The sequence below is a fragment of the Clostridium beijerinckii genome, assembly GCF_008705175.1.
Classification (GTDB): Bacteria; Bacillota; Clostridia; order Clostridiales; family Clostridiaceae; genus Clostridium; species Clostridium beijerinckii.
This window is the reverse complement of record NZ_CP043998.1, coordinates 5,630,929-5,688,599: the sequence shown is the minus strand read 5'-3', so window position 1 is coordinate 5,688,599 and position 57,671 is coordinate 5,630,929. Positions and strand designations below refer to the sequence as shown.

Annotated in this window: 55 protein-coding genes (1 of these 55 running past the window's edge); 50 read left to right on the top strand and 5 right to left on the bottom strand. The window is 30.8% G+C overall.

What is annotated here, in order from left to right; translation table 11 throughout:
• From F3K33_RS25050 to rlmD, 34 genes are all read left to right on the top strand, one after another.
• Positions 1-262: the end of an ATP-dependent DNA helicase gene (locus tag F3K33_RS25050; protein WP_039773085.1), read on the top strand. Its footprint begins 2,024 nt before the window's first position; 262 of the gene's 2,286 nt are visible here — the last part of the coding sequence; the start codon falls outside the window, past its left edge; it ends in the stop codon at positions 260-262.
• A gap of 237 nt (positions 263-499) precedes the next feature.
• Positions 500-1,681, top strand: a complete 1,182-nt coding sequence (locus tag F3K33_RS25045) for a DegT/DnrJ/EryC1/StrS family aminotransferase (protein ID WP_039773083.1) — start codon at positions 500-502, stop codon at positions 1,679-1,681.
• Between the two features lie 85 nt (positions 1,682-1,766).
• A complete protein-coding gene (locus tag F3K33_RS25040; RefSeq protein ID WP_012061031.1) occupies positions 1,767-2,342 on the top strand; it encodes an acyltransferase in 576 nt (191 codons plus the stop codon).
• A gap of 112 nt (positions 2,343-2,454) precedes the next feature.
• The gene (locus tag F3K33_RS25035; protein ID WP_039773081.1) at positions 2,455-3,771 is read left to right on the top strand and encodes a nucleotide sugar dehydrogenase; all 1,317 of its coding nucleotides are present in this window, start codon (positions 2,455-2,457) and stop codon (positions 3,769-3,771) included.
• A 231-nt stretch (positions 3,772-4,002) separates the two neighbouring features.
• Positions 4,003-4,857, top strand: coding sequence for a YihY/virulence factor BrkB family protein (locus F3K33_RS25030; protein ID WP_023975324.1), 855 nt, complete (start codon positions 4,003-4,005; stop codon positions 4,855-4,857).
• A 99-nt stretch (positions 4,858-4,956) separates the two neighbouring features.
• Positions 4,957-5,298, top strand: coding sequence for a single-stranded DNA-binding protein (locus tag F3K33_RS25025; protein ID WP_012061028.1), 342 nt, complete (start codon positions 4,957-4,959; stop codon positions 5,296-5,298).
• Positions 5,299-6,062: 764 nt separating this feature from the next.
• Positions 6,063-6,392 carry a DUF6514 family protein gene (locus F3K33_RS25020; RefSeq protein ID WP_017212238.1) on the top strand — a complete coding sequence of 110 codons (330 nt, stop codon included), beginning with the start codon at positions 6,063-6,065 and terminating at the stop codon, positions 6,390-6,392.
• A gap of 72 nt (positions 6,393-6,464) precedes the next feature.
• A complete protein-coding gene (acpS, locus tag F3K33_RS25015) occupies positions 6,465-6,836 on the top strand; it encodes a holo-ACP synthase (protein ID WP_012061026.1) in 372 nt (123 codons plus the stop codon).
• Positions 6,836-8,344, top strand: a complete 1,509-nt coding sequence (locus F3K33_RS25010; RefSeq protein ID WP_039773078.1) for a bifunctional ADP-dependent NAD(P)H-hydrate dehydratase/NAD(P)H-hydrate epimerase — start codon at positions 6,836-6,838, stop codon at positions 8,342-8,344. The genes acpS and F3K33_RS25010 overlap by 1 nt, the downstream gene beginning before the upstream one ends.
• A 65-nt stretch (positions 8,345-8,409) precedes the next feature.
• Positions 8,410-9,042 (top strand): germination lipoprotein GerS-related protein, encoded by a 633-nt coding sequence (locus F3K33_RS25005; RefSeq protein ID WP_023975322.1) that lies wholly within the window; start codon positions 8,410-8,412, stop codon positions 9,040-9,042.
• 226 nt (positions 9,043-9,268) lie between these two features.
• Entirely contained in the window at positions 9,269-9,526 is a 258-nt protein-coding gene (locus tag F3K33_RS25000; RefSeq protein WP_012061023.1) for a hypothetical protein, read from the top strand.
• 9 nt (positions 9,527-9,535) lie between these two features.
• On the top strand, positions 9,536-9,889 hold the full coding sequence (locus F3K33_RS24995; protein ID WP_009172938.1) for a type II toxin-antitoxin system PemK/MazF family toxin: 354 nt from the start codon (positions 9,536-9,538) through the stop codon (positions 9,887-9,889).
• Between the two features lie 227 nt (positions 9,890-10,116).
• Positions 10,117-10,938, top strand: coding sequence for a transketolase (locus F3K33_RS24990; RefSeq protein WP_012061022.1), 822 nt, complete (start codon positions 10,117-10,119; stop codon positions 10,936-10,938).
• A complete protein-coding gene (locus F3K33_RS24985; protein ID WP_012061021.1) occupies positions 10,938-11,882 on the top strand; it encodes a transketolase family protein in 945 nt (314 codons plus the stop codon). The genes F3K33_RS24990 and F3K33_RS24985 overlap by 1 nt, the downstream gene beginning before the upstream one ends.
• Before the next feature lie 162 nt (positions 11,883-12,044).
• Positions 12,045-12,899, top strand: a complete 855-nt coding sequence (locus F3K33_RS24980; protein ID WP_012061020.1) for a YitT family protein — start codon at positions 12,045-12,047, stop codon at positions 12,897-12,899.
• A 126-nt stretch (positions 12,900-13,025) separates the two neighbouring features.
• Complete coding sequence (ftsE, locus tag F3K33_RS24975; protein WP_012061019.1) at positions 13,026-13,712, top strand: cell division ATP-binding protein FtsE; 687 nt, start codon at positions 13,026-13,028, stop codon at positions 13,710-13,712.
• Positions 13,702-14,592 carry a permease-like cell division protein FtsX gene (gene ftsX / locus F3K33_RS24970; protein WP_012061018.1) on the top strand — a complete coding sequence of 297 codons (891 nt, stop codon included), beginning with the start codon at positions 13,702-13,704 and terminating at the stop codon, positions 14,590-14,592. The genes ftsE and ftsX overlap by 11 nt, the downstream gene beginning before the upstream one ends.
• 161 nt (positions 14,593-14,753) lie before the next feature.
• Positions 14,754-16,016 (top strand): S41 family peptidase, encoded by a 1,263-nt coding sequence (locus F3K33_RS24965; RefSeq protein WP_012061017.1) that lies wholly within the window; start codon positions 14,754-14,756, stop codon positions 16,014-16,016.
• Between the two features lie 11 nt (positions 16,017-16,027).
• On the top strand, positions 16,028-17,386 hold the full coding sequence (locus tag F3K33_RS24960; RefSeq protein ID WP_039773072.1) for a hypothetical protein: 1,359 nt from the start codon (positions 16,028-16,030) through the stop codon (positions 17,384-17,386).
• Between the two features lie 276 nt (positions 17,387-17,662).
• A complete protein-coding gene (gene uvrB / locus F3K33_RS24955; RefSeq protein ID WP_017212231.1) occupies positions 17,663-19,636 on the top strand; it encodes an excinuclease ABC subunit UvrB in 1,974 nt (657 codons plus the stop codon).
• A 76-nt stretch (positions 19,637-19,712) separates the two neighbouring features.
• Positions 19,713-22,538, top strand: a complete 2,826-nt coding sequence (gene uvrA / locus F3K33_RS24950; protein WP_039773070.1) for an excinuclease ABC subunit UvrA — start codon at positions 19,713-19,715, stop codon at positions 22,536-22,538.
• Positions 22,539-22,928: 390 nt separating this feature from the next.
• Complete coding sequence (locus F3K33_RS24945; protein WP_012061013.1) at positions 22,929-23,372, top strand: FHA domain-containing protein; 444 nt, start codon at positions 22,929-22,931, stop codon at positions 23,370-23,372.
• A 152-nt stretch (positions 23,373-23,524) separates the two neighbouring features.
• The gene (locus F3K33_RS24940; RefSeq protein ID WP_012061012.1) at positions 23,525-24,745 is read left to right on the top strand and encodes an FtsW/RodA/SpoVE family cell cycle protein; all 1,221 of its coding nucleotides are present in this window, start codon (positions 23,525-23,527) and stop codon (positions 24,743-24,745) included.
• 3 nt (positions 24,746-24,748) lie between these two features.
• Positions 24,749-26,218, top strand: a complete 1,470-nt coding sequence (locus F3K33_RS24935) for a peptidoglycan D,D-transpeptidase FtsI family protein (RefSeq protein ID WP_012061011.1) — start codon at positions 24,749-24,751, stop codon at positions 26,216-26,218.
• 143 nt (positions 26,219-26,361) lie between these two features.
• Positions 26,362-28,227, top strand: a complete 1,866-nt coding sequence (uvrC, locus tag F3K33_RS24930) for an excinuclease ABC subunit UvrC (protein ID WP_017212229.1) — start codon at positions 26,362-26,364, stop codon at positions 28,225-28,227.
• Positions 28,228-28,464: 237 nt separating this feature from the next.
• A complete protein-coding gene (murB, locus tag F3K33_RS24925) occupies positions 28,465-29,379 on the top strand; it encodes a UDP-N-acetylmuramate dehydrogenase (RefSeq protein ID WP_012061009.1) in 915 nt (304 codons plus the stop codon).
• A gap of 225 nt (positions 29,380-29,604) precedes the next feature.
• Positions 29,605-30,489 carry an RNase adapter RapZ gene (gene rapZ / locus F3K33_RS24920; RefSeq protein WP_017212228.1) on the top strand — a complete coding sequence of 295 codons (885 nt, stop codon included), beginning with the start codon at positions 29,605-29,607 and terminating at the stop codon, positions 30,487-30,489.
• Positions 30,486-31,838 (top strand): gluconeogenesis morphogenetic factor MgfK, encoded by a 1,353-nt coding sequence (locus F3K33_RS24915; protein WP_012061007.1) that lies wholly within the window; start codon positions 30,486-30,488, stop codon positions 31,836-31,838. The genes rapZ and F3K33_RS24915 overlap by 4 nt, the downstream gene beginning before the upstream one ends.
• Positions 31,839-31,880: 42 nt before the next feature.
• Positions 31,881-32,828, top strand: coding sequence for a DNA-binding protein WhiA (whiA, locus tag F3K33_RS24910; RefSeq protein WP_017212227.1), 948 nt, complete (start codon positions 31,881-31,883; stop codon positions 32,826-32,828).
• A gap of 23 nt (positions 32,829-32,851) precedes the next feature.
• Entirely contained in the window at positions 32,852-33,136 is a 285-nt protein-coding gene (locus tag F3K33_RS24905; protein ID WP_012061005.1) for a Dabb family protein, read from the top strand.
• A 103-nt stretch (positions 33,137-33,239) separates the two neighbouring features.
• Complete coding sequence (locus tag F3K33_RS24900) at positions 33,240-36,815, top strand: DNA polymerase III subunit alpha (protein WP_039773067.1); 3,576 nt, start codon at positions 33,240-33,242, stop codon at positions 36,813-36,815.
• 456 nt (positions 36,816-37,271) lie between these two features.
• Positions 37,272-38,228, top strand: coding sequence for a 6-phosphofructokinase (pfkA, locus tag F3K33_RS24895; RefSeq protein ID WP_012061003.1), 957 nt, complete (start codon positions 37,272-37,274; stop codon positions 38,226-38,228).
• Positions 38,229-38,372: 144 nt separating this feature from the next.
• Entirely contained in the window at positions 38,373-39,794 is a 1,422-nt protein-coding gene (gene pyk / locus F3K33_RS24890; RefSeq protein WP_017212224.1) for a pyruvate kinase, read from the top strand.
• Positions 39,795-40,693: 899 nt separating this feature from the next.
• Positions 40,694-42,058, top strand: coding sequence for a 23S rRNA (uracil(1939)-C(5))-methyltransferase RlmD (gene rlmD, locus F3K33_RS24885; RefSeq protein ID WP_039773066.1), 1,365 nt, complete (start codon positions 40,694-40,696; stop codon positions 42,056-42,058).
• A 65-nt stretch (positions 42,059-42,123) separates the two neighbouring features.
• Here the strand turns inward: rlmD and F3K33_RS24880 are convergent, their stop codons facing one another.
• From F3K33_RS24880 to F3K33_RS24875, 3 genes are all read right to left on the bottom strand, one after another.
• A complete protein-coding gene (locus F3K33_RS24880) occupies positions 42,124-43,281 on the bottom strand; it encodes a tyrosine-type recombinase/integrase (protein ID WP_039773065.1) in 1,158 nt (385 codons plus the stop codon).
• Complete coding sequence (locus tag F3K33_RS26575; RefSeq protein WP_023975313.1) at positions 43,265-43,441, bottom strand: hypothetical protein; 177 nt, start codon at positions 43,439-43,441, stop codon at positions 43,265-43,267. The genes F3K33_RS24880 and F3K33_RS26575 overlap by 17 nt, the downstream gene beginning before the upstream one ends.
• Before the next feature lie 195 nt (positions 43,442-43,636).
• A complete protein-coding gene (locus F3K33_RS24875) occupies positions 43,637-44,011 on the bottom strand; it encodes a helix-turn-helix domain-containing protein (RefSeq protein ID WP_039773064.1) in 375 nt (124 codons plus the stop codon).
• 252 nt (positions 44,012-44,263) lie between these two features.
• Between F3K33_RS24875 and F3K33_RS24870 the strand changes: the two genes are divergently transcribed.
• The 8 genes from F3K33_RS24870 to F3K33_RS24835 all read left to right on the top strand — a co-directional run bounded on the left by F3K33_RS24870 (position 44,264) and on the right by F3K33_RS24835 (position 48,761).
• A complete protein-coding gene (locus tag F3K33_RS24870) occupies positions 44,264-44,488 on the top strand; it encodes a helix-turn-helix transcriptional regulator (protein WP_039773062.1) in 225 nt (74 codons plus the stop codon).
• 116 nt (positions 44,489-44,604) lie between these two features.
• Positions 44,605-44,826: a helix-turn-helix domain-containing protein gene (locus F3K33_RS24865; RefSeq protein ID WP_008423918.1), complete on the top strand. Its 222-nt coding sequence runs from the start codon at positions 44,605-44,607 to the stop codon at positions 44,824-44,826.
• A 57-nt stretch (positions 44,827-44,883) separates the two neighbouring features.
• Positions 44,884-45,075 (top strand): hypothetical protein, encoded by a 192-nt coding sequence (locus F3K33_RS24860; RefSeq protein ID WP_039773059.1) that lies wholly within the window; start codon positions 44,884-44,886, stop codon positions 45,073-45,075.
• Between the two features lie 141 nt (positions 45,076-45,216).
• Entirely contained in the window at positions 45,217-46,506 is a 1,290-nt protein-coding gene (locus tag F3K33_RS24855) for a putative phage replisome organizer (protein ID WP_039773057.1), read from the top strand.
• 49 nt (positions 46,507-46,555) lie between these two features.
• Complete coding sequence (locus tag F3K33_RS24850) at positions 46,556-47,182, top strand: ATP-binding protein (protein ID WP_039773055.1); 627 nt, start codon at positions 46,556-46,558, stop codon at positions 47,180-47,182.
• 112 nt (positions 47,183-47,294) lie between these two features.
• Positions 47,295-47,537, top strand: a complete 243-nt coding sequence (locus F3K33_RS24845) for an AbrB/MazE/SpoVT family DNA-binding domain-containing protein (RefSeq protein WP_039773053.1) — start codon at positions 47,295-47,297, stop codon at positions 47,535-47,537.
• A gap of 1 nt (position 47,538) precedes the next feature.
• Positions 47,539-47,931: a hypothetical protein gene (locus F3K33_RS24840; protein WP_039773051.1), complete on the top strand. Its 393-nt coding sequence runs from the start codon at positions 47,539-47,541 to the stop codon at positions 47,929-47,931.
• A 74-nt stretch (positions 47,932-48,005) separates the two neighbouring features.
• Complete coding sequence (locus F3K33_RS24835) at positions 48,006-48,761, top strand: phage antirepressor KilAC domain-containing protein (RefSeq protein WP_039773049.1); 756 nt, start codon at positions 48,006-48,008, stop codon at positions 48,759-48,761.
• 79 nt (positions 48,762-48,840) lie between these two features.
• Here the strand turns inward: F3K33_RS24835 and F3K33_RS24830 are convergent, their stop codons facing one another.
• Together F3K33_RS24830 and F3K33_RS24825 are read right to left on the bottom strand one after the other, a co-directional pair.
• On the bottom strand, positions 48,841-49,059 hold the full coding sequence (locus F3K33_RS24830; protein WP_009168791.1) for a DUF2922 domain-containing protein: 219 nt from the start codon (positions 49,057-49,059) through the stop codon (positions 48,841-48,843).
• 43 nt (positions 49,060-49,102) lie between these two features.
• Positions 49,103-49,327, bottom strand: coding sequence for a DUF1659 domain-containing protein (locus F3K33_RS24825; protein ID WP_009168792.1), 225 nt, complete (start codon positions 49,325-49,327; stop codon positions 49,103-49,105).
• Positions 49,328-49,461: 134 nt separating this feature from the next.
• Here F3K33_RS24825 and F3K33_RS24820 point away from each other — a divergent pair, with 134 nt between their 5' ends.
• The 8 genes from F3K33_RS24820 to F3K33_RS27020 all read left to right on the top strand — a co-directional run bounded on the left by F3K33_RS24820 (position 49,462) and on the right by F3K33_RS27020 (position 57,656).
• Positions 49,462-50,178 carry a hypothetical protein gene (locus tag F3K33_RS24820; RefSeq protein ID WP_084670569.1) on the top strand — a complete coding sequence of 239 codons (717 nt, stop codon included), beginning with the start codon at positions 49,462-49,464 and terminating at the stop codon, positions 50,176-50,178.
• Positions 50,179-50,248: 70 nt separating this feature from the next.
• Positions 50,249-50,434, top strand: coding sequence for a hypothetical protein (locus F3K33_RS24815; protein WP_039773045.1), 186 nt, complete (start codon positions 50,249-50,251; stop codon positions 50,432-50,434).
• A gap of 359 nt (positions 50,435-50,793) precedes the next feature.
• Complete coding sequence (locus tag F3K33_RS24810; protein WP_051144882.1) at positions 50,794-51,126, top strand: WYL domain-containing protein; 333 nt, start codon at positions 50,794-50,796, stop codon at positions 51,124-51,126.
• A gap of 142 nt (positions 51,127-51,268) precedes the next feature.
• The gene (locus tag F3K33_RS24805) at positions 51,269-52,969 is read left to right on the top strand and encodes an AI-2E family transporter (RefSeq protein ID WP_039773043.1); all 1,701 of its coding nucleotides are present in this window, start codon (positions 51,269-51,271) and stop codon (positions 52,967-52,969) included.
• A gap of 2 nt (positions 52,970-52,971) precedes the next feature.
• Complete coding sequence (locus F3K33_RS24800; protein ID WP_039773041.1) at positions 52,972-53,337, top strand: hypothetical protein; 366 nt, start codon at positions 52,972-52,974, stop codon at positions 53,335-53,337.
• Positions 53,338-53,339: 2 nt separating this feature from the next.
• Positions 53,340-54,473, top strand: coding sequence for a hypothetical protein (locus F3K33_RS24795; RefSeq protein WP_051144880.1), 1,134 nt, complete (start codon positions 53,340-53,342; stop codon positions 54,471-54,473).
• On the top strand, positions 54,473-55,573 hold the full coding sequence (locus F3K33_RS24790; RefSeq protein WP_039773039.1) for an AAA family ATPase: 1,101 nt from the start codon (positions 54,473-54,475) through the stop codon (positions 55,571-55,573). Before F3K33_RS24795 ends, F3K33_RS24790 begins: the two co-directional genes overlap by 1 nt.
• A 1,948-nt stretch (positions 55,574-57,521) precedes the next feature.
• A complete protein-coding gene (locus F3K33_RS27020; RefSeq protein WP_009168799.1) occupies positions 57,522-57,656 on the top strand; it encodes a hypothetical protein in 135 nt (44 codons plus the stop codon).
• Positions 57,657-57,671 lie beyond the last annotated feature (15 nt).

Here is a 57,671-nt window from a genome sequence, read left to right as displayed (position 1 = left end):
TCAGTTAATTGGAAGCATAATAATTGGAGTAGGATATCCTATGGTAGATATGACAAATGAAGTTATAAAGGATTTTTATAAAGAAGATGGTTATGACTATGCGTATGTATTTCCAGGAATAAATAAAATTCAGCAGGCTGTAGGAAGAGTTATAAGAACTGAGACGGACAAAGGAAGAGTTCTGCTTATTGATGATAGATATATAAATAATAAATATAGTGTTCTTTTACCAAATGAGTGGTATCCTATAAATAAATATTAAATTACCTATAGTTTTATGAAATAAGCTACTAGATTGTATTGTGCATTGTGAATTAAAAATAAGTATGTTAAAATATTCATGGTAGTTTTATGAAATAGTATATCTACATATAATTTTAGTATTTACACTACAATTTAAAAAATATTTAGTTATTGATATCGTCAGTCAGAAGTTTGAATCGGAGATATATTGGTGATGATTAATAACATATTAAAGTAGAATTAAGGAGCGAGGATAATGAATATTCCATTAATTGATTTAAAAGCTCAATATAAGTCTATTGCTGAAGATTTAGATAGAGTAACTAAAGAAGTGCTTTCTTCTGCGAATTATATTATGGGCAAGAATGTAATTGAATTTGAGAGAGAATTTGCAGAATATATAGGAGTTAAACATGCGATATCAGTGGCGAATGGAACTGATGCATTGGTTATTGCATTAAAATCTTTAGGAATAGGGAATGGAGATGAAGTAATAACTTCGACATTTACTTATTTTGCTTCAGCTGAAGCTATTTCAGCAGTAGGTGCAACGCCTGTTTTTGTTGATGTTGAAAAAGAAACATTTAATATAGATCCAACTAAAATAGAAGAAAAAATTACAAATAAAACAAAGGCTATTATACCAGTTCATATATTTGGACAATGTGCTAAGATGGATGAAATAAATGAAATAGCTAAGAAGCACAATTTAAAGATCGTAGAGGATGCTGCTCAAGCATCAGGTTCTAAATATAAAGGAAAGATGGCGGGAACTTTAGGTGATGCAGCATGTTTCTCATTCTTCCCAACTAAGAATCTTTCGTGTGCTGGCGATGGCGGCATGATAGTGACAAATGATGATAATATAGCAACAATAGCAAAAGCTTTAAGAACACATGGAAGTGGAGAAACTGGACAAAAAGCTTATAATTTGCTAAATAATATAAATGATGAGATAGAGACGTCTAAAGATGGTGACGATACTGTATATAATGCTTTAAAATACTATAATTATTTAATCGGGTTCAACTCTAGGTTAGATGCTATTCAAGCAGCAATTCTAAGAGTAAAATTACCACATTTAGATGATTGGAATAGTAGAAGAAGAGAAGTAGCAAAAATATATAATGAAAAATTAAAAGATTCTAATGTAGTTGTACCTACTGTTGATGAAGAAAATGAAACTATATATCATCAATATGTGTTACAATGCGAAAATAGAGAAGATATGATAAATAAACTTAAAGAAAATGGCATAGCAACTGGAGTTTATTATCCAGTCCCACTACATTTACAAAAAGTATATAAAGATCTAGGATATAAAGAAGGGGATATGCCGGTTGCAGAATATTTATCACATAGAACATTTGCAATACCAGTTTATCCAGAATTAACAGAAAACGAAATAAATTATATAGTTGAAAATATAAAGGCATAATATTAATATTGTAATATGCAAATTCCTATATATTTTGAACTTGAAGTTTACTTAAGGAAAATATTGATAAGTGCGAGGATTAATTATGGATAAGAATTATTTTGTACATGAATCAAGTTACATTGATAACGACGTAGTGATAGGTGACGGAACGAAGATTTGGCACTTCTCTCATATAATGAGTAATTCTGTAATTGGAGAAAAGTGTAATATAGGTCAAAACGTTGTAATATCGCCTGGTGTAAAAATTGGAGATGGGGTAAAGATACAAAATAATGTGTCTGTATATACAGGAGTTATTTGCGAAGATTATGTATTCTTAGGACCGTCTTGTGTGTTTACTAATGTAGTAAATCCAAGAAGCTTTATTGAAAGAAAAAGCGAGTATAAAGAAACTATAATTGGAAAAGGGGCTTCTATAGGTGCTAATGTAACAATTGTATGCGGTCATAATATAGGGAAATATGCATTAGTAGGTGCTGGAGCAGTAGTTACTAAACACATACCTGATTATGCCTTAGTAGTGGGCAATCCGGCAAGTATAATAGGATATGTATGTGAATGTGGAGAAAAATTAAACTTTAAAGATGAGCATGCAACTTGTAAAGCTTGTGGGAAAAAGTATAGCAAAGATAAAGAAAAAGTAGAATGTATAGATTAGAAAAACAGATTTTTATTTATTAACATTTCATTGTATAATTTGTTAATAAAACTTTTTAGTAAATTATGTTCTGTGGATAAAATTTTAGGCCGTAAATTACAGGAGGTATAAGATGTCATTATTAAAACAACAATTATTAGATAAAATAAATAATAAAACTGCAAAAGTTGGTGTGGTTGGTCTTGGATATGTTGGATTACCATTAGCTGTGGAAAAGGCTAATGCTGGTTATCAAACTATTGGATTTGATGTTCAAGATCAAAAGGTAAATATGGTTAATGAAGGAAAGAACTATATTGGGGATGTAGTGGATGAAAATTTAAAGAAGATAGTAGAAGAAAATACTTTAAGAGCTACTACTGACTTTAGTTTTGTTAAAGATGTAGACACTATTTGTATTTGCGTGCCTACTCCATTAGATTTATATAAGCAACCAGATTTATCATATGTTGTAGAGTCAACAAAAAGTGTTGCACAATATCTACATAAAGGTATGCTTGTTATTCTTGAAAGTACTACATATCCAGGAACAACAGAAGAAGTTCTTAAGCCAATACTAGAAGAAAGTGGACTTAAATGTGGAGAAGACTTTTTCTTAGCCTTTTCACCAGAAAGAGTTGATCCAGGTAATAAGGACTTTAATACTAAAAATACTCCTAAAGTTGTTGGCGGTTGTACACCTGATTGCACAGAAGTTGCAGCAGCATTATATAGAAACATATTAGAGGGAGATATCCATACTGTATCATCTCCAGCCGTAGCTGAAATGGAAAAAATATTGGAAAATACATTTAGAAATATAAATATTGGATTAGCTAATGAAATGGCTATTTTATGTAATAGAATGGGAATAGATGTATGGGAAGTTATAGATGCAGCTAAGACCAAGCCATATGGATTTATGCCATTTTATCCAGGTCCAGGCTTAGGTGGACATTGTATTCCTCTTGATCCATTTTACTTAGAGTGGAAAGCAAAAGAATATGATTATCATACAAGATTAATAGAAACTTCAGGAGAAATAAATGATTCTATGCCTGAATTTGTATTAGATAATGTAATGAAGATTTTGAACAAGAATAAAAAGGCATTAAATGGTGCGAAAGTTCTTTTATTAGGAGTTGCATATAAGAATGATATCGATGATTATAGAGAATCTCCAGCATTCAAGGTAATAGAACTATTAGAAAAGAATGGTGCTGACTTAATGGTAAATGATCCGTATTGTCCAATTTCTAAATATAAGGGTAAGGTTTATAATTCTGTTGATTGGAAAGAGGTTATAAACGAGTCTGATATAGTAATTATAACTACAAATCATAGTTGTTACGATTACGAATCAATTGTGTCTAGAGCTAAAGTTGTTTATGATACTAGAAATGCAACCAAAAATGTTGTTAATAATAGAGAGAAGATTTATAAATTATAAGTTTTTCACGGTGTATATAAGCTGATTCTATGTAAGAATGGTATATTGATTCTAATGAGTTACTATTAGTTAGAATATACTGTTTATAAAAAGAGCGCCTCCATAATTTTATGGAGGTGCTCTTTTATTTACATTTATTAATGGTACATATAATTTGTGAAAAGCGAATAAAATAAGTACTGCATAAAATAAATAGATTTTTAATTAATATAAATAGAAATTGGTGATTAAATGAAATATATAAAATTAAGTAGCAAAGTTAATTTAATTATACATCTTATAGTAAAAATTAAGAGGGACGATGTGTTTGCACTAGCATCTCAGTTAGCATATTATTTAATATTATCATTTTTCCCATTTATGTTATTTTTGATGACTTTGGCTGGATTTAGCAGCATAAGCTCTAAACAAATACTGGGACAATTAAATGTTATGCTTCCTAGGAGTGTATTGGAATTAACTCAGTCAACTGTTATAGAGATATTTGACAATCAATATACTGGATTGTTAGGAATATCTATATTGTTAACGCTATGGACAGCGTCATCTGCATTTAAGGCCATAATAAAAAGCATAAATAAGGCGTACAACTTTAAAGAAGAAAGGTCATTTATTAAACTTTCAATTATTTCTATGTTAGGAATATTAGCATTAGCTGTAACTATAATTCTAGCTTTAACAGCGTTAGTATTTGGAAATGTAATAGGCGATTATATTAAAAGTATCAATCCATTTTATGAAATAATATTGATTATTTGGAATATATTCAGATATACTTTTATATTAGCGATAATGATATCTATATTTATTTGCGTTTATAAATTTGCTCCTGCTAAAAAGTTGGTATGGAAAGAGGTAATCGCAGGGTCTATATTTAGCACAGTGGGCTGGGTGTTAGTGTCCTTTGTTTTTTCATTTTATATCGATAATTTTAATAATTATTCTAGGTTTTATGGAAGTCTTGGTGCAGTATTTATACTTATGACATGGTTATTTTTAATATCAATAATATTCATCTTAGGAGTAGAGATAAATTTTGTTACATCTGAGTTAAGAGGTAGAAATCGAATGATTAGAAACAGGTAGACAATGATATTAAATTTTATTATAAAGTTTAATTTTTTATTGAATAGAAATTACCGAAGTGGGTATAACTTTAGAAGAAAAATATTCAGGAGGTAAAAGATGAATAAGATAATATTATTAGGAAGATTAGTTAAAGACCCTGAACTTAGGCACACTGAAAATGGAGAAAAAATTTATACCAAGTTTACAATTGCTGTGCAACGAAATTTTAGATTACCTGATGGAATTAGAGAAGCAGATTTTATACCTATAAAAGTTTGGGGAAAAAAAGCTGAAGTTATAGTAAAATATATGAAAAAGGGAAGCCTTATTACTTTAAGCGGTAGATTAAGAACTGGTAGTTATGAGGATAAGGAGGGAAATAGAAAGTATATAGCAGAGGTTATAGCAGAAGATTTTAAATTTCTTGAGAATAAGAAAAGTCAAACTGAGGCGTTGTAAAAATATTAGCCTAGTTGATTTTAATAATATAAGCTATATGGATAGATAAGTATATAACTATAAATATACTTATTTATAGAAGAGGTTATCTAATTGTTAGATATTATCAATGCGTTTAGATAACCTTTGTGATAACATAAAAAGTATATTTTTACTTACAAATAAAAGTATACTTAAAATAAATATTCTTTTAATAAAATGCTTGATTATAAAAAACGCTGATGATATTAGTTTAATTTAATAGAACTAAAAATGAATACTAAAGTCATTAAAGTAAGATAAGTAGTATTTATATAGAAATGAAAAAAATGTTTTTTATATTGTAACAATAAATGAAAAATATTTGTAGAAAAAGTGTTGTATTTATGTGAATATGTGTTATAATAATATTGTAAACGATATCTATTATATATTTTTCAATTATGGTGAAACAAAAAAAGAGATTATGAGGTAAAAAAAGAGCTATTGGCTCTTTTTTTATTTCTTTATGATAATTAATAAGATTTTAATTGTAAATAAAAACCATATTGAGTTTTTAAAAAATATATACAGTGCATTATTCGTCTGATTTCGACAAAAGACTTTTTTTATATGAAAATTTAAAGAATGTATATGTTGTAAAAAATAAAGGAAGAAGTTTTATTGTCAATAAAAAAAATATAAATCTTGAAAAAGAGGACATGCTTTGACAATTTATTGATACATTATGTGATACTATAGGTTTGTAAACAAGGAATTACTATCTTGAGGGAGTTGAAAGGGTTATGAATTTGGTTGAGGAATATACATCAATTAATAGTGATGCTGATGTAGAGTATAGATATGCATATAGGCTTATAAAAAAGGATTATAAGGGGATAACTGCATATGGAATTGAAGTTGAAAGAAAAGATTATATTGGTTTAAAAAATGTAAATTTAGAGAGAGAAAAGATAGATATAATATCAATTCATAGATACAAAGTAAAACAATTACTTATGAAATTGTTTAATAATCAGGTATCACCACTTCACTTAATTGATATTATAGGGACGTATGTGGATGAGCATGCTTATGAGTTTGATATTGGTATGGGAGAGAAAGTTATAAATTAATATTAAGGTATAGAAATAATTAAATATTTACGCTAGTATATGGTAAGAGATTACTAAGAAAGGCGATAAATCATGATTATTGGAATTGGAACAGATATAATAGAGATAAGTAGAATAGAGCGTGCGATACAAAGAACAAATACTTTTATTGAAAGATCATTTACTTGTAATGAGATTGCATATTTCAAATTAAAAGGATTTAAGGGGAATGTAGTAGCAGGAAATTTTGCTGCTAAGGAAGCGATTAGTAAAGCAATAGGAACTGGATTTAGAGGATTTGGATTAAAAGATATTGAAATATTGAGAAATGAGTTGGGAAAGCCAATAGTGAATTTAAGTGATAAAATATATAACCTATTGGAGATAAAAGAATTTAATATGCATGTTAGTATTTCACATAGTAATGAAAATGCTATAGCTTATGCAGTTATGGAGGCAATATAATGTTAGAAATTTTTTCGGCTAAACAATGTAGAGAAATTGATAGAGAATGCATTGATTATATTGGAATTCCTAGTATCGTATTGATGGAAAATGCTGCGATAAGTTTATTTGGGGAGATTTCAGATAAAAGTGAATCGTTTTTAATATTATGTGGAAAAGGTAATAATGGGGGGGACGCCCTTGCATTAGCTAGACATTTGATATTAGAGGGGAAAAAGGTAAGGGTTTATATTCTAAGTAAAGACGAAAATTACAGTCAAGATTTTAAAATTAACTTTGGGATATTAGAAAAAATAATTGAAAAGAGTGACATATTATTTATAAAGTCAGAGAACGATATAGATGAAAACGTAATACGTGATATTAAAGACTATGACCTATTAATAGATGGGATTTTTGGTGTCGGCCTTAACAAAGATTTAGTGGGAATGTTTAAAAGTATTATAGAATGTATAAATTTATATGCAAAATTTGTGGTGGCGATTGATACGCCATCGGGTTTAGACTGTGACTTAGGTATTGAGAGAGGAATCGCGGTTCATGCTAATATAACTTATACATTTGAGTTCATCAAACAGGGCTTTTTAGATTATAAAGCTATTGATTGTGTCGGAAAAATTAAAATATTAAAAATAGGTATTCCAGAGTATATAAAAAAGAAAAACTCTAATAATTTTTATATGCTAGAAAAAAAGGAATATAATAAGATGCTTTTAAAAAGGCAGGTTTATGGTCATAAGGGAGATTACGGTAGAGCAGTAGTTGTAGCTGGAAGAATCGGATTTACTGGAGCCGCCTTTATAACTACGGAATGTACGGTTAGAGCGGGTGCGGGATTGACTACACTAGCATGCAGCAGTGAGGTGCAAAAGATACTATCAAGCAGATTAACAGAAGCTATGACATTAGACTATGAAGATAATGATAACTTTATAGAACTTATAAAAAGAGCAAGTTCTATTGCCTTTGGTCCTGGAATTGGGGTTGGAGAAAGAGAAAAAAGCTTGTTGGAAAAGATAATAAGTAACAGTAAATGTCCTATTGTGATTGATGCGGACGGGATATCTATTATAGGGGAAAATAAGTACTTGCTAAATAATTTAAAGGGTAGGGCAATTATTACTCCACATCCAGGTGAAATGGCACGGTTTCTAGGAATGAGTATTGAAGATGTGGAGGCTAATAGAGTCAGCATAGCAAAATCAGTTGCTATGCAGTATGGAATAATTGTTTTATTAAAAGGGTATAATACCGTGATTTCGAACGGAAAAGAAGTTTATATAAATCCTACTGGCAACAGTAAGATGGCATCAGGAGGCATGGGAGATGCATTGACCGGAATAGTAAATGCATTTCTGTCACAAGGAGCTAGCATAAATCAGGCTGCTCTTTTAAGTGCATATATTCATGGGAATATAGCTGATAAATTAAGCAAACAAGTTTACATAGTAAATGCAAGAGATATTATAACCGAATTACCTAAAGAAATTAACAGTATTATTGATTAATTAAGAATAAAGTCACTAAGATTTTCATAAATAGTAATATGTAGTAATAAATCTTAGGAGGCCTTATGGATTTTAGAAAAGTATTGTTCAATAAAAAAATAATTATAGGTATTTTGGTGCTTATTCCAATACTTATGATTTTGTTAGTTATTTTATGTAGAGACGTAATTACCCCTTCAAATGAAGATATAATTAGTGAACTGAAAGACACAAAGTATTATAGTAGTAAAGTTGATTATCTGTTTAAGAATTCTAAGTCTGAATTCGAGGAAAATACAATGCAATACTATAGTTTTGATAAGGGGTCAAGAATAGAATTCGGAAATGACTATAACAGAGTTAAGGTTTATAACGGTTCAGAGATAAAAGTTGAGGGTGACGAAGATAAAGCGGGATATACACTTGATAAGGATATAGACGTAATTTATCCTTTGGCATTCATAGAAAATATACTATCTAATAAGCAAGCTGATGAAATAAAAGAGGTTAAAGCAGATTGGGGACCAGGAGTATATTTACAAATAGATATAGAATTTAACAGCAAGAATAAGCATTTAAATAAAGCTGAATTCTATGTAGATAAGGATAAGAAGGTTCCAGTATTATTAAAGATTTTAGATGATGATAATAAAGAGAGAGTAATAGTAAAGTATAGTGATTTTAAAAAAGAAAAAACATTAAGTGATGATTTATTTTGATTTGAATAAATTTATTAATTAGAAATCAAGCCAACATTAATATTAAAAAACGATATACTAAATCTAAATATAAATTAAAGTACATATTAGAAATTTTGTAGAGAAAACATTTAATAAGAATTATCTAGAGAATGGTAAAGAAGTAATACAAATCCTTTGACAAATTGACATAATTTGCAATATAATCATAGTTATAAGAACTTTTTACTGCTATGGAGGCGAAAAGATGTCAATAATTAATCTAAATAACATGAAAAATAAAAAAATAGTTAACTCAGGGAATAATAAAATTAAAAAAAATAGTGGAATTATGGAGAAATCGTTAATACAATATATTAACGAGGGATTTTCAGCTGATTTTGAAAAACTAATGAAAAATGGTTATCAAGAAATGGCTGAAATAAACTTGGAATATTCTAAATTAGGTTTTGAATATATGTTAGATGATGTTAATGAGTATGAGGCATGGATTTGCGGAGTGTGATTATTTAGAATGGCAAACATTGTGGTAAAAAGAGGGGAAATTTTCTATGCGGATTTAAGTCCAGTTATAGGATCCGAACAGGGTGGGATAAGACCTGTTATTATAATACAAAATGATATTGGAAATAGATATAGTCCTACTGTTATTGTAGCTGCAATAACATCTCAAATAAATAAGGCTAAGCTTCCTATTCATGTTGAAATTTCATCAGAAGAGTATGGATTAAATAGAGATTCTGTTGTCTTATTGGAACAGATAAGAACATTAGATAAGAGAAGACTTAAAGAAAAAATTGGACATATGACTGAAGCAGACATGAAAAAGGTTGATAAAGCATTAGCGGTTAGCTTGAATTTAAGCTAAAGAGAAAACAAAAGGGTTTTATATCTATTAATATTAGGAGTGGTATAGATGATTTTTTTATTTGTACTACTCTTTTTGTGCGTGAGAATACTCTATATTATATGAATATGCTTAAAAGTATATCACATTAATGAATGAGGTATACAAAATATATTTTGTATGCTAGAATAAATATGTTAAAATAAAACATAATATAAATGAGTAAATTAATAATAGGGGGTTGTATAATGAATAATGAATACAAACTTGAAGAAATCTCAAAGTTAATGAGAAAAGATATAGTTTCTATGCTTACAGAATCATCATCAGGTCATCCAGGAGGTTCTTTGTCAATAGCTGATATTATGTCTGTATTATTCTTTAAAGAAATGAACATAGATGTATCTAACGCAAAAGATCCAAATAGAGACAGATTTGTTTTATCAAAAGGCCATGCGGCACCAGCGTTATATAGTGCTTTAGCTAGAAAGGGATATTTTGAAGTAGAAGAGTTAAAGAGCCTAAGAAAAACAGGTTCAAGATTACAAGGACATCCTAATATGAATGATTTACCAGGAATTGATATGTCTACGGGCTCGCTAGGGCAAGGAATTTCTGCGGCAGTTGGAATGGCATTAGCAGGAAAGCTTGATAAGAAGGATTATAGAGTATACGCAATTTTAGGAGACGGAGAGCTTGAAGAAGGCCAAGTTTGGGAAGCATCAATGTCTGCAGCTCATTACAAATTAGATAATTTAACTGCATTTATAGATAATAATGGACTACAAATAGATGGAAACATAGAAGATGTTATGAATCCTGGTCCTATAGATAAAAAATTTGAAGCTTTTGGATGGAACGTTTTGACTATAAATGGTCATGATTATGATGAAATCATAAATGCTATCGCAAAAGCAAAGGAAGTTAAAGGAAAACCAACTGCAATTATATGCAACACAGTAAAAGGTAAGGGTGTTTCATTTATGGAAAATCAAGCAGGATGGCATGGAACTGCTCCAAATAAAGAACAATGTGAGCAAGCATTAAAGGAAATTGGAGGGGAAAACTAATGGGAAATAAAGTAGCAACTAGAGAAGCTTATGGTAAAGCGTTAGTAAAACTTTCAAATTTAAATAAAGATGTTGTAGTACTAGATGCTGATTTATCAAAATCAACTAAAACAGCTGATTTTAAAGCTGTTTCACCAGAAAGATTTATAAATATGGGAATAGCAGAATCAAACATGATGGGAGTTGCAGCAGGGCTTTCAACTTGTGGGAAAATTCCGTTTGCTAGTACTTTCGCAATGTTTGCAGCGGGAAGAGCTTTTGAACAGATAAGAAATTCTATATGTTATCCAAAGTTGAATGTTAAAATTTGTGCAACCCATGCAGGATTAACAGTTGGAGAAGATGGAGCGACTCATCAATCTATCGAAGATATATCTCTAATGAGAAGTATTCCCAATATGACTGTAATTAATCCGGCAGATGATATAGAAACTGAAGCAGCAATATTAGCCATAGCAGAATACAATGGACCTTGCTATGTTAGATTAGGAAGGTTAGCTGTTAGTACTGTAAATAACATAGATAATTATAAGTTTGAAATTGGAAAAGGTGTGACATTAGCACAAGGTAACGATGTTACTATAGTTGCAACAGGACTAATGGTTGAATTAGCGTTAGAAGCTAAAAAAGAGTTGGCTAAAGATGGAATTGATGCTAGAATAATAAATATACATACAATAAAACCAATTGATAAAGAACTATTAGCTACTGCAGCGAGAGAAACAGGAGCAATAGTTACAGCAGAAGAACATAGTATAATTGGTGGTTTAGGTTCAGCAGTCGCTGAAGTTTTAACAGAAGAATGTCCAGTACCAGTATTAAAAGTTGGGATAAAAGATACTTTTGGTGAAAGTGGTAAGCCAAACGAACTATTAAAAGCGTATGGATTAACAGTAGAAGCCATAGTAGAGCATAGTAAGAAAGCTATTTCATTAAAGAAATAATCAACCCAGAATAATAGAATATAACATACCGAAAATGCAAGATACAAAGCTTATGAAATAGCTGAGGATCTTGCATTTTCTATTTTTGAATAATCAAAAATAAACAAGGAAAACTATGAGAGAAATTCTAATATAAATAAAAATTAAAAGGGGAAGATGACAATGAAAAAATCAAAATTTAGAGAATATTTAATAATAACATTTGGGATAATTCTGGTTGCGCTTTCTATTGAGTACTTTTACGCTCCAAACAATATTGCAGCAGGTGGAGTAACAGGAATAGCAATAATTATTAATGCGGTCATACCATCTTTTTCAATAGGTGTAGTGAGCTTTATTTTAAATGGATTGTTATTTATAGTTGCACTTATATTCATTGATGGAAAATTTGGTGTGAAGACGATTTATGCTAGTTTAGGATTATCAGTTATAATATGGGCAATTGAGAGGTTCTTAAAGCCAGTGGCAATCACAAATGACTTAATGATGGCAACTATTTTTGGAACATTAATTTCAGCATTCGGAATGGCTATCATATTTAATGAAAATGCATCAACAGGAGGAACAGATATATTAGCAAAAATGTTAAATATATTTTTTCATTTAGATATAGGAAAATCTTTATTGGTAGTAGATTTTGTAATAACCTTAGCAAGTGCGTTTGTATTTGGAGTGGATGTTGCGTTGTATTCTATGCTAAGTATAATACTACTTGGTTTAATAGTTGATAGAGTTATAGAAGGATTTAATGCTTGTAAAAGTATATTTATTATTAGTAAAAGTAATTATGAGATAAGTAGATATATAATAGATACATTAGATAGAGGCTGTACATTTATAAATGGAGTAGGGGCATTCACAGAGAAGGAAACTAATATACTTTATGCCGTTTTAAGTAGGAATCAATTCATAAAATTGAAGAAGTTTATAAAAGATGTAGATCCTGATGCATTTATAACAGTGGGGGAAGTTCATGAAGTATTAGGTGAAGGATTTAATGATATAAAACAACATTAATTACCAACAAATGGCTCCAAATTTAATAAAATTGTATAACATTAGAAAGTATTCTTATGTTATAATTAATTTTGTAGGTTTTGCAATTAATTTGCGGAATATACAATAAAGAAGGAGTGTTTGAGTATGATCGAGTTTAGAGGAGTATCTAAAATTTACAATAATAATGTAAAAGCCTTGTCAGATATTAATGTTGAGATAGAAGCAGGAGAATTTGTATTTTTAGTAGGCCCAAGTGGATCTGGGAAATCTACTTTTATAAAAATGCTTTTGAAGGAAATTGAACCAACCAACGGAAAAATATTAATAGGAGATAAAGATTTATCATCTATTACTAGGCAGCAAATACCTTATTACAGAAGAAAGATAGGAATGGTATTCCAAGATTTTAGATTGATACCAACTCTTAACGTATATGAAAATGTTGCATTTGCTATGAGAGTAGTAGAAGCATCTCAAAAAGATATAAGAAGAAGAGTTCCAATGGTATTATCGTTAGTTGGATTATCTCATAAATATAAAATGTTTCCTAATGAATTATCGGGAGGAGAACAGCAGAGAGTTTCTTTAGCACGGGCACTAGTTAATAATCCATCTGTTTTGATTGCTGATGAACCTACTGGTAACTTAGATCCAGATACAGCTAGAGAAATAATGTCATTACTTGAGGATATAAACAAGTCTGGAACTACAGTTCTTATGGCTACACACGCAAAGGAAATTGTTGACTATATGAAAAAAAGAGTTATAGCTATTGAAAAAGGAGAAATCGTTAGAGACGAGAAAAGAGGTAAGTACGAAGATGAAAATTAATACTATTGCACATTTTATTAAGGATGCATTTACAAGCTTAAAAAGAAATAAGACTATTAGTATTGCTTCAGTAATTACTGTTCTTATAACTTTCTTTGTTTTGGGAATATTCGTATTAGTTGCTAATAATATAAACAAAGGAATAAATACTGTTCAGAATAAAGTAGAACTAAAGATATTTCTTAAGGATGATATAAAACTTATTGACCAAAGGGAGATAGAAATAAAATTACGAGAAATTGAAGGCGTTAAAGATGTAATTTACCAATCAAAAGAAGAAGAGTATAAGAATTTTCAAAGTACTACGAATGAAAATGAAGGATTACTAAAAGGATATACATTGCAAAATAATCCTTTTTCAGCATCATTTACAGTAAAATTAGAATCTCCAGAATATGCGTCAGCCGTAAGTGAAGGAATAAAAGACTTCGAAGGTGTTGAGACTATAGGTGATCAACAAGAATTAGTAGACAAGATTGTAGGGATAGTAAATGGTGTAAAAGTAGTTGGTTTTGGGTTATTTATAATATTAGTAGGTGTTTCAATATTCTTAATAATGAATACTACAAAACTAACTGTATATTCAAGAAGAAGAGAAGTTGGAATTATGAAATTTGTAGGGGCTACTGATTGGTTCATTAGATGGCCATTTGTAATAGAGGGAATGGTAATAGGGTTTATTGGAGCAACATTAGCATGTGGAGCTTTATTTGCAGCATATAATGGACTAGTTAGGTGGATTGCTTCGCAATTGGTATTTGTAAGCCTTGTACCAGCAACGTTTATATTCTCAACTCTATTATGGCAATTTATGCTTGGTGGTATTATAGTTGGTGGAATTGCTAGTATAATTTCATTAAGGAAATTTTTAGTGGTATAATTTTTGCAAATAAGTGTAAATATAATAAAAATAGGAATAAAGAAAAATAGTATTTTATACTATGAAATCTTGAGAAAAACTTTACAATATAATCCACTTTAATCTATAAAGATATATATTGGGATTATATGTATGATGCATATGAAAGGGAGTCTTTATAGGTGAAGGAATCAAGAAAATACATATTTGCAAATAGAAGGCAAAATAGAAAAATAATTTTAATACCAACAGTAATCTTTATAGTATTTCTTATATGTGTATCCTTTTTAGGAGGAAATTATATTGCTACTAAAGGGATATTTCTAGTAAGAACATCGCCAGAAGTCAAGAGTACAGCTTCTCAGATAAATGATAAGAGTAAATATTCAGCACTTTTTACAGTTAGAGATAAATTAATTGAAAAGTTTGATGGTGAAATTGATGACAATGCTCTTTTAGAAGGAGCGATCAAGGGAATGACTAATTCCTTAAATGATCAATATACTGTATTTATGAATCAAAGCGAATTTGATGATTTAATGAAACAAAGTAGTGGAAGTATGACAGGAATAGGTGTTACTGTAACGTTAAAAGATAAACAGGTAACAATTTTAGATACTGTTAAAGGAGCACCTGCTGATAGGGCTGGACTACAGGAAAATGATATAATAGAGAAGATAAATGATATCGATGTGTCTGGTGACGATTTAAAAAAAGCAACGTCTATGATTGCAGAGGCAAATAATTCAGAGTTAAAACTGACTATTAAGAGAGCAGATACTAATGAATTTGATGTTAATGTAACACCTGAAAAAGTAAAGATTGAATCAGTAAAAGGGAATATGCTAGATTCTTCAATAGGGTATATTCGTATAAAAACTTTCATGAATGAAAATACGGCAGAAGATTTCAAAAACACAATTGATGAATTGAAATCTCAAGGGATGAAAGGCTTGATAGTAGATCTGAGAGAAAATCCTGGTGGGCTATTAACAGAAGCAGTAGGCGTTGCATCACAGTTTATTCCGAAAGGAAAGATAATAACTTACACAATTGATAAATATGAAAACAGAAATGATTCATTATCAATTGGTGGAGATGCTGAAGGCATGCCATTGGTTTTACTAGTTAATGAAAATAGCGCTAGTGCATCAGAAGTTGTTACAGGTGCTTTAAGAGATTATGGCGCAGCAACAATTGTTGGAAAAACTACTTTTGGGAAAGGTATAGTTCAGCAAACAGTTAAATTTGATGATAATATTGGTGGACTTAAAGTAACTATTTCTAAATATTATACTCCAAATGGAGAGAATATTCATAAAAAAGGGATAGCCCCAGATTTTGATGTTACAACACCTGTTGGTATTGATGAAAAGAGCTATGATAAAAATGCTGATGAGCAGCTAAAGACAGCGGTTGAAAAAATAGGAGAAAAGATTAAATAGGGAGGGATTAAATGGGTTTATTTATATATACGCTACGGAGCGTATCAGGTGCTATAGTAACCCCTCCATTAGTATTCTTATTAATACTCTTAATAATGGTACTACATTCAAAGAACAAAAAAGTAGTAACTATGCAAAAAATAATTTTAGGAGGTAGTGTAAATTCATCTATTGAACTTACACTATCTCAACTTGTTTTAGGAATTATAGGTGGAATTATAGGAAGCATAATACTTACAAGTTTAGGTGTAGTTTTTAGTGAAAATTCTGGAATATCGTATTTGTTTGTTATATCAATATTATTAATGCTTATAAGACCAAGGTTAATATGCTTTTCTTATTCGGGAGCAATTCTAGGTGGTATAGTAATTATAATTAAATTGATTAATATATTCATTCCTTATAGTTTAGGAGTTTTTGATCTAAATATATTTTATTTAGCAATTCTTATAGGAGTATTCCATGTTATTGAAGGGATATTAGTAATTGTCGATGGAGATAGAGGAGCTGTACCTGTATTTACAAATAGAGATAATAAAATTTTAGGTGGATATGCATTAAAAAGATATTGGGCATTGCCAATAGCAATAATTATTGCTATGAATGGGAATAATTCGATGTTGAGTTATATGACAGAATCTATATCTAATCCAGATTGGTGGCCATTAATTAAACTACCATATGGACTCGCATTAATAGCTGGAAGTATTATTTCTATAGTTCCTTTTTATATGGTATTAGGTTATTCATCAATTACATTTACAAAAAGTAAAAGAGAAAAAGCTATATCTTCAGGAGTACACATACTAGCTTATGGAATTCTTCTGACAATTTCGGCTCAGATTGCTAGGTTTGGAATTATTGGTGAAGTATTTGTTGTGATTTTTATGCCAGCAGCTCATGAGTTAATGCTTAAGCTTCAGGCAGATCGAGAGAAAAAGCAAGTGGCTAAATTTGTTAGCGATGAAGAAGGTCTGGTAGTTTTAGAAATGTCAGCAGATTCTAGGATGCGGGAATTTGGAGTTGATATTCAAAGTAAAATTTTATCAGTGAATGGTAAAAAGATTAATTCCGAAGCGGAAGTGTATTCTATTTTAAAGAAAAACTTATATAATGCAGTTTTAAAGATAAAGGATTCTCATGGAATGGTAAAAGATATTCAATTTAGGCATAATAAAAATACTAGGCTTGGAATTTTAGTAGTACCTAGAAATGTAAGCAAGGAAGATATTGTGCCAGTCGATGGAGGAAATTTTAAAAATGTTCTGAATTCATTAAAGGGGTCTGAAAATAAAGTTGAATATAAAATAGAAAAAGAGAATGATGGAAAACATGATAAGGATGTTAAGAATAAAGATAATAAAATGTAATTAGAAGGTGGCTTGGCCACTTTTTTCTTTAGCTAATAATAATATTTTTATTTGAGCGATATTTAAAATGAATTTTATCTTTTTTAATAAATAATTTTAATTACAACTGATTTAAATAAAGTAAACATCTAATAATTATAATATTTTAGATATATGGAGAGTATTAAAGGCATGAGTAAGCATTTAAAATAAATAGGATAATTTATTGACTTAATACTTAAGGAAAAGTAAAATAGACATATAATACGAATGTCTGTTCGGATCGGAGGTAATATAATGGGAGAATTTAAAATACAATCGAGATTTAAACCTACGGGGGATCAACCACAAGCAATCGATAAATTAGTCAATTCCATAAAAAGCAATAATAGAGCTCAAACTTTGCTTGGAGTAACAGGCTCAGGAAAAACATTTACTATGGCAAATGTTATAGAAAAATTACAAAGACCTACTATAATATTAGCTCATAATAAAACTTTAGCAGCGCAATTATGTTCGGAATTTAAGGAGTTCTTTCCTGATAATATAGTAGAATACTTTGTATCTTATTATGACTATTATCAACCAGAAGCATATGTGCCTCAAACAGATACCTTTATAGAAAAAGATGCATCAATTAATGATGAAATAGATAAATTAAGGCATTCAGCTACTTCAGCTCTTTTTGAAAGAAGGGATGTAATAATTGTCGCATCTGTTTCCTGCATATACGGTCTAGGTAATCCAGATGAATATAAAAAGTTGACTATAAGTCTTAGAACTGGAATGGAGAAAGAGAGAGATGAGGTTATAAAGAAACTCATAGAAATTCAATATGAAAGAAATGATATAGATTTTTCAAGAGGAACTTTTAGAGTTAGAGGAGATTCTTTAGATATAATTCCCGCTTCGTATTCAAATAAAGGGATTAGAATTGAATTTTTTGGGGATGAAATTGATAGAATAAGAGAATTTGATGTATTAACAGGAAGTATCCTAGGAGAAAGAAATCATGTAGCCATAACTCCAGCATCCCACTTTGCAACATCTAGAGAGACTGTTGATAAAGCAATTGGCATAATTGAAGGAGAATTAGAGGAGAGGCTTAGAGAGCTTAATGCTCAGGATAAACTTTTAGAAGCTCAAAGATTAAGGCAAAGAACTAACTTTGATATTGAGATGATAAAAGAAATGGGATATTGTAGTGGGATTGAGAATTATTCTAGAATATTAGATGGTAGAGCTTCAGGAACACCGCCTAAAACATTAATAGATTATTTTCCGGAAGATTTTCTTATGTTTATAGATGAGAGCCACGTAACATTACCTCAGGTTAGAGCAATGTATGCAGGAGATAGATCGAGAAAAAATACATTGGTAGACTATGGGTTTAGATTACCTTGTGCATATGATAATAGACCGCTAAAATTTGAGGAATTTGAAAAGAAAATTAATCAAGTAGTGTTTGTAAGTGCTACTCCATCGGCTTATGAAATAGATAATTCTGAAGAAATCGCTGAACAAATCATAAGACCTACAGGATTGTTAGATCCAGAAATCATTATAAGACCTATTAAAGGACAAATTGATGATTTATATGGAGAGATTAATAAAACGATAGAGTGTGGATTTAGAATATTAATAACTACATTAACCAAGCGTATGGCAGAAGATTTAACTAAATATTTAATAGAACTTGGTGTTAAAACAACTTATATGCATTCAGATATTGATACAATAGAAAGAATGAAAATAATAAGAGATTTGAGGCTTGGCGAGTATGATGTACTTGTAGGAATAAATCTTTTAAGAGAAGGATTAGATATACCGGAGGTAGCTTTAGTTGCAATTTTAGACGCCGATAAAGAAGGATTTTTAAGATCAGAAACATCATTAATACAAACAATAGGAAGAGCGGCTAGAAATTCAGAAAGCAAGGTTATAATGTATGCTGACAATATAACAAAGTCTATGGATAAAGCAATGAAGGAAACGGAAAGAAGAAGAGCTATACAAAAAGATTATAATGAAAGACATGGAATGGTACCAACAACAATAATTAAAGATGTAAGAGATATTATAGAAGCAACAAAGGTTTCAGAAGAAGTCGAAGAATATAAAGCTGCGGATAAGAAAAAACTTACTAAGAAAGAAAAAGATAAGTTAATTAAAGATCTTACAGAAGAAATGCTTTTAGCGGCAAAAAATCTTCAATTCGAAAGAGCAGCTGAGCTTAGAGATATTATTAATGAAATTAAAGATGGAAAGTAATGGGTAATAATCAATATATGATATATTGCATAAAACTATAAATTATGTATTGTCCATTAAGTAGGAGGTTAGTTTAATGAACGATAAGATAGTAATAAAAGGTGCGAAAGTTAATAATTTAAAGAATGTAAGTTTAGAAATACCGAGAGATAAATTAGTTGTACTTACAGGATTATCAGGCTCAGGTAAGTCATCATTGGCATTTGATACATTATATGCTGAAGGGCAAAGAAGATATGTGGAATCTTTATCTTCTTATGCACGGCAATTTTTAGGACAAATGGATAAACCGAATGTAGAATATATAGAAGGATTATCACCGGCAATATCAATAGATCAAAAGACTACAAGTAAAAATCCAAGATCAACAGTTGGAACAATAACTGAAATATATGATTATTTGAGATTATTATATGCAAGAGTAGGAATTCCTCACTGTCCAAAGTGCGGTAAAGAAATTACTAAACAATCTGTTGATCAGATTGTTGATAAAATTATGGGTTATGGAGATAGATCTAAACTTCAAGTATTATCACCTGTAGTTAAAGGGAGAAAAGGAACTCATGAAAAGATATTAGAACATATAAAGAAGAGCGGCTTTGTTAGAGCAAGGATTGATGGGGAAATTTATGACTTAACTGAAGAGGAAGTAAAGTTAGATAAAAATAAAAAGCATAATATTGAAGCTGTTATTGATAGAATTGTTATAAAGGAAGGGATTGAAGGTAGACTTACAGAATCTGTAGAAGCGTCTTTAAAGATGGGCGAAGGATTAGTCATAATTAGCGTTATTGGAGGAGAAGAAACTTTATTTAGCGAAAATTTTGCTTGCCCAGATTGTGGAATAAGTATTGATGAGCTATCGCCTAGATTATTTTCATTTAATGCTCCATATGGAAAGTGCGATCATTGTGATGGGCTTGGAAGTCTTATGGAGATAGACGAAAAGCTTGTTATACCTAATAGAGAGCTAAGTGTTATGGAAGGAGCTATAGCAAGCTGGGGAAGTGGAAGACTAAAAGAAGATTCTTGGACATATGCAATACTTCAAGCTCTAACTAAAGAGTATGGATTAGATTTAAGCAAGCCTATAAAAGATTTGGATAAAGAACATGTTGATTTATTGTTGTATGGAACAGGTGGAAAAAAACTTAAAATTGAATATGTGAAAGATGGAGTTAAAGCTATTTATAGTTATGCATTTGAGGGGGAAATTAATGCATTAAGCAGAAGGTATAGAGAGAGTAATTCAGATCTTATAAAGGGTGAAATAGAGCAATACATGAGCAATGATTCATGCCCAAAATGTAAAGGCGCTAGATTGAAAAAAGAAGTGCTAGCAGTTACTGTTGGTGGAAAAAATATATATGAATTTACAAGTATGTCAATAAAAGAAGAACTTGAGTTTATAAATGGAGTGGAATTTTCAGAAAAAAATAAACTTATAAGTGAGCAGATTATAAAAGAAATTAAAAATAGATTGCAGTTTTTGCTAGATGTTGGTTTAGATTACTTAAGTTTATCAAGAAATTCTGGAACCTTATCAGGTGGGGAATCACAAAGAATAAGGCTTGCAACACAAATTGGTTCAGCACTTATGGGAGTTCTATATATATTAGATGAACCAAGTATTGGATTGCATCAAAGGGATAATGATAGGCTAATACATACTTTGAAAAATCTAAGAGATGTTGGAAATACAGTAGTAGTTGTAGAACACGATGAAGATACTATGAAGGAAGCAGATTATATTGTTGATATTGGACCGGGTGCAGGAGAGCACGGAGGAGAAGTAGTTGTTGCTGGAACACTTGATGAAGTTAAGGCATGTGAAAAATCAATAACAGGTCAATATTTAACTGGAAGAAAATCAATTCAAATTCCGGCAGCGAGAAGGAAAGGTAATGGACAAAAAATAAAAATTGTAGGCGCTAAAGAAAATAATTTAAAAAATATAAATGTTTCAATTCCTCTTGGTACTTTAACTATGGTCACAGGAGTTTCTGGGTCCGGAAAAAGTACTCTGGTAAATGAAATACTTTATAAAGGGTTAAATAGATTAGTAAATAAGAGCAAAAATCCAGTAGGAAACCATAAAGAAATAGTTGGTTATGAAAATATTGATAAAATAATAGATATAAATCAAAGTCCGATTGGAAGAACACCTCGTTCTAATCCGGCAACTTATACAGGCACATTTGATATAATTAGAGAGTTATTTTCACAAACTACGGAAGCTAAAATGAGGGGTTATAAGCAAGGTAGATTTAGTTTTAATGTTAAAGGTGGAAGATGTGAAGCTTGTTCTGGAGATGGAATAATAAAAATAGAAATGCAATTTCTATCGGATGTTTATGTTCCATGTGAGGTGTGTAAAGGAAAGAGGTATAATAGAGAAACTTTAGAAGTAAAGTATAAAGGGAAAAATATAGATGATGTATTAAAAATGACAGTTGAAGAAGCGTTGAAGTTCTTTGAAAATATACCTAGAATTGAGAATAAGTTGAGGACATTAAATGATGTAGGACTTGGATATATTAGATTAGGTCAGCCTTCAACTCAATTATCAGGAGGAGAAGCTCAAAGAATTAAGTTAGCATATGAATTATCAAAGAGAAGCACAGGAAAAACTCTATATATATTGGATGAGCCAACAACAGGATTACACGTAGATGATGTTAGTAGATTAATAGAAATACTTCAAAGTTTAGTTGCAACAGGAAATACTGTAGTAGTAATTGAGCATAATTTAGATATGATAAAATGTGCAGATTATTTGATTGATTTAGGTCCAGAAGGCGGAGATAAGGGTGGAACCATTATAAAATGTGGAACTCCAGAAGAATTATGTAAGGTTCAAGAATCTTATACAGGTAAATATTTGAAAGATGTGCTTAAATAAAACTTATGAATATTAATGAATAGGTACTCATATTTAGAACTATATAATATTAAAACCTATAATTGGTAGTTATAATGCTCAATTGGCAATATATATATATATAATATAAAATTAAAAATAATAAAGTTTTTATGAAGAAATTATATTGAAAATTGACAATTGGGGCATTATAGGACAGAATATGATAAGTAGATATTAAAATAATATAGATGATATAATAATATATATTAATTAAGTGGCACTTTTGCATGCCATACTTACTTTTTTATTGTATAATCATTAATGAGGTAAATGTAAGTTATAACTTATAAATTTCTGAAAGTTATTTTACATATATAAAAGTTATTTTACATATATAATGGATACAGGAATGAATATTGAGGTGAAAATATGAGTTTTTCGAGAATAATTGCTGGTTTTTTTGGAATTGTTTTTATTATTATACTGTATGTAATAATATACTATGCGCTAAAGATAATGTATAGGGATGTTAAAAACGGAGGGAAGAAAAGAAGGCCTACTGCAGCAAAAGGAAGTTATGGCTTAGAAATTATAGATTCTGGAAGTAGCAAAGATTTAAAAGATGGATCTATTATTCCTATCAGATCGGATTTGACAATAGGAAGAAAAGATGATAATTCTATTGTATTATGTGATCAACATGTTTCTGGAAGTCATGCAAGAATTATCATAAGGAATAGTAGCTTATTTATAGAAGATTTAAATAGCACAAATGGTACCTACTTAAACAAGAATAAGATAAGTGGCAAAGCAAAACTGTCTAATAAAGATGAGATAAGAATTGGTACGGCAATTTTTAAGATTTTAATTTAAAATATTCGAATAAAGAGAATATTAAAAGAATTTTTTATTGAAAAAATTAGGCTCAGCGGGGAAGTATTGTAAAGCTATATTTTCCGCTGGGCTTTACAAAAGTATTTTAGAAATCTAAATATCAAAGGAATAGCACGGTGGGGTGATATGGATTGAAGATAAAAAGAGATGAAATAAAGCTATTACTGTTAACTTATTTGTTATGTATAGCGCTTTTTACAAATTTAGCAATATTGAAAGATGACATGGATAAAGGCGCTATATACATGGGGTTGATAGTATGTGGCTTAATAACTGCTACCCAAATATTAATACGGAAGTTTTATCCCCATGGGGATAAATTTTTGATTACATTTGCATGTATATTGTCAGTAATAGGTATAGCTGTACTATATAGATTGGATACTGATATTGCTATTAAACAGTTAATGTATTTTGCAGCTGGAATAGTTGTATTTATTGCTCTAGTAGTGATAATTCCAGATATAAGAGATTTTGTTAAGTACAAGAAGGTATATCTGATAGCAACTCTGCTTATAATGCCTCTAGCATTGTTCGCGCATCAAGAAGTTTATGGTGCAACTAACTGGATTAGAATTGGTGGATTTAGTATTCAACCATCGGAATTTGGTAAGATAACATTTGCCATATACTTAGCGGCAGCTTTACATGATTATGAAGACAAAAATAATATAATAGAAGATTTCAAACAACTTTGGCAACCTGCACTGGTTGTTGTATACTCATTAGGATGTTTAGTTGGGCAAAAGGATTTAGGATCTGCGTTAATATTTTTTGGTATTTCATTAACAATGTTGTATGTTGCAACTGGAAAGAAAAAGTATGTGGTAATAACATTTATATTATTTGTGTTGGGATCTATTTTTGCATATAAACTGTTTCCGCACGTACAGCAAAGAGTATTAATATGGAGGGATCCGTGGAAGTATAAAGATACTACGGGATATCAGATAGTTCAAGGATTATATTCGATTTCTTCTGGTGGAATGTTTGGAAGTGGACTTGGCCAAGGATACCCAGGATTTATGCCAGTAAATACATCAGACTTAATTTTTGCAGTAATTTGTGAGGAATTGGGAATGGTATTTGGACTTGGAATTATGATAATATATTTCTTGTTTTTCTATAGAGGAATGAGGGCTTCATTTAGAATCAAAGATAGATTTTCACAACTTAATGCCATAGGCCTCAGTGCTATGATAGCATGTCAGGTTCTAGTTATAATAGGAGGAGTGTTTGCAGTAATACCTTTGACAGGGATTACATTGCCTCTTATTAGTGCTGGAGGTTCCTCAATAATAACTATGTTTTTTGCACTAGCAATACTTCAAAAGATATCGGAGGAGGGCTAAAAATTGAAAAATGTTTCTAATAGTATAAAACAGGTAATGGTAGTTTTTTTATTTTGCTTTGTAGCTCTTATCTCGTATATTGCATATTTTCAAGTTTTTTCGGCTCCTACTATAGCTGAAAGTGAAGGTAATCAAAGGCTTTGGGCAAGAAGAAATGAAGTTTTGAGGGGAACCATATATGATAGAAATAAAAATCCGCTTACAACAAGTGCAAGGGTAGATGCGCTAACACAAAAAAGAACTTATGTTAACGGAGATTTATATGTTCACGCACTAGGATATGTAGATCCAAGATATGGATTGACAGGATTAGAGGCAAATTATGATAGTGAGTTAACCACATACAACAAGCTTACTAACAATATTTTAAATCTAACTAAAGATTTTAGCATAGATAAGTTAAAATCAATGTTTAAGAATAGAAAAGAAGATGAGGTCAAAGTTGGGAATGGTGTTATAACTACATTAGATCCAACACTTCAAAAAATAGCATATGATGCACTTGGAAGTAATAAGGGTGCAGTGGTAGCCTTAAATCCAAAAACAGGAGAAGTATTAGCTATGGTTTCTAAGCCAACGTACAATCCAAATGATTTGGAAGGCTCAATGAAAGCTTCTAATGAAGATAGTCCGTTTATAAATAGAGCAGTATCAGGAAAATACCCGCCAGGATCAACATTTAAAACAGTAACTCTTAGCAGCGCATTAGAAAATATGCCTGGGGTTACAAATAGAACTTTTAATGATACAGGTAAAATAGTATTTAACGATAAACAGTCATTGAGCAATGATAATGGAGAAGTTAATGGTGAAATAGATTTAAAGGATGCCTATAGATTATCAAGTAATTTTGTATTTGGTACATTGGCAATGGAGCTAGGAAATGATAAGTTAAAAGCTACTGCGGAGAAGTTTGGTTTTAATAATACAGTAGAATCTGATGGATTTAAAATAGATCAGAGTCAATTTCCAAAGTTATCTAAAGCGGAAATTGGTAGCATAGCTCAATCTGGAATTGGCCAAAGTAGTATTTTAGCTACGCCTATGGAGATGGCTTTGGTTGCAAGTACAGTGGCTGATGATGGTAAGATGATGGAGCCAAGACTCGTTAGCCAAGTGGTGGATAAGGACGGTAATGTAGTTAAGACAGTGGAACCAAAGGTGAATAAACAAGTTATAAGTTCAGCTAATGCTGCAATTATAAAAGACTATATGAAAAATTTAGTTGATTCAAGAATCGACTCTACTTGGAGTTATTTTCAAGGAACTGATGCAGCAGGTAAGACTGGTACAGCTGATTATAATCTTGCTAATGGAGAAAGCGCTAAACCTCATTCATGGTTTATTGGGCTTGCACCAGCGAGCAATCCTAAGATTGCAGTTGCTGTAATAGTTGAAAATGGAGGATACGGAGCGAGTGCGGCAGCACCGATAGCAGGAAAATTAATTAGGCAAGCGGTTATTGGAAATTAAAATTAAATATGGTAGATAAAAAGTGAATAGTTATTGGAGAACCGTTGAAATTTCTTAAAAGTACTGAATTGGAAATAATAAAAGGATTTTCCTTATAAACTCTTCACTTTTTTGTATTTGAATTTAAAGGAAGGAGTGTTGGAATGTTTGATTTTAAAGCCCAATTAAAAATTCTACCAAATGAACCAGGGGTTTATTTAATGAAAAACTCACTTGGAGAGATTATCTATGTGGGAAAAGCAAAAATATTGAAAAATAGAGTGCGCCAATACTTTCAAAATTCTAAAAATCATTCGGAAAAAGTAAAGGCAATGGTTAAAAATATTGCTGAGTTTGAATACATAGTGACAGATTCTGAAATGGAAGCTCTAATATTAGAATGCAATCTAATAAAAAAGTATAGCCCTAAATATAATATTTCACTAAAGGATGATAAATTTTATCCATTCATAAAAGTGACTACTAATGAGGATTTTCCTAGAGTTTTTATAACAAGAAATTATGCCAAGGATGGAAATAAGTATTTTGGGCCTTATCCAAATGCAGGAGATGTACATGAAACAATAAATTTGATTAGAAAAATTTTTCCATTAAGAACTTGTAAAAAATCTATTATAGAAGGCGAAAAGCCGACAAGAGCATGTTTAAATTATCATATAAAAAAATGTAATGCACCCTGTGAAGGGCGTATTTCTAAAACTGAATACAAAAAAATGATAGATGAAATAATGGAAGTTTTAAGTGGGAAGGATAGGAGCCTTCTAAATAAGTTAAAAGAAGAAATGCAAAGTGCATCAGGAAATTTAGAATTTGAGAAAGCTGCATCATTAAGAGATAAAATGATTGCTATAGAAAATATAGCAGAAAAACAAAAGGTGTTTAAATCTCAAGAGAATGATGAAGATTTTATTAATATCTATAAAGATGAGAAAGATTGCTGTATTCAAGTATTCTTTTTAAGGGATGGAAAAATAACTGGAAGAGAACATTTTATGATTGAAAATAGTTCCCATGAGGAAGATACAACAATAATTTCACAATTTATAATTTCATTTTATGGAGGAACACCAAAAGTTCCAAAGAATATATACATTCCGGAAAGTGATGAAATTGAAGCTTTGGAAGAATTTTTAAGTATAAAGCGTGGCTCAAGGGTCTTCGTTAAGGTGCCAATAAAAGGCGAGAAAAAAGAAATGTTGGAGCTAGTTAAAAATAATGCGAAAGTCACTTTAGATCAATTTAAGGATAAGATTTTGAGAGATAAAGAGATTAATATGATTTCGCTAAAGGAAATTCAAGAATTATTAGAACTTGATAGTATACCACTTAGAATTGAAGCTTACGATATATCCAACATACAAGGGGTAGATTCCGTTGGGTCAATGATTGTATTTGAGAATGGTAAAGCTAAGAATAGCGATTATAGAAGATTTCGTATAAAAACTGTAAAAAGTGCTAATGATTATGATAGTATGAGAGAAATTTTAGACCGAAGATTCACTCATGGATTAAAAGAGATCGAAGAGATTCAAAATAAAGAAATTAAATTTTCTAGTGGAAAGTTTTCGAATTTTCCAGATTTAATTATGATGGATGGTGGAAAAGGTCAGGTTAATATAGCTCTTGAAGTATTAGAGAAATTAGGAATAGATATACCTGTATGTGGATTGGTTAAAGATGATTATCATGCAACTAGAGGGATTATTTATAATAATAATGAATTAATAATAAATAGAAATTCTAATTTGATGCAAATGATAAGAAGAATTCAGGATGAAGTTCATAGATTCGCAATAACTTACCACAGAAGTTTAAGAGATAAGAGAACGCTTCATTCAATATTAGATGATATACCTAATATTGGGCAGAAGAGAAGAATGTCTCTTTTAATGAAATTTGGAAGTATCGATAATATTAAAAAAGCTACATTAGACGAACTTCTTGAGACAGAATCAATTGATACGAAAGCAGCTAATAGTGTATTAGAGTATTTTAGAAATACAAAATAAAAGAAATCAGGTTGGGGTATCTCAACCTAATTTTTAGCCTTAGATTATTGTACCAATGATGTATAATTAAAATACATTATGTTATTTTTTGAATATATATTAAAAACATGAACAAAATAAATAAATTATGCTATAATAGTACGGAATAAAAATTTACTTGTCTTAGATTAATATTTAAATTATTCTATATCATGTAAACAAAAAGCAGATTAATATAAATGTTTGAGGAGTTTTGGCATGAAGCACTATGGAGAATATAAGAATTTGTTCAGCAAATTATACGAAGAGTCACAAATTCAATTAGATGCGAAAATGAGTGAACATATATACTTTAAAGTTGGAGGACCAGTAGACATACTTTTAACTCCAAACAGTATACAACAGGTAAAAGAAACTATTACTATTTGTAAAGAAAATAATATACCATTTTATGTAATAGGAAATGGGTCTAATATCTTAGTTAAAGATGGTGGTATTAGAGGTGTTGTTATAAAGTTATGCGAGCTCAATAAAATAGAATGTATAGGTAACAAGATTATTGCAGAATGTGGAGCATTACTTAAAGACGTTTCGAAGGCAGCTACAGAAGGATCACTAGCAGGATTTCAATTTGCTTGTGGTATTCCGGGTAGCGTAGGTGGAGCTGTATTCATGAATGCAGGAGCTTATGACGGAGAAATTTCATTTGTTATTGAAAGTGCAGAAGTACTTGATGACAATCAAGAAATTAGAATAATTCCTAAATCAGAGTTGAATTTAGGATATAGGCAGTCTGTAGTTATGCAAAAGGGATATATAGTATTACGCGCAACTTTTAATTTAGTTAATGGCGATAAAGAAAAGATTCAAGCTAGAGTTGATGAATTAACTAAAAGAAGAGAAGAAAGACAGCCGTTAGAGTATCCTTCAGCAGGTAGTACATTTAAAAGACCAGAAGGCTATTTCGCAGGAAAATTAATTGAGGATGCAGGATTAAAGGGATTTGCTATCGGCGGAGCGTGTGTTTCGGAGAAGCATGCTGGATTTGTTATTAATTGTAAGAACGGAACAGCTAAGGATGTATTAGATGTAATATATCATGTTAGGGATGAAGTGAAAAAACAATTTGGAGTAGATTTATATCCTGAAGTTAGAATTTGGGGTGAAGATTAAGCATTTTAGTGACTATATTAGTTTTGAAAATATAAATAAAAATAGAAGTTGAAGATGTTAAATATATCTGTAAATAAACACTAAATTATATAAAACTCAAGAGTTTAGAGACTTTTGGGTTTTTTATGATTTAATTATAATAGTGTGATATAATTTTGATGTTAAGGTAAATTAGAAGTAATAGTTGTGCCTAGAAGACGTCTTTGGCAAAAGGGAGTGTGTAGTATGAGATTTGTTATTGTTACAGGATTATCAGGAGCAGGAAAGACACAAGCAACAAGAACATTGGAGGATTTAGGATATTTTTGTGTTGATAACCTTCCACCAAAGTTAATCTCTAAGTTTGCAGAAGTATGCACGCAAAGTGGCGGAAATATTGAAAAAGTAGCATTAGTTATAGATATTAGAGGCGGAATTTTCTTTGAAGATTTTTTTGAAGCCCTAAATTACTTAAAGAAAAATGAATTTAAATACGAGATATTATTTCTAGAAGCAACTGATGAAGTGCTTATTAAGAGATTTAAGGAGACAAGGAGAAGCCATCCATTATCTCCAGATGGAAGAGTTTTGACTGGGATTACTCAGGAGAGAGAGAAATTAAGAGAAGTTAAAAATATAGCTGATATTATCATTGATACATCTAAATACGAAATAAGGCATTTAAGAGAAAAAATAAACAAGAATTATGGAGATCATACTTATCCTGAAAAGCAATTATCAATTACTGTATTAAGCTTTGGGTTTAAATATGGAATACCAGTGGATTCAGATTTGGTTTTTGATGTTAGATTTATACCAAATCCATTTTATATACCTGAATTAAAGCAGTATTCTGGTAATGATGAACCAGTTAAAGATTATGTCTTAAAACAAGAGGAGACTGTGAATTTTATAGAAAAGTTAGTAGATATGTTAAAATATTTAATACCTAATTATATAAAAGAAGGAAAGAGTCAATTAATTATATCTATAGGATGTACAGGCGGAAGACATCGTTCAGTCGCAATAGCAAATGAAGTTTATGAAAGATTAAATAAAGAAAACTATAATTCTAAAATAGAGCATAGAGATGTAGCTGAAGATCTTCATAAAGGAGAAAAGAAGCTATGAGGATAAAAGATTGGCTTAAGGCTGGAATTAAAGTGAAACGATGGCTAGCGTTTGGTATTTTCGGAATATTATTAATATCATTTGGATTTACAGAACTAGTTAACCATAGGGTTTACAATTTATATTACCAGGTTTTTTATGTGTTTTTAAATATTACAGGAATATTTGTTTTATATATATCAATTACTGAAACGATGAAATCAATAATTGCTTTAGTAAATAGAGGCTATATCAAAGTTTCTCTAGATAGCAGAAAAATTGAAAGTCTAATATATGAAAAAAGATTATTAGTAAAGGGTCCTAAGATAGTTGTAATTGGTGGAGGAACTGGTTTATCTACAATGCTTCGAGGGTTGAAGTACTATACATCAAATATAACTGCAATAGTTACGGTTGGAGATGATGGGGGCGGATCTGGAGATTTAAGAGAAGATTTAGGAATGTTGCCTCCTGGAGACATAAGAAACTGTATTTTGGCATTAGCTGATACGGAGCCAATAATGGAGGATTTACTTCAGTATAGATTTGCTGATGGAAGGTTAAAGAATCAAAGCTTTGGAAATTTATTCTTGGCAGCTATGGCTGGAATATCTGACAATTTTGAGGAAGCAGTTCAGAAAATGAGTTCCGTATTAGCTGTAACAGGTAAAGTTATACCTGTTACTTTGGATAATATGCAATTGGTTGCAAAACTACAAAATGGTAATATAGTAAAAGGTGAATCGCAAATTCCAGAAGAAGCTATTGAACAAAAATCTAGAATAGAAGAACTAAAAATAGTTCCTGAGAATGCAAAAGCTCTTCCAGAGGCATTAGAGGCTATAAAGGAAGCAGATGCTATAGTAATGGGGCCAGGTAGCTTATATACAAGTATAACTTCTAATTTGCTTGTTAAAGATATTGCAAAAGAAGTTAGGAAGAGTAGTGCTATCAAAATATACATTTCAAATATAATGACTCAACCTGGAGAGACTACAGGTTTTAAAGTGTCAGACCACTTAAAGGTTTTATTCAAATATGGTGGAAAAGATATTGTTGATTATGTAATTGCTAATACAGGAGAAATAACAGAGGAATTAAAAGAAAAATACCAAAAAGATGATGCGGAGCTTGTTAAATTAGATAGAGAAGACATTAATAGTCTAGGTGTAAAAATAGTTGGAGACGATTTAGTGAAAGTAAAAAATGGATTGATAAAGCACGATTCAGATAAGTTGGCAGAAATATTAGTAGATACAATAATGGAAAAGAAACTTTTATATGATAAGAAAAAGATAATTGAATATATGTATTTATCGCAACGTATTAAGGAAAGAGTCAGAGAAGAAAAAGGAAAAGTAATTGATTAATTATAAACTATAAGAAAATTTATAGATAAGGAAGGAAACAGAATGTCATTTTCATCTAAAGTTAAAGGAGAGATATGCAGATATATAGATATTTCGAAAGAAGAGGCGTTAGCAGAAATATCGGCTATTATGAAGGTTAGTGGTACATTAGCTTTTAGTGGAAGTGGACTTAGTTTTAAAATGACCACAGAAAACCCAGCTAGTGCTAGATTGATTTTTACACTTTTAAAGGATCACTTTAATATACATTCAAAGTTAATGGTGAAAAAGAGTAACTCCTTAAAGAAGAATAATATCTATATGGTAGTAATTTCTGAAGAAATGGGTGTTAGGGGACTATTAAGCGATACAGGAATACTCAAAGAAATTGATGGAATAATGAGCTTAGATTATAGAATAGAGGAGTATATTTTTAAAGATGAAGATATAAAAAGAGCATATATAAGAGGCGCATTTATCGGCGGAGGAAGCATAAGTAATCCAGAAAAAACTTATCATCTAGAATTTGTAACTCATAGTGAAGAATATGCAAAAGATTTATCGAATTTAATCAATACTTTCAGTTTAAATTCCAAGGTTATACAGAGAAAAAATAGTTTCATAGTATATATCAAAGAAGGAGAACAAATAGTAGATTTGCTTAATGTAATAGGAGCTCATTCATCGCTTTTAGAGATTGAAAATATAAGAATAATGAAGGAAATGAGAAATAATGTAAATAGACTTGTGAATTGTGAGACAGCGAATCTTTCTAAAACTGTAAATGCAGCTGTAAGGCAGGTTGAAAGCATAAAACTTATCCAATCACAGATTGGGCTGCAAAGATTGCCAGATAATTTAAGAGAAATTGCAGAGCTTAGATTGAATTATCCAGATGAATCTCTGAAGGAATTAGGAGAAATGCTAGATCCTCCAGTAGGAAAATCGGGAATAAATCATAGATTAAGAAAGATAGAAAAGATAGCAGAGGAATTACGAACAAGCAAATAATAAAATTAAAGGGAGAGGATATTATGTTTACACATATTGTATTATTTAAATTGAAAGAGCCAACAACAGAAAATTTGAAATTTGTAGAAAAGACTTTATTATCTATGAATGGAATGATCAAGGAATTAAAGCAGCTAGAAGTAGGGGTAGATGTAATAAAAAGTGATAGAAGTTATGATGTTGGAATTATAACAAGATTTGATAACAAGGAAGATTATTTATCTTATGACGTGAACGAATTTCATGTTGAAAAAGTTAAAAAGGTTATAGGGCCATATATGGAAGGCAGTAAAACTTTAGATTTCTAAATAACATATGGTTTAAGATTTATAGTTTAGTTAGAAAAATTCTAAAGAAACTGTAAATTTTAAACTATAAATTAACTGTTAATTTAAAGAGGAGGTGAGGATAATGGAAGAAAAACAATTTTGTCATTTACATTTGCATACAGAATATAGTTTACTTGATGGATCAGGAAAAATAGGAAAGCTCATGAAGAAGGCAAAAGAATTAGGCATGAAGAGTATTGCTATTACTGATCATGGAGTTTTATATGGGCTTGTAGATTTCTATAAGGCAGCAAAAGAAAATGATATAAAACCTATTTTAGGATGTGAAGTTTATGTCGTACCAAAGTCTAGACATATAAAGCAGCCAGACAAAGAGAATTCAACTTATCATTTGGTTTTATTAGTAAAGAATCAAATTGGATATGAAAATCTAATGAAAATAGTATCAGTTGCATCTATTGAAGGATTTTATTATAAGCCCAGAATAGATTATGAATATTTAAGAAAACATAGTGAAGGATTAATTGCTTTGAGTGCATGTTTAGGTGGTGAAGTACAATCTTACCATCTTAAAGGCAATTATGAAAAAGCAAAAGAGACAGCCTTAACATACAAAGAAATTTTTAATGGTGACTTTTATATTGAGTTACAAAATCATGGAATGGAAGAACAAAAGAGAGTAAATGAAGAAAATATAAAGTTATCTAATGAAACTGGTATACCACTAGTTGCTACTAATGATGTTCACTACATAAGCAAGGAAGATTCTAGATCACATGACGTACTAATGTGTATACAAACAGCTAAAACCATTGATGATCCTCATAGAAGAAGATATCCTTCAGATCAGTTTTATTTAAAATCAGCAGATGAAATGTGGGATATGTTTTCCTATATTCCTGAGGCTTTGGAGAATACCATTAAGATAGCCAATGAGTGTAGCTATGAATATAAGTTTCACGAATCTAAGCTTCCAAAATTTCCGCTAGAAGAAGGTCAAGATCCTTATGAATATCTTAGAGATACTTGCTATAAAGGTCTGATAGATAGATATAGTGTATTTGAAAATCTTAGAAATCAGAGTTTGGACTATAGTAAAATTGAAGAAGTAGTAGCAAATTATGAAGAAGCTAAAGAATATGTTGATAGATTAGAATATGAGCTTCAAGTAATAAAGCAAATGGGATATATTGACTACTTTTTAATTGTATGGGATTTTGTTAGATTTTCCTATGAAAGTGGAATACCTACAGGGCCAGGTAGAGGATCCGCAGCAGGTTCAATAGTTGCATATACGTTAGGAATTACAAAAATAGATCCGATTAAGTATAGTTTAATCTTTGAACGTTTCTTAAATCCAGAGAGAGTATCCATGCCAGATATAGATAGTGATTTTTGTTATGAAAGAAGACAAGAAGTCATTGATTATGTAGTTGAGAAGTACGGAGCAAGTAATGTTTCGCAGATAATAACGTTTGGTACAATGGCAGCTAGACTATGTATACGAGATGTTGGAAGAGCTATGAATTATAGTTATGCAGAGGTTGATAGAATAGCTAAGATGATACCAACAATGCTTGGAATAACTATAGAGAAGGCGTTAGACTTAAATCCAGAGCTTAAATTAGCCTATGATACAGATGAAAGAGTAAAGGCGTTAATAGATGTTTCAAAGGATTTAGAGGGACTTCCAAGGCATTCTTCTACTCATGCTGCTGGTGTTGTTATAGCATCAAAGCCATTAGTTGAATATGTTCCATTACAGAAGAATGAAGAAATGATAGTAACCCAATTTGGGATGACAACATTAGAAGAGCTTGGGCTACTTAAGATGGATTTCTTAGGACTTAGAACGTTAACGGTTATGAATGATGCTATTAATATGATTAGAGAAAATAGAAAGATAGATATTGATTTAGATAAAATAGATTTTGAAGACAAAGAAGTATATAAAATGATAGGGGAAGGTAAGACTGCTGGAGTGTTCCAGCTTGAATCGCCAGGAATGACTTCATTCATGAAGGAATTAAAACCTGATTCATTGGAAGATATTATTGCGGGAATATCGCTCTATAGGCCAGGGCCTATGGCTGAAATTCCTAGATACATAGAAGGAAAGAAAAATTCAGAAAAAGTTACGTATTTAACTAAAGAATTAGAGCCTATATTAGGTGTTACGTATGGATGTTTAGTATATCAGGAACAAGTAATGCAGGCTGTTAGAGATTTAGCTGGATACTCCATGGGACGTAGTGATATGGTTAGAAGAGCTATGTCAAAGAAAAAACATAAAGTCATGGAGGAAGAAAGAAAAAATTTCATTCATGGTATTGTTGAAAATGATGAAGTAATAGTACCAGGATGCGTGAGAAATGGAATTTCAGAGGAAATAGCTAATAAAATTTTCGATTCTATGATGGACTTTGCTTCGTATGCATTTAATAAATCCCATGCAGCGGCATATGCAGTTGTTGGATATCAAACAGCATATCTTATGAAGTACTATCCAGTAGAGATGATTGCAGCAATGCTTAATTCAATCATGGGAATCAGTGAAAAGGTAGCATACTATATCGGCATAGCAGAAGAACTTGGAATACAAGTTTTACCACCTAATATAAACGAAAGTTTTTCAAAATTCACTGTTAAAGAGAACAAGATTAGATTTGGATTAGCGGCTATAAAGAATGTTGGAACTAATGTTGTAGCAAGCATAGTGAAAGCAAGAGAAGAAAAGGGTAAATTTGAATCGTTAGTTGATTTTATAAATAAAATGGATCCATCATCAATAAATAAGCGTGCAGTTGAATGTTTAATAAAGGCTGGGGCTCTAGATGATTTTGATGTTTTTAGATCTAAGATGTTAGCTGTTCATGAAAAATTAATTGATAATATATCTAGTGATAAGAGAAGAAATATTGATGGGCAAATAAGCTTATTTGCAAGTGAAGAATTAAAGAATCCAGAAGTAAACTATCCTAATATTAAGGAATTTACTAAGCGTAATTTATTAGCTATGGAAAAGGAGATGACGGGACTTTATATTACTGGGCATCCCCTAGATGACTATGCTCAAAGTCTGAAAATGCAGACAACAAATGAGATTTCTAAAATATTTTTAGTACAGGAAACCTTAGATGATTCTCTAGAGAGCGATATGGGTGAAATTAATATGTTTAACAGGCAGGATGCCTTACAAGATAATGATAGAGTAATCCTTGGAGGAATACTTGCTAGTGTTAATCAGAAGGTAACAAGAAATAATTCTATAATGGCATTCCTAAAACTTGAAGACTTAACTGGAACGATTGAAGTAATAGTGTTCCCTAAAACTTTGGAGAAAGTAAAAGAATTATGCGTAACAGATAGTTTGGTAATAGTTAAAGGAAGATTAAGTTTGAAAGAAGATGAACCACCAAAACTTATTTGTGAAAGTATAGAACCTTTAGAGAAGGTCAATACTTCAAAAGTATATTTAAGAGTCGATGATAAGGTGGCAGCTACTGTCTTAAGTAAAAAATTAAAAGAATTATTGATAAAGGAATATATTGGAGATACGCCTATTTATATATTTGAGAGCAAAGGAAAACAAAAGTTTAGGGTGCCAAGAGATAGATGGATTTCCCTAGATAGTGATGTTATGAATTTATTGAGACAAACTTTAGGAGATGAGAATGTTAAAGTATTAGATTCATAATTAGAAACGAGATGTGATTAAAAATTTAGTAAATATACAAATGAAAAATATTACAAAAATTAATATCACAAAAATTATATTATTTTATATAAATTTATCGATTATTGGTTATAATAGAGAAGACAAATTACGTTCATTGTTTTATAACACTAAAACTATTATAAAAATGCAGTTACTATCCTTGTTATAAATGAAGATAGCTTATATGAAAAAATATGATATTTAGCGGTGTATAGTCATAAATTCAGTAAAATAATTTTCAAATTATTTGTATTGTGAAATTTTTCATAAAATTTAGACATTTATTTTAGAATAATATCAGAAAATGGTTAAATATCATTGATAATTGGTTCAAATTTATGTACAATAATTCTTGATTAATAAATTATGGTTATATTATGTACACAAGGGTCATTTAAGGTCCCTTTGCGGTATTTTAAGGAGGAAATATATATTATGAAAAAGATAGCTGTGTTAACAAGTGGTGGAGATGCACCAGGCATGAATGCTGCAATTAGAGCAGTAGTAAGAACTGCGCTTCATAACGGAATTGAAGTTATGGGAGTACAAAGAGGTTATAGTGGACTTATTAATGGAGAATTATTCAGCATGGATAGAAATTCAGTATCTGATATAATCCAAAGAGGTGGAACAATTTTAAGAACTGCTAGATGTCCTGAATTCAAGAATGAAGAAGTAAGAAAAAAGGCTGCAAAAATATTACAAGCTTATGGTGTTGAAGCTCTAGTAGTTATAGGTGGAGACGGTTCATTTATGGGTGCAAAATTATTATCAAAGCTTGGAATTAAAACAATAGGTTTACCAGGAACAATTGATAATGATTTAGCTTACACAGACTTCACTTTAGGGTTTGATACAGCCTTAAATACCGTTGTAGATGCTATAAATAAAATTAGAGATACTTCAACTTCACATGAAAGAGTTTCAATTGTAGAAGTTATGGGTAGAGACTGCGGAGATTTATCTTTATATGCAGGTATCTGCGGAGGCGCAGAAGCAATTATAATTCCTGAAATGGAATTTGATAAAGATGCACTTTGTAGAACTATCTTAGAAGGTAAAAATAAAGGAAAAATGCATAATCTAATAATGCTTGCAGAAGGAATTGGAGGAGCATTTGAACTTGCAAAGTACGTTGAAGAAGTAACTGGAATTGAAACAAGAGCAACAATCTTAGGTCATATTCAAAGAGGAGGAAGTCCTACTGCTACAGATAGAGTTTTAGCTTCAAGAATGGGAGCAAAGGCTATAGAAGTATTATTAAAAGGTGGAACTTCAAGAGTAATAGGAATTAGAGATAATAAAATAATAGACCAAGATATAGATGAAGCTCTTGATATGGAAAGCAAATTTGATAAAGAACTTTATGATATTGCTCAAGTATTATCATAATAATTTAGCTTATAGTTTATTTATATAAATTTTATAAATAAGGTACAATCAAAAAATAATGAATCAACATGCTTGCTTATTTTGCATATTTGTAACATTATTTTATTTTATGTGCCTAATCGAAGAAAGAGGAGTGTTAGTTTAATGAGAAAAACTAAAATGATTTGTACTATTGGCCCTGCAAGTGAAGATATGGAAATATTAGAGAAGGTTGTTCTTTCAGGAATGAATGCTTCAAGACATAACTTTTCACATGGAGACCATGAAGAACACGGTGGAAGAATTAAGAAAGTTAAAGAACTATCAAAGAAGTTAAATAGAGAAATTGCAATAATTCTTGATACAAAAGGACCAGAAATAAGAACTGGTAAATTTGAACCAAAGAAAGTTGAATTAGCTAAGGGTTCTGAATTTACAGTATATGCTGGAGATATGGATGTAGTTGGTGATACTACTAAATGTTCAGTTACATATGCAGGACTAGCAAATGATGTTAAACCAGGAAATACAATTTTAATAGATGATGGTTTAGTAGGATTAACTGTTAAATCTGTTGAAGGTAACGCTATTAAGTGTGAAGTTCAAAACACTGGATTCGTTGGAACTCATAAAGGAGTTAACGTACCAGGAGTATCAATCCAATTACCAGCTCTTACTGAAAAAGATAAATCAGATTTAATCTTCGGTTGTGAAGTTGGAGTTACTATGATAGCTGCTTCATTCATAAGAAAAGCATCTGATGTAAAGACTATCAGAGAAATACTTGATGCAAATGGTGGAGAAAGAATCCTTATCTGTTCAAAGATAGAAAACCAAGAAGGTGTTGATAACTTAGATGAAATCTTAGAAGCTTCAGACCTTATAATGGTAGCTAGAGGAGATCTTGGTGTTGAAATTCCAATAGAACAAGTTCCAGCAGTTCAAAAGATGATCATCAAAAAATGTAAAGCAGCTGGTAAACCAGTTGTAACTGCAACTCAAATGTTAGATTCTATGATGAGAAATCCAAGACCAACAAGAGCAGAAGTTTCAGACGTTGCTAATGCTATCTTAGATGGTACTGATGCAATCATGTTATCAGGAGAAAGTGCTAATGGAGATTATCCAGTAGAAGCTGTAGCTACAATGGCTAAGATTGCTGAAGAAACTGAAAAATCTTTAGAATATAAAGTAGCAGTTTCTCAAGCTAAAACACATATTCCAGCTATAGCAGGAGTTATTTCAAGAGCAGCTAGTAATGCAGCTAATGAATTAGAAGCAGCAGCAGTAATTACTTCAACTCAAACTGGTGCAACTGCTAAGAGAATTTCTCAATGTAGACCAGAATGCCCAATTATAGCTGTTACTCCAGATCCAATAGTTGCTAGACAATTAGCATTCTCATGGGGAGTATATCCAGTAGTTGCTGATAAAATGGAATCTACTGATGAAATGTTAGAAAGATCAGTTGAAATAGCTAAAAATAATGAATTTGTTAAATCAGGAGATATAGTTGTATTAGCAGCTGGAGTTCCTGTAGACCAAGTTGGTGCAACAAATCTTTTAAAGATTAGCGAAGTAAAATAATATTTGAAACATAATTTTTTAATATATATAAAGGGACTTTGGTAGGAATCTTACCAAAGTCCTTTTTTATTCTTTAGGAATTTATATTCAAGTAAAATCTGTGGATAACATAAAAAAGGTTGATTAAATAGTTTTGGTATTTTAAAAAGAATAAAAAAAGAAATCTTATTCGCCTGCATAAAATGTTCTTATATGCAGCAGAGCTGCTATTTCTGATGTGCAGATTTTTCTCACATGCGTTCGAAAAGGCAGATGCGTGAAAAAAATCTACACATATGAAAAGAGTGCGAAGCACAATGCGGAACTTAACCACAGTCGCCTGCGATTTTTTAAAATGGAAGGTTTTAAATAATCGTTAAACATAAAATACTATATACGTGCACTCAAGATAATAAGTATGTAATCAAATTTTAAAGAATATATAAAGTTAACAAAAAATTAACATTTAAAAATATGATATTTAATATATAATGTATATTATTGCTCTAAAAGAGAAATAATAATTTAATGATTATGGAATTAAATGGCAACTGATTCTGTATTAGCACCGCAAGGTGCTCTTTTTTTATTTTAGGAAAATTATATGATTTAATGGCACTAAGAGGTTGATTAAATTGAGATATCATAATTATCATTAATTATTTATTACCTGACAAAACAAATTCTAGCATGAGCAAATTATTTGATTTTTATGGGGAATTATTCAAATGTTAAATCTAAATATAATATTCATTATAAATGAGAATTTAATAGTTTAGGGTTTGTTCTTAATCGTATATAAGAATTTATAAATATCTTAAATAAATGAATAAGATATGATAAAATGTAGAAAGTATTTTTAAATATTAATTTGAAAATTATAGTTAAGAAATGATACTAACAATGAAGGATGTGTACATGTGTTAGAGAGAAATAAAGAGTATATTGTAAAAATAGATTCCTTAGGATATGAAGGTGAGGGTGTTGCAAAGATAGATGGATATCCAATATTTATACCAGGAGCTTTAATAGGGGAAACTGTAAAGACAGAAATAATCAAGAATAAAAAGAATTATTCTTATGGAAAGCTTATAGATATAGTAGAGAAATGTGACGAAAGAATTGTGCCTCAATGTGGGTATTATGAAAAATGCGGCGGTTGTACTCTAATGCATTCTAATTACGATTCACAATTAAAATTTAAATACAATAGAGTTAAGGATTGCATAGAAAGAATTGGTGGATTATCGGGGGATATAGTTAAAAGTACTATAGGGATGAAATTTCCTTACAGATATAGAAATAAAGGAATATATTCAATTGCATTGACAGACAATGAACTTTCAATGGGCTTTTTTAGTGAAAAAACACATGAAGTAGTTGATATGGATAAGTGTCTAATTCAAGATGAAGAAACTGATAAAATCATAAAAATAATAAGAAATTGGATGAAAAAGTATTCTATATTACCTGCTAGGAAAGATAATTTGTTTTTTAGTGAAGGACTAATTAGAAATGTAATGGTGAGAAAGGGTTTTAAAACTAATGAGGTTATGGTAATTTTGATTACTACCGATAAGGAAATTCCTAAGAAAGAAGAACTGATAAAGGATATTAGGTTAGAGGTTAAAAATTTAAAGGGAATAATTCAGAATATAAATACTAAAAATAATAGTTTAGTTCTCGGTGACAAGTGTATAACTTTGTGGGGGCAGGATTATATATCTGATTATATAGGTAAATATAAATTTAATATTTCGCCATTATCTTTCTTTCAAATAAATCCTATTCAAACAGAAGTACTTTATAATAAAGCTTTGGAATATGCAGATTTAAGCGGAAACGAGATTGTTTTTGATGCATATTGCGGTGCTGGTACAATAACATTATTCTTATCTCAGAATGCAAGAAAAGTCTATGGAGTTGAAATAGTAAAACAGGCGATAGATAATGCAGTAGATAATGCAGAAATAAATGGAATAGACAACTCGAAATTTTATGTGGGAAAATCTGAAGAAGTGATTCCAGAGTTAATAAAAAATGGAATCAAACCTGACATAATAGTTGTGGATCCCCCAAGAAAGGGATGTGATATCAATTTGCTAAATGCGATAGGAGAAGCTAAGCCTAAAAGAGTAGTGTATGTATCATGTGATCCTAGCACTTTAGCAAGAGATTTAAAACATTTAGAAGGGTTGGGATTTAAAACAATAGAAGTACAGCCTGTAGACATGTTTCCAAATACTAAACATGTGGAAACTGTCGCGTTACTAACTAAGAGATAGAGCCATTCTTTAAAATAATATAAGCTCAAAGACTTCCGACTTCCGACATTCTTCCGACGGGAGATTTAGTTGGTCGGAAGTTGCATGCTTATTATATTTTCAAAAATATTAACGCTGTTATTTGACATTTTGTTAGTAACATGAGAATAGACATCCATTGTAATTGAAGAGGTGCTATGACCAAGTCTTTCCTGAATATCTTTTATATTTGCGCCAGCTTCTAATAGCATAGTCGCATGAGTATGTCTTAATGAGTGGAATTTAAATTGGATATTTAATTCATAATTTACAACTCTACTTAAATATTTAATGCTGTTTGTAGTTAATAGATCACCATTTTCTTTTAAACAAACAAAATCATAATCATGTTTAGTGTAATATTCGCCATAGCGTAACCTATTTGTCTTTTGATCTATATGAAATCTTTTTAAAAGAGAAGTTAAAGTATCACCGATTTTGATGGTCCTATAACTGCTATAGGTTTTAGGTGTACCGAACACCCATTTATTAAATTCATTCAAGTATAATACTTTTTCAACTTTAATAGTTTTAGCTTCAAGATCTATGCAATCCCAAGTTAGAGACATAACCTCTCCAACCCTCATTCCAGTATGAAATCCTATTTGAAGAGGGATATGCATGTTGTTACCATAAGGAAATCTTTTTAATATAGTATTGAATTGCTCAAGTGTTATTATTTTTAGATCGTCCTGCTTGTTATTTAATTTATTATATTTAGGTGTTTTAACAAACAACATAGGATTTTCTTTTATTAATTGATATGGATATACTGCACTTTTAAAAGCTCCACTTAGTACTCCATATAAATTACTTAAGTAGTTTTTACTAAAACCATTTCTATATTTTAGATTGATTAATTCTTGTAGTTTTGCAGGAGTAATTTTTTTTAATTGATATATTCCTATTTGAGGTTTTATATGATTATTAATTAATCTTTTATAACCTTTTTGAGTATTAGGTTTACAATTAAGCAAAACATACTCTTTAAACCAATAGTCAAAATAGTCACTAACGCTAATATTACTTTCATCTATATAACTGCCTGCATTTTCAAATTCAATGATTGCCTTTCTTAGCGATTCTAGTGCTTCTTTTTTTGTAGATCCTCCTGCACGTTCAATCTTTTTTCTTTTTCCATTCTCCTTTCCTACTTCAAAACTATAGTACCATTTGTTACCTTTCTTTCTAACGCTTCCTTCCATGTTTTAACACCTCCACGTTAGCTATTGTTTCGCAATTTGCATTATTTATACTTGATAACTCTTCATCATTCTTATGTATGAAATTCTCATTTTCGCCTATATCCCTTTTATAAACGATTTCATTATTGAGTTTTATCTTCAAAATATATTTCCACAACATTAAAATCTCCCCCTAACATAAAGCGAACCCTTGTTCTAAGGAAAATTATAACATTATGTAAAATTAATTTCAATATTTTGGAATATTTTTTTGGTTTTTTAGGAGAAGGCATAAATATTTAATATATTAAACTCAAAAATAGTATAAAAAACAAATAAAAAACTATAGATAGTTTCTACAGTTTTTCTTTGTACTTTATTTCTTTTTAGAGTTTTCAATTAGTTTGTTCACATCTAAACCCACGGCATCTAACTGCTTAATTATGTTTTGAACCTCTTCAGCAGTTAGTTCATGAGGAAATCCTTTATCGATTTCAATTTCTATAGTTTGATTATGCAATGTCCCAGAGTATACTTTTGAAAGTTTATCATCAGTTCGGCCTAGAAGATAATCAGTGCTGCAGTCAAAATAGTCAGCAATTTTAATTAATACATCATCCTTAGGAAATCTATTTCCCTTTTCCCAATTAGTTACTGTTGCAGGTTCCACGCTCATAATTTTAGCAAAGTCTTTACCTAATAACCCTTTCTCTTCACGAAGTTCTTTAAGCCTAATAGGAAATTTACTCATATTATCACCCCCCTATACACTATATGCAATTCACTAACCTATATTATAAACTATTTGCTAATTAATAAACATCAAATTAACTAAAAGAAAAAATAAATTTTATTAAATTAAGTAAAACATGTTGAAATTATCTAAATGCTAATTTATAATGTAACTAAATTATCTAAATGATAATCGGTGGAAAATAATTATCATAATGAAAATTTAATCGATAGCCAATTAAGATTAAATAATTAAAAAGGAGAATGAGGTATGTATAGTAAATTAAAAGGCCTTATGGTAGAAAAAAGAATTACTCAACAGGAATTAGCTGAAAAACTTAAAATAACTGGAAGTGCTTTAAATTACAAAATAAATGGTAAATCTGATTTTAGTGTAACAGAGGCTAAATTTATTTCGAAATTTTTTGGGAAAACAATAGAAGAACTATTTATTATTGATGAATTTAACAATATGAAAACTGATAGAAACGCTTAATATTAAGTAGAAAATTATAGATACGATCTTTTTGTTAAGTGGGAGTGAAATAGCACTTGTAATGTGAAGTAAATTTGTGAGGGATGAATTATTGAGATGAGAATAGGGGGATAAGGATGGAGCCAGTTTTATATACTGTGTCTGAAGCAGCAGAGTTATTAAAAGTTAATAGAAATTCTGTGTATGATCTATTAAGGAATAATGTGATACGAGGATTAAAGCTTGGAAGTCTAAAGATAACCAGAACAGAATTAATGAAGTTTCTAGAAGAGAGCAATGGAAAGGATTTATCTAACTTAGAAGATATTAAAGAATTAACTTTTGATAGAAATGAATAACAGAATAAATTCGTTTTTATGGATATAGTTAACGATTTTAGAAAGAGGGGATTTAGATTGATTAGAAAATTTGAAGGATTAACAGCTAATGACTTAATAGAAATATTAAAGAATTATCAAAGGGATACAAAAGTATGCATCCAAATGCTAGGAGAAAGCTTTCCGGCTAAGCAACTTGAAGAGTGTATTTATTATGACTTTGAAAAGGGGAAAAGGGGAAAGGCACATAAGGGAATTCTAATAAAATAAGGTATTACTAAATGAGGGAAGAAGGGTGAATTTTAAAATCTTAAAATGTTACGTATATGTTTGTAATTCAATTGGAATAAATCCATCCTGGGATGGACTTGAAAGATTTAGAAAATTTTATTTATGGGAGCGTGAAAAATAATGGCAGATATTAAATGGATTAAATTAGCTACTTGTATGCCTGATGATGAAAAAATGAAATTAATAGATGCAATGAAAGAAAGGGATACAATCCATTATGTGTGGATAAGAATACTTTTACTAGGTGGAAAGCTTAATGCTAATGGTGAAATATTTTTATCAGAGGGAAAGCCTCTTACTGCAAATATGTTAGCTATATTATTTTCCAGACCAATAGATGCCATTAAACTTGCATTAAGAGTTCTATCTAAATTTGGAATGATTGAAATAGCTCCTGATAAAGTAATTAGAATTGTAAACTGGGACAAGTATCAAAATATAGAAGGAATGGAAAAAGTTCGTGAACAAAATAGAAAAAGAGCTGAGAATCATAGAGAAAAGAAAAAATGGGAGAAGAAGGTTAGTAAAAGTGATGTTCAAGAAAGTTATGAAAGTGAAGCTTCAGAAGAAAGCATAGATCTAAATGAAAATGAGGAATTAGAAGAAGCTAGAGATTTAAAAGAAAAGAAAAATTCAAAAGATAATGATATCTCAGAAGAGAATAAAGCTCTTGATAAAAATGAACCATTAGAGAATTTAGAAACGAGGGAAGAAGCTTATGCAAATACTGATACTGATGAAGCAGCTAGTGATATAAGTTCGGAAATTGCTAATAATAATGAAGATATCAGCAATAGCATTATAGAAACTGCTGATAATAACTGTATTGTTACTAAAAATACTAGTAACGTTACGCAAAATAAAAGTAACGTTACAGTAACGCAACAGAATAAGAAAGAGATAGAGAATAAGAAAAAGAATAAGAAAAAAGAGATAGATAAAGATAAAAATATAGAGAGTAAAAAGAATACTTGTGATGAAGATGTAAGTCAGTCAAGTCTCTTTGAGCAACATAATAATACTAAAAGTGAATCTGTAGCAGAGGATGATATAAATCTTAAAGCAATTGAGCTTATGCAGTATCATGAAAAAATAACAGGAAAACCAGGAGGGTGCGATTATGTTGCACTTAGATCAGCTATTGATATCCATGGAGAAAAGTTGGTTAAGATGGCTATGGATGTTGGTTTTGAGAAAAATTGTCCTGACATAAAGTATGCAATTGGAGTGCTAAAAAACTGGAGGAGAGATGGGTATCCAGAAGATCATATGGAGGTAAAGAAAAATGGGTTTAGAAGTACTGGAAAGAGTAACACAGCAGATAAAAATGAATTTGCAGGATTCAAGCCAAAGGAACCACGAAAACTTACAGAAGCTGAAAGAAAGAGGATTGAAGCAAACCTCATATAGGTGTAACAAATGCTGCGATACCGGATGGATACTTATTAAGCAGGAACACATGCAGCCTCTTGCTGTAGCTTGTGAATGCAGGAAAATAGAAAAGCTAAAAAGTGAGTGGAAGTATTCAGGAATCAATGTTGAACAAAGTAAACTTACTTTTTCTAGTTTTGTAGTGTGGAATCAGGCGTCCCAAAGGATGAAGGATACTGCTGCAGCTTATTGTACTGATTTTGATGAAATTAGAAACAATAGGCGCAATAGCATTTTATTATGCGGTCAGGTTGGTAGCGGTAAAACGCACTGCAGTATTGCTGTTGCATTAAACTTTTTAAAACAAAGGATTAAAGTAGTGTACATGCCTTATCGTGATGTGATCACAAAGATAAAACAAAACATGATTGATGAAGAATATTATACTAGGACAATTTCAAAGTATCAATTATGCGAGGTCCTTTTGATTGACGACCTCTTTAAAGGAAAGGTCAATGAAACCGACGTGAATATTATGTTTGAAATCATTAATTATAGGTATCTTAATTTCCTACCTATTATAGTCAGCAGCGAATTTTCTATTGATAGATTATTAGCTTTTGATGAGGGGGTTTCTTCAAGAATATATGAAATGTCAAAAGATTATGTGGTAGAAATTGAGAAGGATATTAGGAATAATTATAGGCTTAAGTAAATTTACAATGCACACTGCACAATTCACAATAAACAATTACAGAGTAAATTTCGCATGAAAATGAATTTTTTGAGAATTAAACAAAGCTAAATTATGAAGGGAAGTTGTTTAAATGAAAGCATCGGGGATAGTAAGAAATCTTGATAACTTGGGAAGGGTTGTAATACCAAAGGAAATAAGAAAAGTGTTAGGTATTAATGAAGGGGATCCAATCGAAATAACTAAGGTTAATAATGATATAGTTTTGAGGAAATACAGTAAGGGATGTATATTTTGTGGAAGTGATAAAGATGTAAGTGAATTTAATAATGTACTTGTTTGTAGTGGCTGCAGAAAGACTTTAGGACAGAATTAGAATGAACAGGCCGAAAGAGTTACCTAACCGCTTGGAATGCGCATATTGCAAGAGGAATTATAAGCATGGTGGAGAATGTCAGGGAAAAAGCACGAACAGAAATGAAGATGGATGTCTTTATTTTAGTATGAATGAAAAAGGTTGTATAAGAAATTTAGATCAAAATATACCTTTCAATTTATATAGTGATATTCCACCAGTTGGTATGTGGAGAGATGGATGGACAATATATAATCAAGATACAAAAATCAGAATAAATAAGATATATGCTTTAAGCTGGAATGAAAGAAAGGGTTTATTGTATGTCAAATGCAATTTTGATTATTTTATTAATGAGTTCAGTGAAGATTATAAAAAAGAAGCTAATAAGCCAAATCTAAAGATTATAAAATAAGTTAATATGGAATGAATATTTTATATTATTGAAGTATTAAAAAGATAAAATTCTTAGGAAAGGGGATAAGTAAAATGGGAGGTTTACTAATTTTCAAAGATGAAAGATTTGGAGAAATAAGATGGTTAAAAATTAATAATAAAGATTATGCCGTTGGGATTGATATAGCAAAAGCTTTAGGGTATAAAAAGCCTAATGATGCAATTTCAAGACATTGTAGGGGGTCCGTGAAACACGGAGTAGGGGTAGTTACCGGAAAGAGAAGAGACGGAACTGATTCTATCCAAAATGTAGAAATGAGTGTAATTCCTGAAGGAGATATATATCGCTTAGCCGCTAAATCTGAATTACCTGGAGCAGAAAGGTTTGAAGCATGGATTTTTGATGAGGTATTGCCTAGCATACGAAAAACTGGAATGTATGCTACAGATGAACTATTAGATAATCCAGATTTACTTATTGCTGCAGCTACAAAATTAAAGGAAGAGAAAAAAGCAAGGGTTGAAGCCGAAAATAAAGTAAAGTTATTAGAGCCTAAAGGACAATTTTATGATGATGTTGCAGGCTCCAAAGACAGTATCGAAATGGGATATGTTGCAAAGGTTCTTGGAATTAAGGGGATGGGAAGAAATAGACTATTTTCATTATTAAGAGAAAAGAAAGTCTTGGATAAAAATAATATTCCTTATCAACAGTTTGTAGATTCTGGTTATTTTCGCATATTGGAACAAAAGTATACTGTACCTAGTGGAGAAACTAAAATTAATATAAAAACCATGGTATTTCAGAAGGGTATAGATTTCATAGGAAGAAAGATTAGAGAGCCATGAATCAAATTACTTAATGAAGAAAATACAAAAAAATAGAAGCTTATCATATAAAGACAAGCTTCTATAATGTTACTCAAAACTAAGCTACATCAAATTTAGTAACTTGTCGTTGAGTAACTTGAGCACCAGATTTCTTAACTAAATCACCAGAATTAGTTTTGAAAACATTTTTAGCAATCACAGTATCCATAAGTGCGTTAACCTCATCTTTGGTAAGAGTAGGTTTAACTCCAGAAACACTTAAAGTACTTTTTTCACCAGCTACAGTTAAAAAAGTCATAGATAAAGAATATTCCATTTAATTTACCTCCAATCTTTAAAATTTACCTAAAAATAAGATCCTAAGCATTTGCTAAACTAGAAGATTCGTTGATAAAGTAATCTCTAGTGTTAGCTTCCATAACACCTTTAATTGCATCTGCAACAGCATATACATTATCAGGTGTAGCATCTGTTTTTATACCTGAGAAAGTTTTTTTGGTATAAATTGGGTCGCCAGCTTTATCTAGAGCTTTTTGAACCTCGATACTAAGAGAAACTGAGTCGATAGTTTTAGTTACAGCCATAGTTTTAACCTCCTTCATTTTGTTTTCATAAATGATATATGGATAAATGCTTAACATTACATAAATAGATAAAATTTATTTGTTTTTTATGAACAAAAGAACTAAAACAGATTAAAAATATTGAAAGGATGAATATGAAAAGTGAATGTTTCATCGAAGGACAAATTAGTATATTTGATTTACCTAATATAGAAGTTATAAAACCTAAGAAAATTATTATTAAAGAAGAAACTAAAGAAGTGGATAAGTTTTATGCAATCACTAAATTATATTCACAAAGTTGTAGCGGAATAGTTAAGACACTGAGTGGCGCATTGTTAGTTGAATTAGACGATAAAACTTTGTATTTTAATGCAAGTGGCATAAATGAGTTTAGTCTACCTAAAGATGTGGGAATCATGCCTGGAGAAGAAATACTTATTGTGAATAGTGATAAGAAAATAAATGAAAAACAAAAACAAAAGTTAGAAGCTCTTAAGCCTAAGCAATATATAAAAAGAAAAGGTGATGCTAATTTAATAATACCTGGAGAAAAAACTGTAGTGATAAATCCTAAGGGATGGATATTAGAGTATAATCAAAAGCCAAGTTATCATTCAAATGAACTCATTAATACGGAATTTAATCTTGAAATTGATGAGATGGATGATAAAAAGAATGAAATAGAGGTTGAAACGAATGATATAGAATTTAAGATTGACGATGAGGTTAATATTGAATATCAGGGCATAAAGACCGTTGGAAAGGTAGTTAGGATATATAATAATGGAGAAACCGTGAATGTGAAATGGGATGGAAAACAAACAGCTTTTTATTATAAGAATGTAAGTAAGATAAATAATCCTAAATAAATGATTTCGGTTGATTAAGCTTGTATAAATTAGGCAATTATTAAGATAGAAAGAATTTAGGAGGATTTTTATGGTTGATATAATAAATTATTTATATAATATGGTTCTATTTCTATTATGGGGATGTTTATTTATTTCAGTAGCAGTAGTTGGTTACATAATAGGGATAATAAAATATGCTAAAAAATTTATAGTTCTTAATCAAGAATTAGAGAAAATAAAATTTAATAATATGGTCAATAAAGAAAATATTTAGGTGATTTATAATGTAGCAGCATAAACAAGTGTTGCTACATTTATTTTTTTGTAGAAGTAGATAATTATTCCATATATAAAAAAATTGAATTATAATGGGTTATATAGTCTAAAAAAATACTGATAAAATTTTATTCTTATAAAATTTTATTCTTATAATGTATTATAACTGACAAATTGTCCAAGAGTATAGCTAGTAAATTATAAGATTTCAAATTAAGAAGAAACTCTCCACCATATAGGGGCTGTCGTTGAGTTAAATATGCTTCGTTTGCATAAAAGAGGTGAGTGTGCTTTGGAAGACAATAATATAGCGCTAGTAAGAGAAAAAGTTACAGCAACACGGCGGATAATTTAGAAGTGATTCTAACAAAGTTAGGCTTAATACAAAAACAATTAGACAGAATTACTAATTTAGCAGGTACAAAACAACATTTTAATACTCCATATAAGGACAAGTTTAATGATGGAGAGTTTAGAAAAAGAGTTCAATTTATGTATTTTGGTGAATTACAAAGAGTTACTTTTGAATTTAGTGGGTCATCTCTTGAAGCGGTATTGGATAGGGGTCCAACGGCTGAAATCATCAGTGATAAAGATGGAGTGTATAAAATTTTCGCAGAAGTTTATGGCAATGGTATACAAATGTGGCTCAGAAGTCAAGGAGATTGGATTAAAAATATAGATTTATAGGTTGATAATTATGTGATCAAATTAATAGAAATAAGGTTTTATAGAAATATTATATGGGACAGGCGCGTGTCCTAGTGTTTGAGTATAATAAAACATAATTATACAGAGATGAAAAAACTTATGCTGAAAGGATAGATATATTATGGCAAAGGAAAATGCTTTTCTTGATGAAAACCAATGGCTTAGTGAGGTTGTAGCAGACTCTTTTGACTTTGATGAGTTGGAAGAGAAACTCCAAAGCCAATTAGAAGAAGAACTTGCTGATTTGAAATTCTTGGAGGATGAAAAAGAAAAAATAGGAAATCCGGACAATCTTGGAAATGTCATTATGGATGTTGTTTGGGAACAGTTCTTAAATCAGGTTGCTGTCACTGCTGGTGAAGATTTTATTAAGGAAAATAAGGGGCTCCACCTTGATTTGAGGAATGAAGCACATATTCAGACAACAGAAAATTTTGCAAACGGTAATATCGCAACACATAATACAAAAATTGATTATCAAGAACGTTACGATGATTGGCAGTCCAATTTCGTAAAAGACGAAAATGGAAATGTTGTAACTCACACAACCAGACCTGGAAAAAAGGAAGCTACATTGGTTAAAGGTGCAAGAAAACCATTTGATGATGGTCGACCAAGTGGTTCTGCCGAGAAACACACAGATATGGATCACACTGTATCAGCAGCAGAAATTATCCGAGATCCGGCGGCTAACGCTCACATGACAAAAGAGGAACAAATCGCCTTTGCTAATAGTGAGGCAAATCTTAACGAAATGGATTTGAGCCTTAATCGTTCAAAGGGCGACAAGTCAACAACCGAATGGCTTGATAATCCAAACGCTAATGGTCAAAAGCCAAATGAGATATTTGATATCAGTGATAAAGATGATAAAAAAATGCGTAAGAAAGATGCTGAAGCTCGTGAAGAATACGAAAAGCAGAAAAAAGAAGCTGAGAAGAAATCCATTGAAGCGGGAAAACAGTCCCAAAAGAAAGAAGCGTTTCGTATTGGAGGGAAAGCACTCAGAGCGGTGCTTATGCAGTTACTTGCTGATTTGGTTAAGGAAATTATCGCTAAGTTAGTTAAGTGGTTTAAGTCTGCTAAAAAGGGCCTAGATACCCTTCTAGATAGCTTAAAAGAAGCTATTCATTCATTCATCAGTAAAATGAAAACACACATGATTAATGCAGGAAATACTGTGTTTAGTACTGTTGCAACAGCGATTATAGGTCCTATTTTTGGAACCATAAAAAAAGTATGGATGTTGTTAAAGCAAGGTTGGAAATCACTTAAAGATGCCGTCAATTATATAAAGAGGCCGGAGAACAAAGGTAAACCTATTGGTCGTCTCCTTCTCGAAACAGGTAAAATAATTATTGCAGGATTAACTGGAGCTGGAGCATTAGTGATTGGCGAAGTTATCGAAAAAGGGCTGATGACAATTCCTATATTTACTATTGAAATACCTTTAATTGGTAGCCTTGCAAATATTCTAGGCATTTTTTTGGGTGCTGTAGTCGCAGGAATTATAGGTGCTATTGCAATAAATCTTATTGAAAAAAGAATTGAAAAGAGTCAAAAATCAGAAAATGTTGAGGCTCAAGTCAATAAGGGCAATGAGGTTTTAAACCTTCAACATCAAATTCGTATTGTAAGCGAAGTAAAGTTTAAACACAATAAAGCAAATGCAGCGAATAAGATAAAAGAACGTCATGTAGCAGCGGGCAACATGATGAGTGAATCGTTAGAAAATATTGCAGCAAACTGTAAGGAAGATGAGTCTATCCAGACAACACTTGATGATATTGATAGGTTGTTAAATGAATTGGAGGATGAGTGATTATGAAAAAAACATTAGGAATAATTGGAATTGGTTTGATAGCCGGAGCCGTTGTTTATGTACTTTTGAATAAAACAAAGAAACCAAAGGATGATGTTACCGCAGCACATAAAAAAGATTCTGATGATATTTCATCGGGTAACAGCGTCTCAATAATAAATTCCAATAATGTTTACGGCGGCAGTGATGAATTCGGCAATGTTAAGTCTTCAACTATAAGTACTATGTCTACCAGACATGAAGAAGCTTCTAAAATTATGAAAAATTCGGTTGGAATTATTTGTAAGAGAAGTGAAGTTTCTAAAAATGAGAATCGTGATTTGGAGCAAATTTCCGATGAATTAGATGAATTACTAGGTGAGGTATAAAGATGAGCGAATTAGAGATAAAAACCCATGATTTTGATGTTGCAAAGAAAGGCTTAAAAGAATTCTCAGAACAAACAACAACGGATTTGGATTTGAAAAAAGTAGATACATCTAAAGACGTTGGTGAGTGGTTCGGTGAATGGTTAAAAGGTGGTGGCATTGGTACTGACCATAAAGTAACTGGAGCTGAATTAAATGAATTAACGAGTCAAGTTCAAAAACATTTGATAGACATTAATACCATGCACAGAAGGTTTATCCAAGAATTTGGGCAGGTATATAGTGCGTTAGAAGCATTAGATAAAGATTATATTCAAGCTATTTTGATATCCATAAAAGCTACTGAGGAAACCAGCAAGCGTATTGAAGCTACGCAAGAACAGATAAAAAAGATTGTCGATGACCAAAAGAAAACGCTTGAAGTTCTAAAAAAATTCAAGCAGAAATTGGACAACTATGCCCATCTTGGTGACATCGATCAGATGTGGAATGATTGCCAGAAATGGTATAAGGAGATAACAACGTTTTCAGATTCGATTAGTAACGCAACATCCACTGGTAATGCAAATGCAAAGAAAATTGATGGGTTAAAAGCGGCATTAAAAACTACAGATGACAAGATTGCGGATTTTGGAAAGTGCCTAAATCAGCAGATTGCCCAGATTGAATCCGTCTTTGCGTTTACTTGTGAACTAGAAAAAATAATTCATTTACATGACATAGATGAAATGTGGGAGTCTTTATCTAATGCTCATAGTTCATTGATGAACATCTGTAATGATTTAAATTCTATTAGGGGTGCTGTAACCAAGCAACAATCTGATATTAAAATTCTTTTGAAGTTTATGGACACGTTGTCTGGTTACGAGCATTTGCAGGATATCGATGAAATTTGGAGGAAGACAGAGGTACATTCTAATCAATTATTCAAATTAGAAAAACAGAGCGAAGAGACAAACAATATTATTCAGAATAATAAGAAACTCATTGATGTGGCCATTGCAGATGCGGTAGAAAAAAACGATACAACGGTTCAGATGTTGACTAAAAAAATCAAGTATGCGTATTTACTTGCGAGCGGTACGCTTGGTCTTGCTTTAATTGAATTGGTTATTATACTTTTGAAGGTAATATGATGGATAAATACAAGAGTGCGTTAATAAATAATGCTTCAAAATTAGATGCCATTACGGATTCATGTGGCGAGATTACAAAACTTGCAGCCTCAATCATCGAGGATGATAGCAAGGCGGCTACGGTATATCTCCTAAAAAAAATATCTGAAGTGGTGGATAATCAAAATTATAAGATTGAAATAAAACGTATAGCACAGTTGTTGAATTCAAATTTAATTGAATATTATGGCTATACAGCATTACAAAATGTCTGCAAACCAGATACAAAAACACCAGAGGATACAAGAACATTAGAAGAATTACTGGATGAGCTGAATGCTCTTGTTGGTTTAGAAACCGTCAAAGCAAAGGTCAATGATTTGATTGCTTACCAAAAGGTTCAGAAGTTACGTATAGAGAATAATCTGCACTCTTCAAAGAACACTTTACATCTGGCTTTCACTGGGAACCCCGGCACAGGAAAGACTACCGTTGCACGTATTGTTGGCTATATATATAATCAGATAGGATTGCTTTCCAAAGGTCATTTTGTTGAGGTTTCAAGAACAGACTTAATAGCTGGCTATCAAGGGCAAACCGCGCTTAAAGTAAAGAGTGTAATTGAAAAAGCCAAGGGCGGTGTTCTGTTTATTGATGAGGCTTATAGTATTACGGAAAATGACCATAGTGATTCATACGGTCGAGAATGTCTTACTGAATTAACAAAAGCGTTGGAAGATTATCGTGATGATCTGGTTGTCATTGTAGCTGGATACACAGAACCTATGGAAAAATTTTTTGAATCTAATCCGGGGTTGAAATCTCGATTCAACACTTTTATTGAGTTTCCTGATTATGCGGTAGAGGAATTGGAAAAAATACTTATCTCGCTGTGTGATAATAATGATTATGTTCTTGATGAGAATGCACTTATTGTCATTCGTGGTTTTTTGGAAGAAAGCATTTCTAAAAAGGATAAGAACTTTGCCAACGGCCGATTAGTAAGAAATCTTTATGATGATTTGGTGATGAATCATGCAAGGAGAGTTGTTAATATCAAAAATCCAACGAAGGATGATTTGTCTACAATAATTAGTGATGATTTTAAGGCTCTGCAATAAGCGTGGATATGTTTCCACGAACACAAGAAATAGCAGTGGATATGTTCCCATAAACGAGAGTTAGCAGGTGACAGACTTCTTATCACCTCGAGCCATCCAGTATGGGGAAATATATCAATACAATTTAATGATATTAAAATGAATAATAATATTGTAAATTTGCTAAATTGCATCAAAACTGTAGTCTTTAGACAATAAAATACTCAATAGACGTAGCTAGGGGTGATGCTTTAGCTAAGTTGAATAAGGAAGTAATAGACAAGCTTGTGCTATTATTTTCAATATTTCTAGATAAGTCTGTCGACATGGAATAAATTAAACTAAAAATGTCTACAATAAAGCTTTTCTATTACCTTAATTTTAGCTCACTTTCGCTCAGACAAAGGAAGAAAAATACAAGCTATGCAAAGGTACTTCAATGGTATTTATAAGTGTTATTAATAAAGTATATATTATTTTTTATATAGGTATATAGCTTGCATTTTTCAATGATTTTATTGCCTGCGGCAGCAAGGAAATTATCCAAGCCCTAAAGAGCTTGGATAATTAAAATATATTTGTTGGAGCTGAAGCTTCAATTTATTAGAGTTTTTACTCAATTATAATTATAGTATTTGTATTATATTCCCTGTATAATTAGTTGTTATTATAGGCAATGTATTATGTTGATTTATTATACTTGTTACATTTAGTATATCTGCTACTGCTATATACTTATTAACTATAGTATATGATTTTAATATGAGAAATTATTTTGGCGCTTAATCCATCACCCAAAAAAGGACAGGTCATACAGCATATATCTCTAAGCATATAGGAGTTTTCCGGCAAGCTTCAACCTCCTATTTACTAAGAGCTATTATGCATTAGACTAGTCCTTTATTTGGGTACCCGATGGAGCGCAAGAAGGCAAGTACACTTCGCTAAGATAAGTCGTTGTCCCGAGAATGTCCAAGCTAAAATATTTATGGCCATGAATTTTTATGGTCTTTTTGTGGTTATAAAGATTTTGAGAAATGAAGGTTTATTCCTTAATTTCAGCTGGGACACTTCGGGAAACGTTATTTAGCAAAATGTACATGCCTTCTTTGTGGTAATGGGTTTTTCTGGTGCAGATTATAGAGAAGGTGTTATTATAGTTTTTGGTGTATTGTAATACTGGAGATAATGCTGCATGCCCAGATAAGAGTTTTTGTTGAAATGTGAGAATGGGGAGAGAAAGTTAATGTTTTTATTTTCAAAGAGGATACTTTAAATGTATTTCTAAATTCCAACTCCAGAAAGAGTCAATACGTAATAGCCACGGAGCTCTGCCCCTTGCTATTACATTGACACTTTCTTAAGAGAATGTTTTAAGTGTAGTGATTGTATTAAAGGCTGCGCCTTAAATCCAATGAACAATTGAAAGTTTACTAAATAGAGAATTAGTATAAATATTATAGAGAGAACCTGTTTGGTGTATTAAATGATTTATGGAGAAGTGATGCATACGCATAGGGAAAAGGGCGCCTTGGACTTGCCCTCACCAAGATAGAGATAAGGTTTGATGGGTGAGGGCAGGTCCACAATGTACATGCTTACCTGCTAGTCCTTTTTAGTAAAGGCGTTCTTTCCGCTTAAGAAATCCAATCACTAAAAATAATAGAAATAAATATTTAAGAAGAAATTATTTTTAGTGATACGATTTCTTGCGCTTCAATAACACTCATTACTAATAAGGACAGGCAGAAAAGCAAGCACATTGACGGCGCCCTGTGGAATAAAAGTTTTTTTAATAGTAGTTATAATGAGAGTAGAGTAGATTAGACAGAGTAAATTAAAATAAGAAATTGTTCTTTGAAAACTAAATAATATGTTATTTACAAAATGTGTTATAATATGTTCTGATAGTAGTTTTTGATAAAACAAGACAGATTTTTGTTTATAGTAGATAAAGGGAGTATTTTAAATGGGATGTATTAATATTAAGCGAATTTGGTCAGATGAAACCATGATTGAACTTGAATTTTCAGCCAATAATGCAAATATTTATTCACAATTAAATTTCTTTGTAACTGAAAATGAATTATTAGAAATTTATTAACTGAGGATCGTGCAA

Excerpts from the sequence above, each read along its gene's own strand:
- F3K33_RS25040 (WP_012061031.1), top strand. The coding sequence starts at position 1,767 with ATGGATAAGAATTATTTTGTACATGAATCAAGTTACATTGATAACGAC.
- uvrC (WP_017212229.1), top strand. The coding sequence starts at position 26,362 with ATGTTTGATTTTAAAGCCCAATTAAAAATTCTACCAAATGAACCAGGG.
- F3K33_RS24795 (WP_051144880.1), top strand. The coding sequence starts at position 53,340 with ATGAGCGAATTAGAGATAAAAACCCATGATTTTGATGTTGCAAAGAAA.
- F3K33_RS24960 (WP_039773072.1), top strand. The coding sequence starts at position 16,028 with ATGGGTTTATTTATATATACGCTACGGAGCGTATCAGGTGCTATAGTA.
- uvrB (WP_017212231.1), top strand. The coding sequence starts at position 17,663 with ATGGGAGAATTTAAAATACAATCGAGATTTAAACCTACGGGGGATCAA.
- F3K33_RS24845 (WP_039773053.1), top strand. The coding sequence starts at position 47,295 with ATGAAAGCATCGGGGATAGTAAGAAATCTTGATAACTTGGGAAGGGTT.
- F3K33_RS24990 (WP_012061022.1), top strand. The coding sequence starts at position 10,117 with ATGAATAATGAATACAAACTTGAAGAAATCTCAAAGTTAATGAGAAAA.
- ftsX (WP_012061018.1), top strand. The coding sequence starts at position 13,702 with ATGAAAATTAATACTATTGCACATTTTATTAAGGATGCATTTACAAGC.
- F3K33_RS25025 (WP_012061028.1), top strand. The coding sequence starts at position 4,957 with ATGAATAAGATAATATTATTAGGAAGATTAGTTAAAGACCCTGAACTT.
- F3K33_RS25035 (WP_039773081.1), top strand. The coding sequence starts at position 2,455 with ATGTCATTATTAAAACAACAATTATTAGATAAAATAAATAATAAAACT.
- F3K33_RS25005 (WP_023975322.1), top strand. The coding sequence starts at position 8,410 with ATGGATTTTAGAAAAGTATTGTTCAATAAAAAAATAATTATAGGTATT.
- F3K33_RS24855 (WP_039773057.1), top strand. The coding sequence starts at position 45,217 with ATGGCAGATATTAAATGGATTAAATTAGCTACTTGTATGCCTGATGAT.
- F3K33_RS24850 (WP_039773055.1), top strand. The coding sequence starts at position 46,556 with ATGCAGCCTCTTGCTGTAGCTTGTGAATGCAGGAAAATAGAAAAGCTA.
- F3K33_RS25020 (WP_017212238.1), top strand. The coding sequence starts at position 6,063 with ATGAATTTGGTTGAGGAATATACATCAATTAATAGTGATGCTGATGTA.
- F3K33_RS24995 (WP_009172938.1), top strand. The coding sequence starts at position 9,536 with ATGGCAAACATTGTGGTAAAAAGAGGGGAAATTTTCTATGCGGATTTA.
- F3K33_RS24900 (WP_039773067.1), top strand. The coding sequence starts at position 33,240 with ATGGAAGAAAAACAATTTTGTCATTTACATTTGCATACAGAATATAGT.
- F3K33_RS24945 (WP_012061013.1), top strand. The coding sequence starts at position 22,929 with ATGAGTTTTTCGAGAATAATTGCTGGTTTTTTTGGAATTGTTTTTATT.
- acpS (WP_012061026.1), top strand. The coding sequence starts at position 6,465 with ATGATTATTGGAATTGGAACAGATATAATAGAGATAAGTAGAATAGAG.
- F3K33_RS24800 (WP_039773041.1), top strand. The coding sequence starts at position 52,972 with ATGAAAAAAACATTAGGAATAATTGGAATTGGTTTGATAGCCGGAGCC.
- F3K33_RS24875 (WP_039773064.1), bottom strand. The coding sequence starts at position 44,011 with ATGAGTAAATTTCCTATTAGGCTTAAAGAACTTCGTGAAGAGAAAGGG.
- F3K33_RS24820 (WP_084670569.1), top strand. The coding sequence starts at position 49,462 with ATGAAAAGTGAATGTTTCATCGAAGGACAAATTAGTATATTTGATTTA.
- whiA (WP_017212227.1), top strand. The coding sequence starts at position 31,881 with ATGTCATTTTCATCTAAAGTTAAAGGAGAGATATGCAGATATATAGAT.
- F3K33_RS24880 (WP_039773065.1), bottom strand. The coding sequence starts at position 43,281 with ATGGAAGGAAGCGTTAGAAAGAAAGGTAACAAATGGTACTATAGTTTT.
- F3K33_RS24905 (WP_012061005.1), top strand. The coding sequence starts at position 32,852 with ATGTTTACACATATTGTATTATTTAAATTGAAAGAGCCAACAACAGAA.
- F3K33_RS24790 (WP_039773039.1), top strand. The coding sequence starts at position 54,473 with ATGGATAAATACAAGAGTGCGTTAATAAATAATGCTTCAAAATTAGAT.
- F3K33_RS24835 (WP_039773049.1), top strand. The coding sequence starts at position 48,006 with ATGGGAGGTTTACTAATTTTCAAAGATGAAAGATTTGGAGAAATAAGA.
- F3K33_RS24870 (WP_039773062.1), top strand. The coding sequence starts at position 44,264 with ATGTATAGTAAATTAAAAGGCCTTATGGTAGAAAAAAGAATTACTCAA.
- pyk (WP_017212224.1), top strand. The coding sequence starts at position 38,373 with ATGAGAAAAACTAAAATGATTTGTACTATTGGCCCTGCAAGTGAAGAT.
- F3K33_RS24865 (WP_008423918.1), top strand. The coding sequence starts at position 44,605 with ATGGAGCCAGTTTTATATACTGTGTCTGAAGCAGCAGAGTTATTAAAA.
- F3K33_RS27020 (WP_009168799.1), top strand. The coding sequence starts at position 57,522 with ATGGGATGTATTAATATTAAGCGAATTTGGTCAGATGAAACCATGATT.
- F3K33_RS24915 (WP_012061007.1), top strand. The coding sequence starts at position 30,486 with ATGAGGATAAAAGATTGGCTTAAGGCTGGAATTAAAGTGAAACGATGG.
- pfkA (WP_012061003.1), top strand. The coding sequence starts at position 37,272 with ATGAAAAAGATAGCTGTGTTAACAAGTGGTGGAGATGCACCAGGCATG.
- rapZ (WP_017212228.1), top strand. The coding sequence starts at position 29,605 with ATGAGATTTGTTATTGTTACAGGATTATCAGGAGCAGGAAAGACACAA.
- uvrA (WP_039773070.1), top strand. The coding sequence starts at position 19,713 with ATGAACGATAAGATAGTAATAAAAGGTGCGAAAGTTAATAATTTAAAG.
- F3K33_RS24830 (WP_009168791.1), bottom strand. The coding sequence starts at position 49,059 with ATGGAATATTCTTTATCTATGACTTTTTTAACTGTAGCTGGTGAAAAA.
- F3K33_RS26575 (WP_023975313.1), bottom strand. The coding sequence starts at position 43,441 with ATGTTGTGGAAATATATTTTGAAGATAAAACTCAATAATGAAATCGTT.
- F3K33_RS25045 (WP_039773083.1), top strand. The coding sequence starts at position 500 with ATGAATATTCCATTAATTGATTTAAAAGCTCAATATAAGTCTATTGCT.
- F3K33_RS24985 (WP_012061021.1), top strand. The coding sequence starts at position 10,938 with ATGGGAAATAAAGTAGCAACTAGAGAAGCTTATGGTAAAGCGTTAGTA.
- F3K33_RS24815 (WP_039773045.1), top strand. The coding sequence starts at position 50,249 with ATGGTTGATATAATAAATTATTTATATAATATGGTTCTATTTCTATTA.
- F3K33_RS25030 (WP_023975324.1), top strand. The coding sequence starts at position 4,003 with ATGAAATATATAAAATTAAGTAGCAAAGTTAATTTAATTATACATCTT.
- murB (WP_012061009.1), top strand. The coding sequence starts at position 28,465 with ATGAAGCACTATGGAGAATATAAGAATTTGTTCAGCAAATTATACGAA.
- F3K33_RS24840 (WP_039773051.1), top strand. The coding sequence starts at position 47,539 with ATGAACAGGCCGAAAGAGTTACCTAACCGCTTGGAATGCGCATATTGC.
- F3K33_RS24825 (WP_009168792.1), bottom strand. The coding sequence starts at position 49,327 with ATGGCTGTAACTAAAACTATCGACTCAGTTTCTCTTAGTATCGAGGTT.
- F3K33_RS25000 (WP_012061023.1), top strand. The coding sequence starts at position 9,269 with ATGTCAATAATTAATCTAAATAACATGAAAAATAAAAAAATAGTTAAC.
- F3K33_RS25010 (WP_039773078.1), top strand. The coding sequence starts at position 6,836 with ATGTTAGAAATTTTTTCGGCTAAACAATGTAGAGAAATTGATAGAGAA.
- F3K33_RS24980 (WP_012061020.1), top strand. The coding sequence starts at position 12,045 with ATGAAAAAATCAAAATTTAGAGAATATTTAATAATAACATTTGGGATA.
- F3K33_RS24805 (WP_039773043.1), top strand. The coding sequence starts at position 51,269 with ATGGCAAAGGAAAATGCTTTTCTTGATGAAAACCAATGGCTTAGTGAG.
- ftsE (WP_012061019.1), top strand. The coding sequence starts at position 13,026 with ATGATCGAGTTTAGAGGAGTATCTAAAATTTACAATAATAATGTAAAA.